Below are 41763 nucleotides of genomic sequence, written 5' to 3'. Positions count from 1 at the left end.
GCCCGGTCACCGTCCGGGCCGGCGCGGCGCTCGTCACGACAGCAACGACCATCAGCGGCCCACTGACCGCCACCCGCGCCGCCGGCGTGATGGTTCGCTAGTTGTCGGTCACAGTGCCGCGCACTGGGTGGTGCGGGGGCCGTGGACGGTGTTGGCGATGCCGAGGTTGGTCGGTGCGGGGTTGTTGCCGGTGCAGCTGAGTGGGCCGCGGATGGTGGTGCCGGCCAGCACTGGCGCGTCGGTGCCGGTGGTGTTGCCGGACAGGTCGACGGGGCCGGCGATGGTGGCGTCGATGATGGAGATCGTGTCGGTGGTGGCGATGCGGACCGGGCCGTTGATGGTGCTGTCGGCGAGGAGGATGCCGGCGGCGCGGGTGGCGGTCAGTGGGCCGCTGATGGTCGTTGCTGTCGTGACGAGCGCCGCGCCGGCCCGGACGGTGACCGGGCCGTTGATGGTGGCATCGTCGGCGCAGGTGAAGCCGGTGACGGTCAGGGGTCCGTTGCGGCGGCCGGTGAGGGTGGGATAGACGCGTTCGCCGTCGGTCAGCTTCTCCACGCCTTTGCCGTCGAGGAGCAGGGGGATGAGGCCGCGTTCGGGTTGGTTGAGGGGGACGTAGTGGTCGTCGCCGATCGTGATGACCTTCCAGCCGTGGGCGGCGATGCGCTGGGCGACGGTGGTGCCGACGCCGCCGGGTCCGTCGGTGCGGGGGCCGTTGTACTGCGCGTCGGTGAGTTTGTAGGCGCAGGGTGGGTTGTCGAGGATCAGGTCGGCGGGGGGCGCGTCGAGTGGTGGTGGGCTGTCGCCGGGGTGCGGTGCGGGGTGGGCGGGGATGGGGCGGGAGCCGCGGAAGACCAGCCGGCCGGTGTTGGCGGCCTGGGTTTGGATGGCTTCGCTGCGGGCTTTCAGGATGTCGGCGCGGTCGGCGCGGTGGTAGTCGAGGAACTGGTGGAACGTCCACAGGGCGGAGTAGGTCTTGCGGCGTCGGTTGTTTGTGGTGTTGCCCTCGTCGGGGCGCGTCTGGCCGCCGGAGCTGCGCAGTTCCAGCAGGGAGTTGGTGACGTTCTTGAGTCCGAGGGTGTTGCGCAGGATGGTTTCTTCGCTGAGGCCGACGTTGCCGCCGCCTTCGCAGCCGTAGGGGCAGGCCCACCAGCCGGCTTCGGCGCCCTTGGCGTACATGTGGCCTTCGATCATGTCCTGGGACTGGTCGAAGATGGGTTGGGCGACGTTCTGGTGCCGTGGGGGCAGCATCGGCAGGTCACCGGCGCGGGAGTTGCCGAACTCGTGGCCGTCGTAGCCGGCGACGGGTCGGTAGTCGCGGACCATTGTGATGTACGCGGTGGTCTCGGGTTGGCGGATCAGGGAGTAGTCGCGGTTGAGGTCCTGGCCGGTGGAGTTGCCGCGGGTGTTGTTGGCGCGGCCGTCTCCGTTGATGGTGGGGACGATCAGGACGGTGGTGTGGCTGAGCAGGTCGGTGATGCGGGGGTCGGTGCTGAAGGCGAGTTGGCGGGCCATGATGAGGCAGGCTTCGCGGTCGCCGGGTTCGTTGCCGTGCACGTTGCAGTTGATGGCCACGGGTGCGGTGGCGGCGACGGCTTCCGGGGTGGCCGCCGGGGTGGGGTGGCCGATGACCATCATGTTGATGGGTCGGTTCTGTACGGTGCGGCCGAGTTCGACGACGCGTACGCGGTCGCTGAGGGCGTCGATGGCGGCCGTGTAGGCGTACTCGTCGGTGTCGCTGGTGTACTGGGCGGCGTGGGTGGTCTCCCAGCCGGTGCGCAGTTGTTCGCCGGGGGCGGTGGGGTTGCCCCAGGGTGCGGTGGTGGTGGCGGTGACCGGGTCGGAGTAGGGCTGTTCGGTGGTGCCGGTGCGGGCGCGTACCCGCCATTGGAAGGTGTCGCCGGGGTTGTAGCCGGCGTCGGCGAAGGTGGGTGCCTGTTGGTTGATCTGGCGGTTGGGTCGCCAGATGCCGACGATGGTGGGTGCGCCGGTGGGGGTGTTGTCGGCGTCGACGGGGGTGCGTTCGATCTGGTAGTCGGTGGCGCCGTTGACGGGTTGCCAGGCGAGTGTGGTGTATCCGTCGGCCTGGTGGGCGGTGAGGGCGGTGACCTGGTCCGGTGGTGCGGCGTTGGCGGGGGTGGGTGCTGCGGTGGTGAGGGTGACGGTGATGAGGGTGGACACGGCGATGAGGGTGGGTCGCTGGCGTCTCATGTGGCCTCCGACGAGGTGATCGTGGCACGTGTCGACCAGCATGATCGTCGAAGTCCGTCGATGCAATGATCTTGAGGGAATCTTGCGGCTCGGTGGTCCGCTCCCCCGCCGACTCTTGTTCGTTCCGGTTTTCCGCACGGCGCGGTGTCCGGGGCACGTTGGTGCCCCGGATTCAGTAAGGCGAGGGCCGAACGGCCGGCACGGTGGGCCCGCGGTCAGCGGGCGTGGCGCAGGGCCCAGTCGAGGGCGACGTCGGCGATGCGCTGCCAGCCCTGCTGTGCGGGCAGCAGGTGCGCGTACCCCTCGAAGAGCTCGACCTCGGTGAGGGTGTCGCCCTTGTAGTGGGCGGCGTTGGCGCGTTGCACGCTGGGCGGCATGATGTGGTCTTCCGAGCCGGAGATGAACAGCAGCGGCGCGCGCTGGTCGTTGTGGTAGTCGACGGCGATGTCCTGGGGGCCGGGCAGCAGGTTGGCCAGGACGCTGTCCCAGAGGATGCCGCCGGCGGCGGGGATGGCGTAGCGCTCGTACAGGGCGCGGGCGGTCTGCTCGTCGAAGGTGTTGGTGAACGCGTAGTTCCACTGCTCGAAGGTGAACCCGACGGCGCGGTGGCGGTTGGCGGGGTTGCGCAGCACCGGGAAGGTGGAGCGCAGCTGCGAGAAGGGGGTCACCTTGACGCCTTCGGTGGGCGCCGAGTTGAGCACGACAGCCGAGGCGCCGTAGCCGCGGTCGAGCAGCACCTGGGTGAACGCCCCGCCGGCGGAGTGGCCCATGAGGATGGGTGGCGTGGGTAGTGCGTCGACCACCGCGGACAGGTGCGCGATGATCTGTGGCGCGGTCAGCGTCTCCAGTGGGCTGGGGTCGGCGTTGATCGCCTCGACCTCGCCTTCCAGCCCTGGGTACGTGGGGGTGAGCACTTGGAAGCCCTTGTCCTGGTAGTGGGTGACCCAGTGTTCCCAGCTGCGGGGGGTGACCCAGAACCCGTGGATGAGGACGATCGTGTCCGGCGTGTCGCTCACTGTCAGCTCCCTGTGGTGTCGGCTGTGGCGATGGCGCGACACGTGGTGCCGGCGAGCCCAACCCTAGACATTCGTGAGCCGCGATGGCCGGGTTTCGATCGTGGATCTTCAGCCGAGGTCGACCAGCAGGGGGCGGTGGTCGGAGATGGTGGACGAGGGTGCGGTGACAGCGCGCACGGGTGGGAGCTGGTCGAGGGCGCGCCGGTCGGCGAGGATGTGGTCGAGTTGGACGCGGGGCTGCCCGGACGGGTAGGTGGGGCGTCGGCCCAGGGGGTGCCAGCCGGAGATGAGCCGGGCCGCGCCGGCGGGCAGGTTGAGGTCGCCGAGCAGGACGCGGGGCCCCGGTAGCGCGCGCAGGGCGCGGACGGTCTGCCGTAGTTGGCGGGCGTTCCAGCCGGGCACGAAGGACAGGTGGGTGGCGGCGACGGTGAGGGGGCCATGCGGGGTGTCCAGGACGGCGGCGAGGACCACGCGGGGTTCGTCGTGCAACAGGATGAGGCCGCCGCGGGGGCCGGGAACGTAGACCGGTGAGCGCACCGGTGCCGGCTTGAGTCGGGTGACCTGCCAGCTGCGGACGGGGTGTCGGCTGATCAGTCCGATGCCGTAGCAGGGTTCCCCGTGGCCGTCGTCGTCGTGGCGCAGAGGGCGGAACTGTTCGCCGGGGGTGCCGACGACGGCGGCGGCGAAGCGGTGGTGGGGTGCGTCGAGGGCGCGGGCGGCGATGGCGGTGAGGTCGAGGTTGCCGCTGCGGCGTTGGTCGCGGTCGACCTCTTGGAGGGCGAGGACGTCGGCGTCGAGGGCCCCGATGGCGGCGGTGAGTCGGTCAGAGTCGACGAGCCCGTCGGTGAGGGACCGTCCGTGCAGCAGGTTGAAGGTGGCCAGGCGCACTCCTGCACCTTACGTGCCCGTGGCATGGTTGCCGGGTGGTGAAGGTCTTGCTGTGTTCGGTGCTGGTGTTCGTGGCGGTCGGAGCGTTGGGGGTGTGGTTGCGGCGTACGCGGGGTCGGTGAGCGGGTGAGGCTGGCCACTCGGGTGCCCGTTGCGGCGTGTCGGGTGGGAAGAATTGCCGCCCGTGGACGCCGTGACGCTGAGTACTCTGCTGGCCGCCGCCGCGATGGCCGGGTGGGTTGATGCAGTCGTCGGTGGTGGCGGGTTGTTGCTGCTGCCGGCGCTGTTGGTGGCTGCCCCGGGGTTGCCGGTGGCCACCGCGTTGGGCACCAACAAGTTGGCCGCGATCTTCGGGACGGCCACGGCGGCGGCGACGTACGCCCGCAGGACCACTGTCGACTGGCGGGTGGCGTCTCCGGCGGCGGGGGTCGCGGTGCTCAGCGCGGGGGTGGGTGCGGCGTTGGCCGGGGCGGTGCCGGCGTCGGCGTACCGGCCGGTCGTGCTGGTGGTGCTGGTGTCGGTGGCGGTGTTCGTGCTGCTGCGTCCCCGGATGGGGGTGGTGGCGGTGCCGGCGAGGCGGACCCCGGTGCGGGTGGGCGTGGTGATCGCGGTGGCCGGTGTGGGGATCGCCCTGTACGACGGGTTGATCGGTCCCGGGACCGGCACGTTCCTGGTGTTGGCGTTCACCGCTGTGGTGGGCGCGGACTTCGTGCACGGTTCGGCGATGGCGAAGGTCGTCAACGCGGGGACGAACCTGGGCGCGCTGGTGGTGTTCGGGGTGACCGGGCACGTGTGGTGGCTGTTGGGCGCGGGCATGGCGGTGTGCAACATCGCCGGCGCGGTGCTGGGGGCGCGGATGGCGTTGCGCCGCGGCTCCGGGTTCGTGCGGGTGGTGTTGCTGGTGGTGGTGGTGGCGTTGGTCGCGAAGCTGGGCCACGACCAGTGGGTGAGTTAGCCGCGGCGGCTGGGTGAGTCGAAGCGCCCGGCGCGGATCTCGCGCAGGGCCCGGCGGCGGGTGTCGCCGCGCAGGGTGTCGACGTAGAGCTTCCCGCCCAGGTGGTCGGTCTCGTGTTGCAGGGCGCGGGCCAGGAACCCGCTGCCGGCGATGGTCAGCGGCTCGCCGTGCTGGTCGACGCCGTGGGCGGTGGCGTGCAGGGCCCGCACGGTCGGGAAGTACAGCCCGGGGATGGACAGGCAGCCCTCCTCGTCGTCCTGGAGTTCGTCGGACAGCTCCAGGGTGGGGTTGATGAGGTGGCCGCGGTGCCCGTCGGCGTCGTAGACGAACACCTGGGCGCTGACGCCGATCTGCGGTGCGGCGACGCCGGCGCGGCCGGGGGCGCCGAGCAGGGTGTCCATCAGGTCGGTGACGAGGGCGCGTAGCTCCGCGTCGAAGGTGGTGACCGGTTCGCATCCGGTGCGCAGGACAGGGTCGCCGATGATCCGGATGGGCCGCATGGTCATGAGGTTCAGCGTATCGCCGTGCGGTGCCGCGGTCAGCGCCCGGCCAGTGTGGCGCGGATCGGGCTGGTTTTCGCGGCGGCCTCGGCGACCTCGGCGTGTGCGTCGCTGTCCCAGGTGATGCCGCCGCCGGCCCAGGTGTGCAGCCGCTGACCGTCGGCGGCGGCGGTGCGGATGGTCAGGCCCAGGTCGACGTGGCCCGGGGCGACCCAGCCCAGCGCGCCCATGCTGGCGCCCCGGCCGACGGGTTCGAGGGCGCTGATCTGGGTCAGGGCGGCGAGTTTCGGGGCGCCGGTGACGGAGCCGCCGGGGCAGGTGGCGCGCAGCAGGTCGGCGAGGCCGAGGCCGTCGTCGGCGGCGGCGCGGACTGTCGACTCGGCCTGCCACAGGTCACACCAGCGGTGGACGACGAACAGTTCGTCGACGGTGACCGTGCCGGTGCGGGCGATGCGGGCGAGGTCGTTGCGTTCCAGGTCGACGATCATGATGTGTTCGGCGCGTTCCTTGGCGCTGGCGAGCAGTTCGGCGCGGCCGGTGGCGGTGGCCGGGCGGGTGCCCTTGATCGGTCGGGTGATCACCTGCCCGTCGGTGACCTCGACGAGGGTTTCCGGGGAGGCGCAGCCGATGGCCCAGCCGTCGCCGGTGAGGATGCCGCCGTAGCGGGCGCCGGGGAGCGCGCCGAGGCGGCTCAGGGCGGGCAACGGGTCGCCGGTGTAGGGGGCCGCGGCGTGGCCGACGAGGTTGCTCTGGTAGACGTCGCCGCGGCCGATGGCGGCGCGGACCGCGTCGACGGCGGCGGCGTGCTGGGCGGGGGTCCAGCTCTCGACCCAGTCGCCGAGGCGCCACTGCGGCGGTGGGCCGGGTCGGGTGACCCGGGGGGTGCCGTGCTGGTAGACGACGACGGCGAGGTCGGGCAGGGCCGGTGCGGGTTCGGGTGCCCCGGTGGGTGCGCCGGCCAGCAGCGCCCCGGCGGCGGCGGACAGGTACAGCGCCGCGCCGCAGACCCCGGTGCCGTGTTGGGTGGTGGCGGGTCGGGCCAGGTCGTGCAGGGGCAGGCCGTGCGCGGCGAGGAACTCCTCGGCGAGGGCCGCGGGGTCGCCGCCGTCGCCGCGGGACCAGTGCAGGCGGGCGCGTTCGGTCAGCGCACCTCGGCAGGCGGCCGGCGCGGCGGGTACATCGATCGACGCAGCGGGCCCGCTGTCCGCGGCCCACACGTGTGGGAGCGTTTCCACGCCGTACGGTCCAACCTTCCTCATCCGTTCAGTGGATTTCCCGTGCACCAGGCGGGCACCTGCTCGATGCTGGACACTTTCGCTTGGTACTGTGCGTCACTGGTCATGTGAACCATGACACAGTGCCCCCACAGTCCGGAGAACCCGATGTGCCAGCACCAACCGACCTGCCCCTCCGCTGAAGCCACCGACCGGGAAGCCGCGCGGGTCCTCGCCTGCTTCCGTGAGCAGGGCTGGAGCCTGCTCTGCAACGGTGTCATCGTCTTCGAGGACACCGGCGAGCTGCTTCCCGACGGCAGCAGCATCGCACCGCACCGCGGCCCCGCCCGCCATGCTCTCGTGGCCTAATCGACCACTCAGCGTCACCGTTTAGCCGCCGTCGACCCAGGCTAGTCCCCCGGTAAGGGACGTCCCCGCCCAGGTCGCAGCGGCTGCCGGGGCAGGCCGTACCGCCCGCCCCGGCGCGCCGTCGTCAGTCTCGACCGGCTGCGGCGTCGTCAGTCCTCGAACGCCTCCGGCGACGGGCACGAGCAGACCAGGTTCCGGTCGCCGTACGCGCCGTCGATGCGCCGCACCGGCGGCCAGTACTTCCCGGCCCGGTCCACCCCGGCCGGGTACGCGCCCACCGACCGCGGGTACGCGTGCGACCACTCGTCGCCGCTGACCATCGCCGCGGTGTGCGGCGCGTTCGCCAGGGGGTTGTCCCCCGCCGGCCACGCCCCGGAACCCACCTGCTCGATCTCCGCGCGGATCGCGATCATCGCGTCGCAGAACCGGTCCAGCTCGGCCAGGTCCTCGCTCTCGGTCGGCTCCACCATCAGCGTCCCCGCCACCGGGAACGACATCGTGGGCGCGTGGAAGCCGTAGTCGATCAGCCGCTTCGCCACGTCGTCGACGCTCACCCCGGTCGCCTTCGTCAACGGCCGCAGGTCGAGGATGCACTCGTGGGCCACCAGGCCCTTGTTGCCGGCGTACAGCACGCCGAAGTGCCCCCGCAGCCGCGCCGCCACGTAGTTCGCCGCGAGGACCGCCACACCGGTGGCCCGGGTCAGCCCCTCGGCGCCCATCATCCGCAGGTACGCCCACGGGATCGGCAGGATCCCCGCCGACCCGTACTTCGCCGCCGAGATCGCCGGCGTGGCGTCCACGTGCGCGCCCAGCGGGTCACCGGGCAGGAACGGCGCCAGGTGCGCGCGCACCGCCACCGGGCCCACCCCGGGGCCACCGCCGCCGTGCGGGATGCAGAACGTCTTGTGCAGGTTCAGGTGCGACACGTCGGCGCCGAACTTGCCGGGCTTGGCGAACCCGACCAGGGCGTTGAGGTTCGCCCCGTCGACGTACACCTGCCCACCGGCGTCGTGGACCTTCGCGCACAGCGACGCGATGCCCGTCTCGTACACACCGTGCGTGGACGGGTACGTCACCATGATCGCGGCGAGCGCGTCGCGGTGCTTGTCGATCTTCGCGTCCAGGTCCACGAGGTCGACGTTGCCGTTGTCGTCGCAGGCCACCACGACGACCCGCATGCCGGCCATCACCGCCGACGCGGCGTTCGTGCCGTGCGCCGACGACGGGATCAGGCACACGTCGCGGTGCGTCTCACCCCGCGACGCGTGGTACGAGCGGATGGCGAGCAACCCGGCCAGCTCGCCCTGCGAACCGGCGTTGGGCTGCACGCTCACCGCGTCGTAGCCGGTCACCTCGGCCAGCCACGACTCCAGCTGACCGATCATCTCCCGGTACCCGACGGTCTGCGCGTCCGGCGCGAACGGGTGGATGTTCGCGAACTCCGCCCAGCTGACGGGCTCCATCTCGGTGGTCGCGTTCAGCTTCATCGTGCACGACCCGAGCGGGATCATGCCCCGGTCCAGGGCGTAGTCGAAGTCCGACAGCCGCCGCAGGTAGCGCAGCATCGCCGTCTCCGAGTGGTGACTGCGGAACACCGGGTGGGTCAGGAAGTCCGAGGTCCGGGTCAGGTCGACCGGCAGGGCCGCGTCCACGCCGCCGTCGAACGCGGGCACCCCGAACGCCGCCCACACCTGCGTCAGGTGCGCGTTGGTGGTGGTCTCGTCGCAGGACACCCCCACCCGGTCGGCGTCGACCAGCCGCAGGTTGACACCGCGGTCCGCGGCGGCGGCCACCACCTCGGCGGCAGCGCCCGGCACCGTCGCGGTGACGGTGTCGAAGAACGCGACGTCCGCGACGTCCACCCCACCGGCGCGCAGACCGGCCGCGAGGCGCGCCGCCATCGCATGGGTACGCGTAGCGATGTCGCGCAGCCCGTCCGGGCCGTGGTAGACGGCGTACATGCCGGCCATCACCGCGAGGAGCACCTGCGCGGTGCAGATGTTGCTGGTCGCCTTCTCCCGCCGGATGTGCTGCTCACGGGTCTGCAACGCCAACCGGTAGGCCGGGTTGCCGTCCGCGTCGCGCGACACCCCGACCAGGCGCCCGGGCAGCATCCGCTCCAGGCCCGAGCGCACCGCCAGGTAACCGGCGTGCGGCCCACCGAAGCCCATCGGTACGCCGAAACGCTGGGTGGTGCCGGCGGCGATGTCCGCGCCGATCTCCCCCGGTGCGCGCAACAGCGTCAACGCCAGCAGGTCCGCCGCGACGGTGACGAGGGCGCCGGCGGCGTGCGCGGCCTGCACGAGGCCGGCGTGGTCGCGTACCGCCCCGGACGCCCCCGGGTACTGCAGGTGCAGGCCGAAGAACTCCGCCGGCAACTCGTCGCGTTGCACGTCGAGGACCCGCACGTCGATGCCGAGCGGCACCGCCCGGCTGGTGATCACCGCGATGGTCTGCGGCAGGGCGTCGGCGTCGACGACGTACACGCCGCTCTTGCTCTTGGAGGCCCGCCGCGCCAGGGTCATCGCCTCCGCCGCCGCGGTGCCCTCGTCGAGCATGGAGGCGTTCGCGGTGGCCAACCCGGTCAGGTCGGTGACCATGGTCTGGAAGTTGAGCAGCGCCTCGAGGCGGCCCTGGCTGATCTCCGGCTGGTACGGCGTGTACGCCGTGTACCAGGCCGGGTCTTCGAGGACGTTGCGGCGGATCACCGCCGGGGTGTGCGTGCCGTGGTACCCCAACCCGATCATGGAGACGGCGACGGTGTTACGCGCCGCGAGGGCCCGCAGCTCGGCGATCGTCTCGGCCTCGGTGGCCGGGTCGGGCAGGTCGAGGGTGCCGTGCCAGCGGATCACCTCGGGGATCGCGGCGTCCATCAGCTCGTCGATGGAGCCATGCCCGACGACCTCCAGCATCCGACGCTCATCGTCGGGACCGGGACCGATGTGACGGGTGGCGAACTGCTCTACGGTCATAGGGGGCACTCCCGGGGCGAGGTCGACGTGTCGGCCTCCCCCTCTGTCGCACCCACGCAGGGCACTCCACAGTGCCTGCCCACGAGGTCCTTTTGCCTGAGAGGTTCCGGGGAGGATTTGCCCCTTCGGCGCCGCCCTGCGTGCTGTCGGGCGGTCTCTCCCACGTGGGTGTTACCGGCGTGGTCAACGCTACCAGCGTTGGTGTTTCCGGCGGATGTCCTACCCCCGGGCCGGGCGCCCACCCGGGCTGCGACCCGTCACACCCCCAGCGGCGCCCCGGCGCCGACCCGCCCGGCCAACTGCGGCAGCACCGCGCCCAGCGGCGCGTCGACGCACACTGTGGCGTACCCGTCACCACGCGTCGGCCCCTGGTTGACGATCGCGACCGGGATGCCCCGTTTCGCGGCCCGAATCACGAACCGGCGCCCCGACATCACCGTCAACGACGACCCGAGCACCAGCAACGACCGGGCCTGCTCCACGGCCGCGAAACACCGCGCCACCCGCTGCGGCGGCACCGTCTCACCGAAGAACACCACGTCCGGTTTCAGCATCCCGGTGCCGCAGATCCCGCAGTCCACCGGCCGGAACGCGGCCACCTGCTCATCAGGGAGATCAACATCACCGTCCGGGTTGACCGCGGCGACGCGGGCCACGAACTCCGGGTTGGCCTCGCGTAACCGCCGGTGAAGCTCCTCCCGGGAGGTCAGGTTGCCGCAGCCCAGGCACGTCACCTCGTCGAGGCGGCCGTGCAACTCGATCACCGACGGGCTGCCGGCCGCACCGTGCAGACCGTCGACGTTCTGGGTGATCACGGTGTCGACCAGCCCGGCGAGTTGCAGCCCGGCCACCGCCCGGTGCCCGGCGTTGGGCGCCGCGCCCGCGATCAACCGCCAACCCAGGTGGCTCCGCGCCCAGTAACGCCGCCGGGCCAGGGGATCGCCGGTGAACGCCTGGAAGGTCATCGGCGTGTGCCGCCGCGCCACCCCGCTGGGCCCCCGGTAGTCCGGAATTCCCGACTCGGTGGACAGGCCGGCGCCGCTGAGCACCACCACCCCGCCACCGGCCACCAGCGAGGTCAACGCGTCGAAACTCTCCATCACCTCTCCATGCTGCCTCAACCCGTTCACCAACGCCGAGCCCCGCGCCGGGCGGGTGGGCGGCCCCACCCGGCGCGGGGCTCGGCGGCGCAGGCGACCGCTACACCGCGACGACGTCGGCGACGACGCAGGCGATGTTGTCCGGCGCCCCCTCGGCCCGCGCCAACCCGATCAGGCCCCGCACCGTGTCCTCGGGATCGTCAGTCGCGGCCAACGCCGACCCCAGCTCGGCCCGGTCGACGACGGCGGACAGCCCGTCGGAGCACAACAGATACCGGTCACCCGGCAACGCGGTACGCAGCGCCAGATCCGCCTCGACCTGCCGGCCGCCACCGAGGGCGCGCACCAGCACCGCGCGCTGCGGATGCGCCGCGGCCTGGTCCCGGTCGAGCCGGCCCTGATCAACCTGGGCCTGCACCCAGGTGTGATCCTGCGTGAGCAGCGACAGCTCACCGCCGCGCAGCAGGTAGGCCCGGGTGTCACCGACGTGCGCCAGCGCCAGCCGGGAACCGCTGAGCAGCAACGCGGTCAGTGTGGTGACCGGCTGGTCGGTGTCGGTGGCCAACTCGTGCACGGCGCTGTCGGCGTCGCTCACCGCACCGGCCAGCAACGTCAGCAGGTCGGCGGCCGGCACGTCGGCGGACGCCAACGGCTTCAGGGCGTCGACGGCGGCGGCGCTGGCGGCCGCCCCGCCGGGCCCCCGCATACCGTCGGCCACGGCGAGCAACCGCCCGCTGGCGTACGCGGTGTCCTCGTTGCTGTCGCGCACCAGCCCGCTGTCACAACCGGCGGCGCAGCGGACGGCAACTGTGGGACTCGGGTCAGACATGGTGGTGCCCCCTTCAGACAGGTGGTCCACGAGGAGGGTCGCCAGCCGGGCGCGCGCCGCGGTGTCGGCGCTGACCTGCCGCCAGTACGCGGTGACCGCCTCAGCCGCCGCCGCCGGCTCCAGCCCGCACACCACCCGGATCGTCGCCAACGGCATACCGAGCCGACGCAACTGGGCGACCAGCCGAGCCACCGGCAGCTGACCCGGGTCGTAGAGCCGGTAACCGGACTCCGGATCGACAGCGGCCGGCACCAGCAGCCCCACCTGGTCGTACAGGCGCAACGCCTTAGGTGTCAGCATCGCCGCCCGCGCGAACGCCCCGATGGTCATCAGCCCCACGTCGGCATCCTCCTCGCACCGGTCACGGCGACCGGTAACCACCAGGCTCAGGGTTACCCGAAGGTCAAGGTCAAGCCGGTGACGCCGGTAGGTTGGGCGCATGCGCGTCGTCATCGCCGGAGGCCACGGCAAGATCGCCCTACTGTTGCAACGCCACCTCGTCGGGCGCGGCGACACCGCCGTCGGCCTCATCCGCAACCCCGAGCAGACCGCGACGCTACGCGCCGCCGGCGCCACCCCCGTCGTCTGCGACCTGGAACACACAGCACTCGAACAGGTTGCCGAGCACCTGCACGGGGCCGACGCGGTCGTCTTCGCCGCTGGTGCGGGCCCCGGCAGCGGCGCCGCCCGCAAGGACACCGTCGACCGGGCCGCCGCCGCGCTGCTCGCCGACGCCGCCACCCGCGCCGGCGTCCACCGCTACCTGCTCGTCTCCTCCATGGGGGTGGACACACCACCCGCTCCCGGCACCGACGACGTGTGGGCGGCGTACCTGCGCGCCAAACGCGCCGCCGAGGACGACCTGCGCCGCCGCGACCTGGCCTGGACGGTGCTGCGACCCGGCCAGCTCACCGACGACCCACCCACCGGGCGGGTCACTCTCACCCCCCACGCCGGCCGTGGCGCGATCAGCCGCACCGACGTCGCGCACGTCCTCGCCGCGCTGCTCGACGAACCGCGCACCACCGGCGCGACACTGGAACTCGTCGACGGGCCCACCCCGATCGCCGAGGCCGTCCGCGCCGCCGCCAGCTGACCGACCCGGCGGGGGGTCGCCCTCAGCCGCCCGGGCGGTGCGCGGCGACCAACACCGGCCCGCCGGGCACCGTCGGAAAACGCCGAACGTCACCCAACCCGGCCCCCGCCAGCACCTCCGCCATCCGGTCGGCGTCGAACGCGTTGCCACCGTTGCGCACGGCGTTCCACCTGTCCACGGCCGCCCGCAACGGGTCCCCGGCCGGCGGATTGGTGCCGGCCACCAGCCAGCCACCGGGCCGCAGCGCCTGCACCAGCCGCGGCAACGCCACCGTCAACGTCTGCTGGGGAAGGAACGGCGCCGGCAGCCACACCAGGTCGTACCCGCCCGGCTCGGCCACCTCCGCCACGTCCTGACGGCGCAGACTGATCCGATCCGCGACATCGCCCGCCTCGGCCAGCTCCCCGCCGGCCAGGTCCAACGCCCGTTGCAGCACGTCGATGCCCACCACCGACACCCGGGGCAACGCGCGCGCCAGGGCAACAGCCAACGCCGCCACACCGGTGCCCACGTCCAGCACCCGGGCGTCCGCCGAGTCCAGACGCTCCGCCAGCCCCGCCAGCTCGGGCACCACCCGGTTCGCCAACGCCCGGCCGGTCGCCGCCGACGCCCGACCCTGATGCAGCAACACCTCGTCGTCCACCTGCGCCCAGCCGGCCCCACCACCGCGGGAAGGCTCCTGCGCCGCCGCGGCGACCGCCTGCCGCAGCGAACTCAACCGCGCCTGCACGGCGCTGCGCCCGGTCTGCCCGTCGGCAGCCACCAGCGACGGGTGCGCGACCGGCGTCGCGCCGTCCCAGGAGAGCAGACCGGCGGCCTCCAGCACCGCGCTGCGGTGCGGTGCCGCCGCGAGAACCTCGGCGAGCGGAGCCGACAGGGCGTCACTCATGGTGCCGACAGCGGCCGCCAGCGCCCACGCCGACGCCTCCAACGCCGCGAGGGGGTCCGGTGACCCGCCGGTCGGGGACGGTGGTGATACCGACACGGTGGCGCCTCTCCCAGGGGCGGGGCGCGGATCAGCCCCGCCTGGCCCCTCCGACTATGCCACCGCCGCCGTCGCGCCGAGCGGGGTCCACGTCAGCGAACCCCCACCCGCCACGATCAACGCTGCTGGTGCCGCGGCAACGCCGACTGACCCACCACGCCACCAGTGAACGGCGCACCCGGGGTCTCCGCCGCGATCCGATCCATCGTGCGCGCCAACTGCTCACTGCCGTCGTCGAGATGCCGCGCCGCCGCCTGCATGTGCGACACCATCATCTCGCCGAAGATCCGCAACGCCTCCCGGGTCGCCACCGTGTCGTCGAAGCTCGGCCCCGCCGCGCTGCGGTACTCCGCCACCGCCCGCTCCGCCTCCTGCTTCGCCTCCGCCTCCGCCGCGTGCAGGTAACTCTCGTACTGCACCCGGGCGTACTCGGCGACCCGACGCGCGTAGTCATGCGCCTGCGCGATGATCTGCTCGGCCTCCCGCTGCGCCGCCGACAGCAGATTCACCTCCCGCGCCGCCGGGACCTTCGCCGCCGCCCCCGTACTCGGAATCACCCCGTGCCGGTGCAACTCCACCCGGTCGTTCAGCCGCTCGTTCTCCGCCCGCAACGTCGCGATCTGCGTCGCCAACAGGTCCAACTCGTCAGCGACCTGCACCCGGAACCGGTCCACGTCAGCGTTGTCGTAACCACGCCGAGCGAACGACGCCGCGCCGAACTCCCACCGTCGAACCCGATCGGCGGTCATCCGCACCTGCACACCACCGGAAACCTGCACCCCGTCATACCGACTGATCGGCGTCGCACTCACCTGTGCAGACCTCCGTTCGCGACCGCCGGGCTCGCAAGCTCACTCGTCGCGCTCACCTGTGCCCACCTCCCGAAGTGTCACCCGCAGCCGACTGCTGCACCGCCGTCCGCCACGCCGGCCCGTACCACTGCGCGCCCAGGCCCTCGTGGTGCACCTGACCCGCGTGGTAACCCGCCTGCACCAACGTCCGCACCGCGTACGACACCATCTCGTCCGACCCACACACGAACACATGCCGGGACCGCCAGTCACCGTCGGCCAACGCCCGGTCCACCGCCTGCACGAACTCCCCCGGCCGGTGCACGTCCGCACCGACCACGTACGTCACCGTCAACCACGAATACGACGACGCCAACTTGTCGATCGCGTCGCTGTCGTAGAACTCGCTGCGGGACCGGGCCCCCACGTACAGGTCCACCCGCCGACGGGAACCCTCCGCGGCCACCTGCTCCACCAACGCCTTCACCGGCGCCCAGCCGGTACCCGACACCAACAGCAACAGGTCACTGGAGCCCGCCGACCGCAACCCCAGCCGATCCCCCACCGGCGCCGCCAGATGGATCCGATCCCCCACCGCCGACCCGTACACCAGCCGCGACGACACCGCGCCACCCGGCGCGGCCCGCACATGCAACTCCAACGTGCCGTCCGCCCGCGGCGCGTTCGCCGGTGAGTAGTACCGCCACGACCGCACCGACGGGTGCGACACACCAATCGACTGCCCCGGCGTGAACGGCAACAGATACTGCGGACGCACCGTCAACACCGCCACGTCGAACGCCCGCCGCTCATGCGCCACGATCTCCGCCACCCACCACGGCGGATTGACCGCCTCAGCGGCCTGCGCGGCCTCCATCATCACCTGGGCGACCAACCCGTACGCGGCCGTCCAGTCCGCAGCCAACTCGTCGGTCCACTGCTCGGCGAGGAAATGCTGCAACGTCGCGACGAGGGCCTCACCGACCGCCGGATAGTGCTCCGCGCGGACCGCGAACTTGCGGTGATCCGCGCCGAGATCCTGCAGGAAACCCACCAGCCGGTCCACCTGGTCCACGTTGGACACAATGTGACCCAACGCCGTCACGAGACGGTCCCGCTGACCGGCCATGTTCGTGGGGAACATCTGCCGCGTCTCGGGATGAGCGAGGAACAACGTCGAGTAGAAGTAGAGCGGCACCTGGTCGCCGTGACCGGCGACCACCGACCAGCTCTGCTTGAGGCGAGCCGCGTCCACGCTCAGGCGCCCGACCTGTTCCCGGCAGCCACCACCTGGCCCTGCACCTGCCCCAGCACCGTCTGCACATCGGCGAGGATGTCCGCCGGCACCCCCAGCTCGGTCAGCGTCACCGTCAGGTGCTCGCCCACCTTCGCGTAGTGCCCCACCGTGATGTTCAACGGCTGGTGCGCCTCGGCCAACCCGCGACCCGTGTACTCGTTCGGGCCACCCAGCACCACAGTCAACATCAACGCCAGATGCCGCCGCTGACCCGCCATGTCCACGTCAGCGAAATAGCCCGCCAACTCCGGGTCCGCGAGCACCTTGTCGTAGAACAGCTCAACCGCTGCCTTGACCGAACTGGCACCGCCAATACGGTCGTAGTGCGAGGCGGGAGCAGTCTCTTCCGTAACCGTCACGGTTGTTCCTTCCGGGGATGAAGGGTTCAGAACCGTGAGGGACCATAGCGTGTCGACCGCCTCCGGTCAGCGCCCCCTTATCGGATACCCGACAACACGCCGACACGTTGCGTCACTACTACCGTTGGGTATCTCCACAATGGGCCACCAGCACGACACCCACCGTATCCACAGTGGACCGCCATGACCTGAACACCCCTGCAACCGTCACCGACGGTCGCGAGAAAACCACCGAAAAAAACCGGAAAACCGAACGGTCAGCCGGCGCGCCGCCGCGCCCGCCGCGCCGCCAACTCGTCACCCACCGGATCCGAGCCCGACGCCACCGCCGGCTCCACGGGACCGCTCGTCGCCGGCTCCGCCGGCAGATGCGACAACGACCCCTGGATCTCCTTGAAAGCCCCACCGATCGCGATGCCGAAGACCCCCTGGCCACCCTGCAACAGGTCGACCACCTCCTCCGGAGACCGGCACTCGTACACCGTCGTCCCATCAGAGATGAGCGTGATCCCCGCCAGATCCTCCACACCACGCGACCGCAACGCCTCGATCGCCTTACGGATGTTCTGCAGGGACACCCCCGCATCCAACAACCGCTTCACGACCTTCAGCACCACCAGGTCCCGGAACGAATACAACCGCTGCGTCCCCGAACCCGAGGCGTCACGAACGCTCGGCACCACCAGCGTCGTCCGCGCCCAGTAATCCAACTGCCGGTAACTGATGCCCACCGCGTGGCAGGCCGTCACACCCCGGTAGCCAACCGAACCGTCACCCTCAGCCGCCACACCTGGCGACGAGGCACCCGACTCGTCGAACTCTGCACCCGGATCGGAATCCCGCGGCTCGTGCATCCGGACAACCTCCCCGTCAGTGTGGCGACGCATCGTTTCCTCCGACGCGCACCCCTCGACATGGAAACCCTATCGCCACCGTCAGGGGTTACCACGGAGGAACCGACGCGACACGCCGAGCAGCCACCGAGAAAGATCACCAACCGAGCCCAGGCACACCTCAGCCCGCGAAATCCTCCGGACGCACCTGCTCCAGGAACTCGCGGAACTTCTCCACCTCGTCCTCCTGCTCATCAGGGATAACGATCCCCGCCTCGCTGAGGACCTGCTCTGCACAACGAATCGGCGCACCAACCCGCAACGCCAACGCGATCGAATCGCTCGGCCGCGCCGACACCCGCACCCCATCGCCGATCAACAGGTCCGCGTAGAAGACGTTTTCCTTCAGCTCGGTGATCTCCACCGCCTGCAAGGGCGCCTTCAACGCCGCCAACACGTCCCGCAGAAGATCATGCGTCAACGGCCGGGCCGGCTTGACCCCCTGCTGCTCATAAGCGATAGCCGTGGCCTCGACCGCGCCGATCCAGATCGGCAGATAGCGGTCCCCCTCGACCTCCCTGAGCAGGACGATCGGCTGGTTGCTGGGCAGCTCCACCCGAACTCCGACCACGCTCAGCTCGCGCACCGCCGCCTCCGTGTCGTTGTCACCTACGCCGCACCGCGCCCTTCCCTGCACCGTACACGGACCGCAACACGGCCGTCCCACGCGCTACAGCACCACGCCCGCGCCGAAAAGGGGTTACCCCGGCAAGCCTACGGCACGCTTCCCGGAAGAGATCTTTCCGCTCAGCCGCCACCCACCGGGCACCCTCACCGACCCAACGTCGACCGCAGCCCCACCCGCACCAACGCGGCGTGCAACTGCTCCGACAACGCCACCAACTCCCGCGCCGTCTCCGCCGCCCGCGCCCGCGCCGCCGGATCACTCTGCCGCGCCAACGGCGCCACCAACTGCGCGAACAAACCGACCTCCCGGTCCGCCGCCGTCCGATAACCCCGCAGGTGCCGCGGCTCCAACCCGTACGCCGCCAACCCCGCCACCGCCGACGCGATGATCAGCGCATCCGCGTCATACCAACCCGGCGGATCCGACACCAGCACACCGAGCCGCTCCAACTCCACCAACGTCGACTCGTCGATCCCACTGCGCGCCACCAGATCCGACCGGCCGAGCCGCACCTGCGACGACTCGGCCGGCTCCGCCAACTCACGACCCGGCACCGCACCATCAGGACCAACCGCCACCAACGCCGGCCGCGACCGCCCCGGCTGCTCACCGGACGAATCCCACTGGGCCAACTGCTCCCGGATCACCCGCAACGGCAGGTACTTGTCCCGCTGCGCGGTCAACACGAACCGCAACCGCGCCACATCGTCCCAGCTGTACTTCCGGTAACCCGCCGCCGTCCGCTGCGGCTCGACCAAACCCTCGGCCTCAAGAAACCGCAGCTTCGAAATCGTGGTATCCGGAAAATCCACCCGCAACTGCCCAAGCACCTCACCGATGCTCATCAGCGGCTCAGACCGAGCCGCCCCGGGTGACATGGAGGCCGCAGGCTCGTTCACCCCCGGCCGGCCTCCTCCTCCGGGCGCGGACCGGCGATGAACACCACCCGGAACTTACCGATCTGGACCTCGTCACCATTACTCAACGTGGCCGCCTCAACCCGCTCACGATTGACGTACGTGCCATTCAGGCTGCCCACGTCCCGCACCGTGAACGTCCCACCATCACGGTGGAACTCCGCGTGCCGACGCGACACCGTCACGTCATCCAGGAAGATGTCACTGTCCGGGTGCCGGCCACTGGTCGTCACATCGTGGTCCAACAAGAACCGGGCACCCGCATTCGGACCTCGACGAACCACCAGCAGCGCCATACCCGGCGGCAACGAACCGGACATCCGGCTCGGCACCACATCGGTATCCGGCCCCTCCAGCACTTCGTCGAGCGAACCGAGATTGAGCGTCGAAGTGACGTCGAGTGGGGGGAACTCGTCGTCTGGCCGCGTCATGGGACCACCTCACGGATCTGTTCGGTCGGCGTCGGGTAATGGCGGGTCTGGCCGCCGGGCACTTGAACACCCGGCGGCTGGCTCCCCGTGCCCGGGAAGGCAATTCCGCAACGCTCAACTATTGGGTTCTCGGTCGACTGGGCGAGCCTAGCCAGCGCCGAAATGCAGGGCAACCGGACGCGCGCAGACATCCCACGCACCGGATCAAGCACACTCAGCCTTCGGTGATCTTCTGATACGCGGCCGCCGTCAGCAACCCATCCGTCGCAGTCGGATCATTCGGCGTGATCTCCACCAACCAACCCTCACCGTACGGATCAGTGTTGATCAGCTCAGGCGTGTCAGCCAACGCGTCGTTGCGCGCCGCCACCGTACCGGCCACCGGCGCGTAGATCTCCGACACACTCTTGGTCGACTCGATCTCACCCAACGAGTCACCGGCCGCGACCACCGCACCCGCCTCGGGCAACTGCACGTACACGATGTCACCGAGCGCGTCCTGCGCGAAGTGGGTGATGCCGACCCGGACCGAAGCCGTGCCGTCACCCGCCACCCACTCATGTTCGGCGGTGTATCGCAGATCCTCGGGAATCACCAGACGCGTCCTTCATCCATCGGTGCCCCGGACCACCCGGGTCCGGCGCGGCCGCGCCGGTCAGGAGACCGGACGGGCGTGTTCCAACTTGATCGGCACGTGCAGCGCCGAAACCTCGGCAACCTCACGCTCCCCAAACGTCACGTTACCGCCGTCACCCCGGACCGACGCCACCACCCCACCAGGAATGTTCAACGCCGTACGCATCGTCGCCGGATCACCGATCACCGTGATCGTGTACGGCCCCGACAACCGGCGCCCCTCCACCATCAACGACCCGTTGTCCCCATCGAGGAAGTACGTCGACGCGATGATCCGCACCGTCGCCCGATCCCCACCGGAGATCTGCAGCGCCTCAGCGCCCGCACCACGCAACTCCTGCACCGCGTCCAACACCCGGTTCGCCGAGATCGGCTTCAGCCCCGAGTCGAACTGCACAGTCAACCCCGGACCCACCGCCGGCAACGTCCCCGCCAGGATGCCCAACTCGTCCGCCCGCCGCGTCGCCTCATCCAACGCCGCCTGACGACCCTGCTCACCCGACTGCAACTGCCGCTGACTGTCCTCCAGAGCCCTGATGTCCTGCTGCAGACGGTTCTCCCGCGCATCCAGATCCGACAGGATCCGAACCAGGTCCTCCTGCCGGGTGGCACCCAGCGTCGGGTCCGTCGACGTCGTCTTCAACTGCACGACCAACGTGAAACCCAGCAGCGCCAACAACGCGGCGATCATCACCCCGGCCGCACTCCACCGGGACCGACCAGCCACCACCGGCTCCGCCGACTCGCCCACCGGCTCCGCCGACCCGTCGGAACCCGCGGCCGGCTGCTCACCATCCGCGACCGGCCGCTCCCCCGACCGCGACATCGCGCTCAGATCCACCGTCGCACCATCGTCGACCGGCTCCACGCCCGGCTCGGCCGCGGGCTCGCCATCGGCCGGCTCCACCGGCCCCTGCGGCGCCAACGGGCTCAACTCATCCGGATCCGGCGCATCAGGCCGCGGATCCGGCTCACCCGCCGGCCCACCCGGCCGCACCGGACCCGCCGGCTGCGGCCACCCGGTCCCCGTGTCGGTCTGCTCGTCACTCATCGCAACCCAACCTACGCCCGGAACAGGTGCCGACGGATCGCCGCCACGTTGCCGAAGATACGCACACCCAACACAACGACCACACCGGTGGACAACTGCCCACCCACCCCCAACTGGTCACCCAGATACACGATCAGACCAGCCACCAGCACGTTCGAAATGAACGACACCACGAACTGCTTGTCGTCGAAGATGCGGTCCAACCGGGCCCGCACCCCACCGAACACCGCGTCCAACGCGGCCACCACCGCGATCGGCAGATACGGCTGCAACGCCGCCGGCACCGTGGGATCAAGCCACACGCCCAGCACCACACCGGCGAGCAACGCCAGCACCGCGATCATCGGCCACCTCCGGAGGGGCTAACAGTCATCGCCGGACCAGACGACCCGGGACTGCCGGACCGGACACCCGACGCGGAAGGGCTCGGACTGACCGACGGCTTGGCGTAGCGTAGCTGCGGCTCCGGCGCCGCCGGCAGGGTGAGGTCATCCGCCTCCCGCACACCGAACGACAACCCCGTCCCCTGCGCGACCTTCCGCATCAGCGCCGCGTTCCGGCTCTCCTCGAACTTGCGCCGCATCGAACCCGGCCCGATCGCCGACACCTCGTACGGCCCGGTCACCGGCCGGAAATCCACCAGCATCGCCTCACCCGCCGACCGGATCGTCGACGTCGCCGTCAACCGCTGCCCGTTGATGGCGATCGCCTCCGCCCCAGCACTCCACAACGCGTTCGCCACACCCTGCAGGTCGCTGTAGAGCACCCGCGGCGGCCCAGCGCCGGCACCGGTGACCGCGTCCGCCTTGTCCGGCGCATCCGCCAACCGCACCACGACACCATCACCGCGCACCCGACCCAGCCCGGTGCTCGCCTCCAGGTTGCGCAACCGGGCGGCGGCCGACCCGCTCAACGCCGCGTCCCGCTGCCGACTGACCTCCTCGCGCAGCTGGTCCGCCCGCGTGGACAACCGGTCGGTCTGGCTCTCCCGCTCCTTGATCTGCGCCACCAGACCCGAACGGGCCTGGCTCCGCCCCGGCTCGTCCGCCATCGTCTGCCGGTACGCGACAGCGAACAGGAAACCGAGCATCACCACCACGACCAGGCTCACCGACCGCGCCGGCAAGGCCCGCCAACCGCGCGCCGGAGCGGTCCCCGCCGAGCGCCGACGCGCGGCAGCGGCGTCCGCGTACCCCGGATCCAGCGGGTTGCGGAACAACTCGGTGAGGAAATCCGGCGCGTACACCCGGTCCTGGCCGGGTTTTCCCAACCGCGGCGCGCTCACGCTGCCGCTCCCGGACCGCGCGCCGCACGCACCAACCGGGCCGCCTGCACGACGTACATCCCGCCGGCCACCCAGTAGAGCACCAGCCCCCACCAGGCCAACGCCCAACCGATGGCGCTCGCCGCCGTGGCCACGTCGGTCGCCGCGCTGGCCAACAGCAGTACCGGGAACGCCGCGAGCAGCAGGAACGTGGCGGTCTTGCCCACGTAGTGCACCGGCGGCGGCCCGTACCCGTAGCGGCGCAGCACGGCCAGCGAGGCCAGCAGGAGCACCTCACGGGCCAGCAGCGCCGCGGTGAACTGCCACGGCACCACCTCCCGCGCGGTGAAGGCGACCAGGGTGGCGAGGATGTAGAGCCGGTCGGCGAGCGGGTCGAGCAGCTCGCCCAGGCGGCTGACCTGGTGCAGGCGGCGGGCGATCCAGCCGTCGACCCAGTCGGTGGTGCCGCCGATGGCCAACACCACCACCGCAGCGACGTCGGCCCGCGCCACCAGGAACAGGTAGAGGAAGAGCGGCACGCCCAGCAGCCGCCCGAAGCTGATCAGGTTGGGCACTGTGAGGACCTGGTTGCCGGGAGTCTCGGCACCGGTGTCCCGCGGTTGCTCTGCCCGAGCCGGCCGACGCGACACCGATCCTCCTCCACGGCACGCGGGCCCCCGCCGACGCCGGGCGCGGCTGAGGGTCGTACGCGCTGTCGGGCCGACCAGCGCCGGCTCTCCCCTGCGGCCCCGGTCGGGGCCCCTTCCCCTGATGCGGCCCGCGATCTCGATGATCGCGGGCCGGGTAGGTGCGCTGCCACTATATCGGGCTCCCTCTCCCTGGCCGGGCGCCGCCGCGTGCAGTCGGTGCGGCTGTGCCGCACTGTGGCGTGGATCACTACGCGTAAATCGTCCTAGGATACTAGTGAAAGGGGGACGGCGTTCAGGCCGTCTGCACGGCGGGATCGGTCTGCTGCTCAGGCGTCGACGTCGCCGCCTGAGCGAACCCGGCCAGCGCCAGCAACAGCTCGTGCTGCATCCGCGCCGGCATCCGGTCCAACACCGCCTGCACCGCGCGCTGCCGCCGCTCGGCCAACTCCCCCAACAGGGTCAACGCCGCAGCGGTCGGCACCAACCGCACCTCACGCCGGTCACGCGGGTCGGCCACCCGACGCAACAGCCCGGTCGCCTCCAGCCGGTCGCACAGGCGGCTCGCCGACGAGGGCACCACGTCCAGCAACTCCGCCAACCCGTTGACGTTGGTCTCCGGACGACCAGTGATCAGCGTGAGCACTCTCAGCTGGGTGGGCGGCACCTGATGCCGGGCCGCGGCCGACTCCAGCACGGCGATCAGCGTCCCGGCGGCCGCGTCGATCGCCGCGGCGAGATCCGCAGGTCGCTCCACCTGATGTCCCCTGCCGTCGTCGCGCTGGTGCCCGCCCGGCAACGCGGCGGCGAATCTCACCCCGTGCCCCGTTCGCGCGGACCGCGCCAGTCCAGACAGACCACGACGGCGTCGTCGCGCAGATCGGAATCCGCGTGATAGGCGTGCAGTTCGCGCATCACCGTACCAACCGCCTCGGCTGGTGGCTGCAGCCGCGTGGCGCGCAGGGAGCGAGCCATCACCCGCTGCCCGTACGGCTCCTGACCCGGCGGCTCGGCGGCCCACACCCCGTCACTGACCACGAAGAGCCGGTCACCCGGTTCGAGTTGCACCTCCTGAAGCTCGTAGCGGGTCTCGGCGAACATGCCCAGCGGCAGTTGCTGATCCAGCTTCACCGGCTCGACAGTGGACCCCCGCATCCGCAACAGATGGGGGGAGCCCGCGTCGACAGCCCGCACCCGGCCGAGGCGAGTGTCCACCTCCAGCAGCAGGGTGGCCACGTACCGGGCGCCCCGGTGTTGGTAGAAGACCGTGTCCGAGGCCAGCTCGGCCTGTTCCACCAGGCCGCCACCGGAGCGACGCGCGTTGCGCATCGCGTTGACGGTGACGGCGGTCAACAGGGACGCCGCAAGCCCACTGCCCTCGCCGTTGAGCACCGTCACTGTGAGACGGTCGCCGTCCAACGACCAGTCGAAGTGGTCGCCGCCGACGGTGTACGCCGGTTCGAGCTGGCCGGCCAGCTCGAACGCGTGGTGGGACACGCCACGACCGGGCAGCAGGTCCCACTGCATCTCGGCGGCCATCGTCAGTCGCTCCCGCCGGCGGGCCCGCCGGTAACGGTCGGTCTCCCGGTCCGCCGCGCGCATCGCAACGGCCAGGGCGCCCGCGATGTCCGTGGCCCGACCGGTGACCGTCGCGTTCGGAACCGTCGGCAACTCGATCAGCAGCACACCCAACCGCTCCCCCCACACAGTCAACGGCAGGTAGAGCCGGCAGGGGCCTTCACCGTCGCGTACCGGCTGCTGGCTGCTGAAGCAGCGCTGCGCCATGGTGTGACAGGCCAGGAAGCCGCCCGCCGGCAGGTCCGGGTCCAGCACCGGCCAGAGGCCGCTGATCCGGTAGTCGGCGACGAAGACGTCGGTGCGTAGCGCGCCCATCGAGGACCGGATCGCCCGGTCCGCCGCCTCCGCCAACTGGTCGGGGGGAGCCTCGCGCAACGCGCGCGACACCACGTCCGGCGCGTCTACCATCGTCGTCCTCCCCAGAAGCTTGCTACAGGGCAAGCATCATACGGACGCCACCGGACGGAGGATCGGCGCGGTCAGTCACCCGCGCGGGTCGCGAGCACACCGTGGAACGCGTCGGGCACCGGTGCCGGCGTGCCTTCCGGCCGCCACTCGGCGACCGGGACGATCCCGTCCGTCGTCGGCGCCCACCGACCCAACAGGGGCGCGAACGCCGCCGGTGGACGCATCCGGAACTGCGGCCCCATCATGGCCAGCGCCTGCGGGTGGCCGGCCAGCTCCTCGGTGTCGAAGTCCACCGCGAGCAGGCTACCCGGGGCCGCGGCAGCGTACAGCTCGTCGAGGGTGCGGGTCAGCGTGGCGTCGTCGAGGAACGCGGCCAGGCCGAGGAAGACCACCCCGACCGGTCGCCGGCCCCAGCCCGGCACGAAACGGTGCAGCTGCGCCGGGTCGACGGTGCCGATGTCCGTCGCGTCGCCGAAGCCGTAGCCGGCCCGGTCGCTGCCGGCGAGGATGCTCTGGCCCAGTCGGATGGTGACCGGGTCGACGTCGGTGTAGAGCACAGTCGCGTCGGTGGCGACCTCGTGCACGTTGCCCATCGTCGGCACCCCGGCGCCGAACACCAGGAACCCGTCCACGCCCTGGGCGGCCATTTCCCGCACTGTCCGGCCCAGGAACGCCCGCAGCTCGCGGAACACCGGCGCGCACGGCCCGTACGCCTGCTCGAAGGCATTCGCGGCGGCCACGTCCACGGGGAAGTGATGCTGCCCGCCGAGCCAAAAGTCGATCATGCGAGCGGTGCTCGCCTGGTCCGGTTCACCCATCGGCGGCGCTCCCTCCCCGGTCGTCGCCAGCGTACCGACCGGGACGCGCTCAGCGGTATCGCGGCGCGAGGGCGCCCCGGCCCGCGATACTGCCGCGAGCGGAGGTGGGCGGTGAACTCGGCGAACAACGCGGCGGTGGTGGTCGGCGTCGACGGCTCGGAGTCGGCGCTGCGCGCCGTGCGTCTCGCCGCGACCGAGGCGGCACGCCGGCACCGACCGCTGCGGGTCGTGCACGGCTTCATCTGGCCGCTGCTGCACGTACCGGTCTCCCCCGCCCCGGACGCGCCGCCCGGTGGTGGGCTGCGCCACCGGGCCGAGGAACTCGTCGAGGCCGCGGTGCGCGAGGCCGAGGCGACAGTGCCCGGGTTGTCGATCTCCGGCGAGATCATCGACGGTGAGGCCGCCGCGGTGCTGGTGGGCGAGTCCCCCACCGCCGCGCTCATCGTGCTCGGCGATCGCGGGTTGGGTGGGTTCTCCGCGCTGCTCGTCGGCTCGGTCGCGGTGCAGGTCGCCGCGTACGCCGACTGCCCGGTGCTGGTCGCGCGCGGCGCGCAACGACCCGACGAGCCGGTCCTGGTCGCTGTGGACGGCTCGGACGCCTCCCGCCGGGCGGCGGACTTCGCCGCCGAGACCGCCGTGTCGCTCGGCGTGCCGCTGGTGGCGGTGCACGCCTACCGACACCCCGGCAGCAGCGGTCCGGGCGACATGCAACCCCTGGTCTACGACGAGGCGACGCTGCGCGGCGAGCAGGAGCGGATGCTCGCCGGGTGGCTGACCGGGCTCACCGAGGACCACAGGGGTCTGCGGTTGACCTGCCAGGTGGTGCACGGCCGACCCGGCACCGTGCTCGCCGAGGCGTCCCGCTCCGCCCAACTGGCGGTCGTCGGTGGGCGCGGGCGCGGCGAGGTGACCGGGTTGCTGCTGGGGTCGGTGAGTCAGTCGATGCTGCACCACGCGCAGTGCCCGGTGGTCGTGGTCCGCGCGCCCCGGTAGCGCCCCGGGGTTGGTCCGCCACCAGACGGGTAGACGGCCGCGGTACGCCCAGCGGACGGTGGGCAGCACCAGGTGCCCAGACCGACGAAGGAGGCAGAGATGCCAGGACCACGGCCGGGCAGTAACGCGTACGACAAGCAGCGCGCGCGGTTGCGCAACGCGATCGACGACTCGGGGCGTCGGGTACCCGACGGCAAGGCCAACCAGGTCGCGAACCGGATCCTCCAGGAGGATCGCGGTCAACGGGGCGTGGTGCGCGGTGAGCGGACGTACGGCCCGAAGAGCGAGCGCGAACCGGGCGACCCGAAGTGAGGACTGTCGACGTGGCCGACGGCGCGATCGCGGGCGCCGTCGGCAGCACAGCGCTGAACGTGGTCAGCTACCTCGACATGGCGCTACGGGGACGGCCGGAGAGCGACGTCCCCGAGGAGACAGTCGACCGGCTGGCCGGGATCGCGCACGTGGACCTGGGGAACGGGGCCCGGGCGGCCAACCGCCGCTCGGGCCTCGGGCCGTTGATCGGTTACGGGCTGGGCGTCGCCGCGGGCGTCGGGTTCGCGCTCTACGCCGGTGGTCGACGTCAGCCGTTGCCGGTGGCCACCGGTCTGCTCGGCGCGGGCGTGATGACAATGACCGACGGGTCGATCACGGTGCTCGGGATCAGCGACCCGCGTACGTGGCGGCGCTCCGACTGGATCTCCGACATCATCCCGCACCTCGCGTACGGACTGGCGGCCGCCGCCACCTGGAACAGGTTGCGGCGGCCGCCAGCCCGCGGTCGCTAGCCCCTCGGTCAGCGGGTGTCGCTGTCGTCCTCGGCCACCGGCTCACCGGCCGGGCCGTACGGCGACACCTGCCCCTTGGGCACCGGTCGACCCTGGTCGCCGCGCGACGTGCCACGGTTGCCCGGATGCCCGCCCGGGGCGGGGCCCTTGTTGTCCTGGCTGGTCGCGCCCAGCGCGTTGCGGCGCAACTCCGGCTGCTGCGGGTTCGTCACGGGGTGTCTCCCTCCGGTACGGCAGGCGGCATCGACCGCCTCCACGGTCGGCATACCCGCCTGCCCCGGTGGCATTCCGGCAGCGGTCGGCGGTGCGACGGCTAGCGGGTCATCAAGTGGGTAACCCGACGGCGTGGGCAATGATCGAAGTGTGGTGCGGGTGCTGCTCGACCGGCGTGGCCGCACGTACGCGGAGGAGGCCGGCATCCGGCTCTCCGACCGGCCGGGGCCGCTGTACCAGCTGCTGGTGCTGGCCACGCTGCTGAGCACCCGGATCCGCGCGTGCGTGGCGGTGGACGCCGCGCGGGAGCTGTTCGCCGCGGGGTACCGCACCCCGCAGGCCATGGAGGCGGCCAGGTGGCAGGAGCGTGTCGACGCGCTGGGCCGGGGCCACTACCGCCGGTACGACGAGCGGACGGCCACCATGCTCGGTACCGGCGCCCGGCTGTGCCTGGACCGTTGGCACGGCGACCTGCGACGCCTGCACCGGGAGGCCCAGGGCGACCCGGCCGGGCTGCGGCGGCGGCTCACCGAGTTCCCCGGCATCGGCCCCACCGGCGCTGACATCTACCTGCGCGAGGCACAGACGGTCTGGTCGGACGTGCGCCCGTACGCCGACCGTCGGGCCCTGGCCGGGGCGAAGCGGCTGGGCCTGCCTGGGACCCCGGACCGCCTCGCCGGCCTCGTCGACGAACCGGACTTCGGCCGGCTCGCATCAGCGCTGGTACGGGTGGCGCTGGGTGAGGAGTCCGCCGGTGAGGTCGCCCGCGTCGCCGCCCGCTGAGGCGCTTACTTGACCGTCTTGTCCCCCGGGCGGGTCAGGTGCCACACGAGCAGCGCGGCGAGCAACGCCAGGACCACCACCCCGCCGGAGATGCCACTGCCCTCCTCGGGGCTGCGGCCGGCGCTGCCGAAATAGATCACCGCGAGGCCGGCCAGCACCGTGACGAACGTACGTAACCCTCGGTCCTTCACGTCTGGCACCGTAGGCGGCCCGCGTTCCCCGCCTCGCCGATTTGGGCCTTTCGTCAGCCTTCTGGGTGAATGCTCAGCGCTCGGTGACGAACCCGCAGAGCCGCACCCGGCGCACCGCCCGGTCGGCGACCTCCACCACCTGCAGGGTCAGCCCGGGCAGCCGCACCGTCTCACCCGCGGAGTCCGGCAGGTGCCGCAGTCGGGCCAGCACCAGACCAGCCACCGTCGTGTAGTCCCGGGACAACGGAAAGCTCAGCCGCACCCCCAGATCCGGCAGGTCGTGCAGCGGGAAGTCGCCGGGCACCAGCAGCGACCCGTCCGGTTCCCGGACGACCCCGCGCACGTCCCGGTCGGTCTCGTCGTACAACTCGCCGACCACCTCGGCCAGCAGGTCCTCCATGGTGACCATGCCGTCGATGCCCCCGTGCTCATCGACCACCAGGGCCAGCTGCTGATGCTCCTGCCGCAGCTGACGCATCGCGTCGGCGACCGGCAGGGTCACCGGCAGCAGCAGCGGCGCCCGGACCCGGTCACCCACCGGGGCGGTGCCGGCCCGCACCAGGTCGCGGATGTGCACCACCCCGAGCACCTCGTCCAGGCCGCCGGGGCCGGTGACGGGAGCGCGGGACCGCCCGGCGGCGGCGAGCCGCCGGACCCCCTCGTCGGCGGCCAGATCGGCCGGCAGCGTGGTGACCTCCCGCCGGGCCACCAGGATCTCCCGCAGCGTCCGGCCGGCGATGTCGAACGCGCCGGTCAGGATCTCCCGCTGCTGAGCCGACAGGCCGCGCTGGCTGGCCAGCATCTCCCGCAGCTCCTCCTCGGTCATCTCCTCCCGGTTGGCCCGGGGGTCACCGCCGGCGAGCCGCACGACCGCGTCGGTGGCCCGGCTGAGCAGCCACACCGCCGGCCGGGACACCCGAGCCAGCAGATCCAACGGGCCGGCGCTCAGCAGCGCCCAACGCTCGGCCCGCTGCATGGCCAGCCGCTTCGGGGCCAGCTCCCCGAGCACCAGCGTGACGAACGTCAGCAGCACTGTCACCAGCAGCACCGCGGCGGGGCGCGCCGCCCCGCCGAGGAAACCCAACGGACCAACCAGCGGAGAGGCCAACGACACCGCTGCCGCCGCCGAGGCCAGGAACCCCGCCAGGGTGATGCCGAGCTGAATCGTGGCCAGGTAGCGGTTCGGGTCGCGAGACAGCCGCACCAACCGGTCGCCGGCACTGCTGCGCCGGCCCAGCCGCCGCAACTGCCCCTCCCGCAGGGTCACCAGCGCCATCTCGCTGCCGGAGAGCGCGGCGTTGACCAGCACCAGCACGGCCACCAACGCCAACTGCCCGAGCTGACCGCCCATCGCGTACCCCCGTCCGCCGCCTGAGGTCACTCAACCGCAGCGGGGCACCGCGCGGGCCCGGTTTGCGACCGCGCCCCGCTCAGTCGACCTCCAGGTCGTCCAGCGAGATGGCGTGGGTCATCAGCCACCGGGCCAGCGCCGACATCCCGAACAACCACAGCGGCACCGACTCGGTGGGGCCGTTTGTGGCGTAGATGGCGAAGCGCAGGTCCGGTGCCCGGTACGCCTCGATCCGCCACTTGTGCTGCCGGTCCCGCCAGACCGCCGAAGGGTCCATGGCGTCACCGTAGGTGACCGTCGCCGACCTCGGGGCCGGTTGGCCGGGCATCGCCGGCTCAGCCCGGCACCACAGTCGTTCCGAACATGATTCGCGCAACGGACACCAGCAGACCAATCCCGACCCCGGCGAGGATCAACCAGCCGACGCCACGCCAGCCCGAGCCCCGGTCGGGGACCGGTGCCGCCGGTGGCCGCCAGAGCTCCCGGTACGTCCAGGCGAGCACTCCCGCACCGAAGGGCAGCAGCCCGACCCAGAACCAGAACCATCGGGTTCCGGTCAACGGTGGCGCTCCGCCGATCAGCCGACCCAGCCAGAGCAGGAGCAACACACCGGCGAGCAGCCCAGCGGTGGTCGTGATCCGGTGCGCCGCGTCGCCGCCGCCGTGCCACGGGCCGACGACGGCGGCCAGCCGTGCATCCGGCCCGGCCTGCGCCGACCGGTCCGGCCCATCGGGGTACGACTGCGGGTTGGGCGGTTGGACGGAGGCGTACCGGGTCTGACCGTTGGGCAGCGTCCACGCGATCATCCAGCCCTGCTCTGCGGGCCGCAGAGCAGGTCGGCTGCCCCAGTAGGCGTCGTCGTCAGCCCAGCCATTCGCCCGTTGGTAGGTCACCACCCGGCCCGCCGTGAGATCCCGATCGAGCTGGGCTTCGGTCGACTCGCGGGGCTCGACCCACCACGCCAGAGCGGCCCACAGCACCCACAGCACCGGCAGCCCCCACCGCAGCGCCACCGGAACGACGACGCGCCACCGACCACCGAACGGTCGCGACCGGGACGGGGACACCTCGACCATCAGCCCACCGTCGCATCTCGGCGCAAACGTGTCAGCACCGGATCGGTCGCGGCGGTCAGCGGTCAGGGTGATCTTGGTCCGTCGGCGCTGTGGCGCGTCGGACGCATTCGCGAAGCAGAACACGGCGTCGGGAATGCACGTCGTCGGGTTCCTGGCTGCTGGCCGCATAGACGTTGCTCACCGGTGACCAGGCCATGGACATCGCGATGACCAGGGCCATGATGTCGAAAGGGTCACCGCCGCGGATCCGCCCGGCGGCCTGGGCCTCGGCGATCGCCGTGAGCTTGCGATCGTCGTAGTGCTGGTGGGTCTCGACGAGGTGTCCGGCGGGCCGGCGTTCCAGCCGCGTCCAGGTCGCGAGCCGGATGAGGTCGGGACGGCGCAGGTACTCGTCGTAGAGGCGAACGGCCCAGTCCGCGAGATCGTCGGCGTCGATGGGCACGACGTTGGTGATGCGCTCCAGCGAGCTGAGGAAGATCGCGTCGAAGAGTCGTTCCTTGTCCCCGAAGTAGGCATAGAGCTGGGCCTTGTTGGTGCGGGCGGCCGTCACGATGCGGTCGACGCGTGCCCCGGCGATGCCGTGTTGGGCGAACTCCTCGGTGGCGGCCTCCAGGATGCGCTGGTAGGTCGCGGCGCCTCGCGAGGTCAGGGGCTGCTCCGGCATGCTCCCACCATAACAAAACAGAACGGTTGGTTTGCTTCAGCCCGCCGTCCGACCTAGGCTGCGACAGACCGAACAGTCTGTTTGGAGGAGTCGATCATGCGAAGGACCATTGGCTGGCAAGCGAGCGGCCCGACGGCGCTGCGCCGTACTCCGATCGAACGCCGTGACCTACGCCCCGACGACATCGCGGTACGGGTCGACTACTGCGGGGTCTGCCACAGCGACCTGCACGCCCTGCAGGACTACGACCAGCACACCGACGCGCCCCTGGTGCCAGGCCATGAATTCACCGGCGTGGTGACCGGCACCGGCCCCGAGGTGACCAGCTTCTCGATCGGCGACAGCGTCGCCGTGGGCAACATCGTCGACTCCTGCGGCGACTGCGCCATGTGCGCGGCCGGACAGGAGAACTTCTGCCACTCCTTCCCCACTCTGACCTACGGCGGCACAGACCGGCAGGACGGCTCGACGACAATGGGTGGCTTCTCCCGCGAATACGTCGTGCGGAACACCTTCGCCCACCCGCTCCCCGCCGGCCTCGACCCGGCCGCAGCCGCCCCGCTGCTGTGCGCCGGCGTCACCGTCTGGGAGCCCCTGCGTTCCCATCGCGTCGGCCCAGGCAGCCGCGTCGCCGTGGCCGGGCTCGGCGGGCTGGGCCACCTCGCGGTCAAGATGGCCGTGGCACTCGGCGCCACCACGACCGTGATCAGCCGTACCCAGGACAAGCGGGACGACGCCCGCCGGCTCGGCGCACACGACCTCGTCGACTCCACCGATCCCCAGCAGATGGCTGCGGCCCGCGACACCTTCGACCTCGTCATCGACACCATCTCCGCACCGCACGACCTCGCCCCGTACCTGAAGCTGGTGGCGATGGACGGCACCCTCAGCCTGCTCGGATACCTGGGTCCGGTGACCGTCGAGACCACCGACCTGCTCGTCGGCCGCAAGAAGCTCAGCTCCGCCGGGAGCGGTGGCCGCCGCTCGACAGCTGAGATGCTCCAGTTCTGCGCCGACCACGGCGTCACCGCCGACATCGAGGTACTCGCGTCGGCGCAGGTGGGCACGGCATTCGACCGCCTCCGGCGAAACGACGTCCGCTACCGCTTCGTGCTGGACATGTCCGACCTGGACTGAAAGCGGCCGGCCAGGTCGCGGCGCTCAGCTGACGACGATCCGGGCGTCGTCGGGCAGCCGGCGGGTAGCGCCCCGCCGGTCCAGCAGCTCCAGCAGGGGCACCGCCACCCGGCGGGTGGTGTCCAACGCCTGCCGGGCCGCGGAGAGGGTGAACGGCTGCGGCAACCCGGCCAACACCCGCACCGCGCCGTCGAGCGCGTCGGGCAGCAGCACCACGTTGTCGGCCAACCGCAGCAGGGCGCCGGCCCGCACCGCGGCGCCGATCTCCCGGGGGCCCAGGCCGAGGTCGACGAGGCGGTCCGCCTCGGGGGCGCGAAACGGCCGGTCGCCGTACTCGGCGCGGACCCGCTGCACGGCCAGGGCCACCGGTTCGGGCAGCGCGTTGGCGCTCGCCGCCCCGACCCGACCGGCGTGGATCCGCAGCGGCGGCCGGACCAGCGCCTCGACCAGCACCCGATCGGGCAGGGCAAGACGCTGCCGCAGCGCGTCCACCGGCATCCCGGGTTCCAACGGGTGTTCCCGCGCGTGCCGGGCGACCTCCTCGGTCAGCCGCTCGCCGAGCCACCGCCAGTGCGCGGGGTTGGCCAGCCAGTCGCCGGCCACCGGCTCGGCGAACGCCGGCCGGTCCCGCCCCGGCTCGGCGGGCACCGCGACCCCCATCCGGATCAACGTGCCGGCCCGGATCAGCCGGCGGCGACGCAGCTCCCCCGCCAGGTCGGGTCGACCGTCCAACTCGGCGAGGACCTGGGCGCGGGCGGCGGCCGCACCTCGTCGGCCCAGCGGTGGGGGTGCCACGTCCAGCACCCGCACGCCGCCGTTGACGTGGTGGCGGCCCGGGTCCCGCAGCAGCGCCCTGTCACCCACCAGCAACGGCAACGGGCGGGCCAGCCGCAGCCGGACCGTGTCCGGGCCGAGCGGACGCACCCGTACCGGCACCGCCGCCGACCCGACGTGCAGGGTGAGGGTGGCCGGCAGGTCGGCCGCCGCGTCGCCGGCGAGCCGGACGTCGACCAGATCGGTGTGGTGAAACCGGCCCGGGGTGAGCAACGCGTCGCCCCGGCCGAGCCGGTCGCGGGGCGTACCGCGCAGGTTGACCGCCACCCGGGCGACCGCCGCCGCCTGCGGTCGGGCCTCGCCGAGGGAGTGCAGGCCACGGACGCGGACCGGTTCGTCGGCGCCGGCCAGCTCCAGTTCGTCGCCCACCCGCAACCGGCCGGCGCCGAGGGTGCCGGTGACGACGGTGCCGCTGCCCCGCACCGTGAAGCTGCGGTCCACCCACAGCCGGACCGGATCGTCCAGCACCGGCGCGGGCAGTTGGGCGGCGAGCCGGTCCAGGGCCGCCCGCAGCTGCGGCAGGCCCGCGCCGGTCAGACCACTGACCGCCACCGCCGGCACCGCGCCGAGGCTGGTCTCGGCGATCTCGGCGCGGGCACGGGCCGTCGCCGGCCCCGGATCGGCCAGGTCCGCGCGGGTCACCGCCAGCAGGCCGTACGCGACGCCGAGCGCGTCGAGCGCGGCCAGGTGCTCGGCGGACTGCGGCATCCACCCCTCGTCGGCGGCCACCACGATCAGCGCCGCCGGGACCGGGCCGACCCCGGCGAGCATGTTCGGCACGAACCGCTCGTGCCCGGGTACGTCGACGAAGGCGACGGTGCCGCCGGACGGCAGCGTCGTCCAGGCGAAACCCAGGTCGATGGTCATCCCCCGGCGGCGTTCCTCGGCCCACCGGTCGGGTTCCATCCCGGTCAACGCCCGCACCAGTGTCGACTTGCCGTGGTCGACGTGCCCGGCCGTCGCGACGACGAACACGCTCAGTCCTCCCCGGGTACGCGCAGCACGGCCTCGCGGATCGCCTCATCCGCGTCGGCGGGCACACAGCGCAGGTCGAGCAGGAGCCGGCCGCGCACCACCCGGCCCAGGACCGGCGGGTCTCCGGTGCGCAACGGCGACGCGTACCGCTCGGGCAGGCTCAACGCCCACGAGTCCAACTCCACCCCGGGGGCGCCGCCCCCACCGACCACCGCGACGGCCGGCACCACCTCCGCCTTGCGGCCGTCCGCGCCGAGCCGGTCCCGCAGCCGCTCCACCCGTTCACGCAGGGCACCCGGGTCGGCGTGCAGCGCCGCCCGGGTCGGGGTGTCCGGTTGGTGCACTGTGGCGGCCAGCGCCGCCAGGGTGAGCTTGTCCACCCGCAGCGCCCGCGCCAGTGGGTGGCGACGCAACCGTTCGATCACCTCGACGTCACCCAGCAGCAGCCCCGCCTGCGGCCCACCGAGCAGCTTGTCGCCGCTGGCGGTGACCAGCGCCGCGCCCGCGCGCAGGGTGCTGGCGGCGTCCGGCTCGTCGGGCAGCAGCGGGTCCGCGCCGAGCAGCCCGGAGCCGATGTCCGCGACCACCGGCGCCCCGAGCGTGGCCAGTTGCCGTACCCCGACGGCCGAGGTGAAGCCGGTGACCCGGAAGTTCGACGGGTGCACCTTGAGCACGAAGCCGGTTTGCGGGCCGAGCACGGCGGCGTAGTCCGCGACTGTGGTGCGGTTGGTGGTGCCCACCTCGCGCAGCCGCGCGCCGGTGCTCTCCAGCAGGTCGGGCAGGCGGAACCCGTCGCCGATCTCGACCAACTCGCCCCGACTGACCACGATCTCCCGGCCGGCGGCCAACGCGGTGGCGGCCAGCACCAGCGCGGCGGCGCCGTTGTTGACGACGTGCACGGCGCCCGCGTCGGGCACCGCGGCGGCCAGCGCGTCGAGCGCGCCCCGCCCACGACGGGCCCGCCGGCCGGTGACCAGGTCCAACTCGACGTCGGTGTGCCCGGCGGCGGCCACCACAGCGGCGACAGCGGCGGACGACAACGGCGCCCGACCCAGGTTGGTGTGCAGCACGACACCGGTGGCGTTGAGCACCACCCGGGGGCCGGGCGTGGGCAACGCCGCGACCGCCGCGTCGCGTACCTCGTCGGGGCTGAGCTCGCCCCGGCGGGCGCGGCCCTGCGCGTGGGAGACGATCGCCTTGACCTGCTCCCGGCCGAGAGTCACCGTGGCGGCGGCCAGCACCGGGTCGGCGAGCAGCGTGTCCGTACGGGGCACCCGACGTCGCGGGTCCACCGGGCCGTCGCCCATCACGTCATCTCCTGCAAGCGGTGTGGCGGAGACGGACGGGAATCGAACCCGCCTGGCCCGGGTCCCGGACCACTCCGGTTTTGAAGACCGGGAGGGGCACCAGCCGCCTGAACGCCTCCACCGGACATTCGATCACACCGCGGGCGGCACCGCCCGATCAGCTGGAAGATCCATGGCGGTTCGCCGCGCCTCGACCCGTTCGCGCTGCGGCACCACCGTGTACCGCGGATCGCGGGCCGAGGCGACGCCGCCGTAGAAGATGCCGAACCGGGTCAGCACCGACGCGGCCAGCAGCGCGGCCCCCGAGAGCGCCCCGACCACCCGGCTGCGCCGGCCCAGCAGAGCACCCGCCACCCCGCCGGCGGTCAGCAACCGCCCGGCGCGCAGCAACCGACCCGGCCGACCCAACCGGTAGGGCTCACTGAGCAGGCCGAGTCGGGTCTCCACCCGATGCGCGCCGTACAGCTCCAGGGCCGCGCCGGCCACCGCCATCCGGCGGGCCGGCCCGGCCTGGGTCGGCGGCGCGGCGAGCAGACCCACGCCGGCGCCGCTGGCCAACGCGCTGCCCGCGAAGATCACCGGCAGCTCGGGGTACGCCTCATGCCACGACGGCACCGCAGTGTCGGCCAGCAACACCCCGGTGTACGTGGCCAGCGCCGGCGCGGTGCCGGCAGCGAGCAGCCCAGCGGCGTGCCCGATCGGCGGCAACGCCCGGCCGGCCAGCCCGAGCAGACCGTGCCGGGGCAGCGCACCGGCCGCCTCGGCGATCGCGGCGACGCCCGCCGCCGGCCCGTACGCGGTGAGGATCCAGGTGCCCATCGACATCGGCGACGTCGGCTTGGCCACCCGCAGCATGTGGTGGAAGCGCGCCGGCCGGCCCAGGTCCCTCACCAGGAAGACGGCGCTGGCGCTGACGGCGGCCAACGCGGTGACCCGACCGGCGCGCCGCAACGCGGGCCGCCCGGTGAGCTGCCCGCCCGCGGCCAGCAACGACGAGCCGGCGGCCAGCCCACCGGTGAACAGGTATGCGGCGATGTCCCACTTCCAGACCGGCCCCTTCAGAACGGGCCGCCCGTAGTAGGAGGTGAACTCGGCCTCCGGCACCCGGAGTTCCTCGCCGCCGCCGCGCCGCCTGCCCCACCGGCCCCCGGCTTCGGTGCTCCGCCGCGCCGCCAGGTCGCCCCGGCGGCTACTGGCGGCGGTGCCCCTGCCGTTCGGGTGGTCGCCACCGCTCGTGGCCGCCGCACCCCTCGCGACCTGCGGGCCCCTCGTGGCCCCTGCGCCGCTCGCCGCCGCTGCGCCGCTCGCGGCGTTGGGGCGGTCGTCGCTCAGCGGCGGTTGGTCGGGGCGGTCGGCGCTCAGCGGCGGTCGGTCGGCGCGGTCGGCACCCTCGGCGGCGAGCCGCTCCCGGAAGCGACGGAACCGGTCGCCCACGGGGCCCGGTGGGGTCATGAGGAGCCTCCGACGAACGCGGCGACTGTCGCAGCCGCCATGGCGAGAGCCGCGAGGCCGGCGCGCTTCCACATCTTCGGCAGGTCACGGGTGGTCACGACCGGGTCGGGTGGCAGCCCGTACACCTCGGGTTCGTCCAGGAGCAGGAAGAACGCCCCGTCACCACCCACGCCGTCGTTCGGGTCGTGCCCGTACAGGCGGGCCTCGGGGACCCCCCGCTCGTGCAGCGTCTCCACCCGGGCTGCGGCGCGTTCGCGCAGCTCGCCCAGGGGCCCGTACTGGATCGACTCGGTCGGGCACGCCTGCGCACACGCCGGAGTCATCCCCGCGCCCAACCGGTCGTAGCACAGCGTGCACTTCCACGCCCGACCGTCGTCCTTACGCTGGTCGATCACCCCGTACGGGCACGCCGAGATGCAGTACCCGCACCCGTTGCAGATGTCCTCCTGCACCACCACCGTGCCGAACTCAGTGCGGAACAACGAACCCGTCGGACACACGTCCAGGCAGGCCGCATGGGTGCAGTGCTTGCAGACGTCCGACATCATCAACCACCGGAAATCGGTGCGCTCCTCGACGCCAGTGCCCCGGCCCGGTGGCTGGGCCCCCGGCATCCCCAGGAACTGGGGGCCCGCGTCGACCGGCCGGGCCGCGTCGACCGGCGCACCGAGGACGTCCGCCGGCGCGGCGCCATGACCGGCCGGGCGGGGCTGCTCGATGAACGCGACGTGTCGCCACGAGTTCGCTGTCAGGGCTCCGGTGTTGTCGTACGACATGCCGAGCAGATCCAGGCCGCTCTCCGGAACGCCGTTCCACTCCTTGCAGGCGACCTCACAGGCCTTGCAACCGATGCAGACGCTGGTGTCGGTGAAGAAACCCATCCGCGGCGGCGCGTTCTCATAGCCCGCCTCGGGTGCCGGATCCAACGGGCCGTACAGGCTGTTCGGGTCAGGAAGCACCGTGCACCGTCCCCTCATCGTCGGTGGTCACGGCCGGAGCGTGCTGGCCCGGGATGATCCCGGCGCGCCGCTGGTAGTCGGCCACCAGTTCGAGCAACGCCGGGCCGGTGGGACGGCGGCCCGGCCGCACGTCGCAGGTGCCGACCTTGCTCTCCTGGATCAGCACGTTCGGGTCCAGGCTGATGCCGAACAGGTCGTTCGCCGAGTCACCGGTGACCAGACCCTCGAAACCGAAGTGGTACGGCAACCACACCTGGTGGATGATCCGACCGTCCACCCGCAGCGGGGTGAGCCGGTCGGTCACCAGCACCTTCGCCTCGATCACCGCGCGGCCGCTGACCAGGTGCGCCCAACCCAGATGCGTCAGCCCGACCTCGCCGGCCAGGGCCGGGGACACCTCGACGAACATCTCCGGTTGCAGCTCCGCGAGCGGTGACACCGTCCGGCTCATCGCACCGGCGGTGTGGTGCTCGGTGAGCCGGCTGACGGTGAACACGTACGGGAACACCTGGGCGTGCTCCTGCGGCGGGCTCGGGTTCGCCGAGTTCACCGGGTGCGCGTACATCTTGCGGGTGGGGTTGGCCTGCTGACCGTAGAGCGGGTTACGCACCGGCGACTCCACCGGCTCGTAGTGCGTCGGCAGCGGCCCGTCGAGGACACCACTGGGCGCGTACAGCCAGCCCTTGCCGTCGCCCTGCATGACGAACGGGTCGTCGCCCGCGATGCCCTCCGGCCCGGACGCGCCGGCTGGCGGCCGGTACGACGGTGGTTTGGTCTTCTCGAAGTCCGGCACGTCGTAGCCTGTCCACTCGGACCTCTCCGCGTCCCACCACACGTAACGCTTGCGCTCAGACCACGGGTTGCCGTCCGGGTCGGCGGAGGCACGGTTGTAGAGGATGCGCCGGTTCGCCGGCCACGCCCAACCCCACTCGGCGGCAACCCAGTCCTGTTCGTGCCGGGACTTGCGCCGGGCCGCCTGGTTGACCCCGTCCGCGTACACCCCGCTGTAGATCCAACAACCGATCGCGGTGGAGCCGTCCGCGCGTGCCTCGGCGAAACCGGACAGCGGGCGGCCGGTCGCCACGTCGTACCCGTTGATCTCGCGCAGCACCGCCTCGGCGCTCGGCTCCGCGTTCGGGCCGTGCGTGGGGTAGTCCCAGGTGAGGTCGAGCAGCGCCCGGTCGCGCGGCAGCGGCGAGTCGGCCAGCTTCTCCCGCAGTTTGCGGCCCAGGTGATAGAAGAACCACAGCTCGGAGCGGGCGTCGCCCGGCGGCTCGACGGCCTTCTCCCGCCACTGCAACAACCGCTGCGTCTGGGTGAACGTGCCCTCCTTCTCCACATGCGACGCGGCGGGCAGGAAGAACACCTCGGTGCGGCACTCCTGCGGCACGATCTCCCCGGTGGCGACCTCGGGGCCGTTCTGCCAGAACGTCGCGCTCTCGATCATGAACAGGTCCCGGACCACCAGCCAGTCGAGGTTGGCCATGCCGAGACGCTGCGCGCGACCGTGCGCCGAGCCGACAGCCGGGTTCTGCCCGAGCAGGAAGTAGCCCTTGATCTTCCCGTCGATCATGTTGAGCACCTGCTGGTACGTGCCGTGATCACCGGTCAGCCGGGGCAGGTAGCCGTAGCAGAAGTCGTTCTCCGGCGTCGCCGCGTCACCCCAGTACGCCTTGAGCAGGCTGGCGGCGAACGACCGCGCGTTACCCCAGAACCCCTTCTGCCCCGGGTGGCGAATGCTGTCCACCCACTCGTCGAAGCTCGGGTGCTCGGCGTGGTGCGGCATCGGCAGATAACCAGGCAACAGGTTGAACAACGTCGGAATGTCGGTTGAGCCCTGGATGCTGGCGTGGCCACGAAGCGCCATCACCCCGCCCCCCGGGCGGCCCATGTTGCCCAGCAACAGCTGGATGATCGCGCCGGTACGGATGTACTGCACACCCACGCTGTGCTGCGTCCAACCCACCGAGTAGATCAGCATGCCGGTGCGGTCCCGGCCGGAGTTCGCCGTCCACGCTCGCGCCAACTCCAGGAACTGCGCCTGCGAAATGCCGCAGACCCGCTCCACCATCTCCGGGGTGTAACGGGCAAAGTGTCGCTTGAGGATCTGATAGACGCAGCGCGGGTGCTGCAACGTCTCATCGCGCCGGGTCTGCCCACCCACCGGCGCGCCGTGCGACTCGTGCGCCAAACCCGCGGCGCTGTCCCGCTCCTGAGCGGTGTGCCCACTGCCCGACGAACCCTCGTGCCCCTCGTACTGCCAGCTGTCCTGCACGTAGGTGCCGGTCTCCGGATCGAAGCCGGAGAAGAAGCCGTCGCCGTCCTCGGTGTCGCTGAAGTCCTCGCTCACGATCGTCGCCGCGTTGGTGTACGCGAGCACGTACTCCCGGAAATCCAACTCGTTGTCCAGGATGTAGCGCACCACCCCACCAAGCAACGCGATGTCAGTGCCCGCCCGGATCGGCAGGTACTCATCCGCGACAGCGCTCGTCCTGGTGAACCGCGGGTCGACGTGGAAGACCTTCGCACCCTTGCGCTTGGCCTCCATCACCCACTGGAAACCCACCGGGTGTGCCTCAGCCATGTTCGAACCCTGGATGACGATCACGTCAGCGTTGGCGATGTCCTGCTGGAAATCCGTCGCACCGCCACGACCGAAGCTGGCCCCCAGACCGGGGACGGTGGCGGAGTGTCAAATACGGGCCTGGTTCTCGATCTGCAACGCCCCCATCGCGGTGAACAACTTCTTGATGAGGTAGTTCTCCTCGTTGTCCAGCGTCGCCCCACCCAGACTGGAGATACCCAGCGTCCGGTTGAGCGGCCGGCCCTGCGTGTCGACGTCCTCCCAGGTCTGCTCGCGGGCCGCGAGGATCCGGTCGGCGATCATGTCGAGCGCGGTGTCGAGCTCCAGATCCTCCCACTGCGTCGAGTAAGGACGGCGGTAGCGGACAGTGGTCTGCCGCAGCGGACTGGTGACCAAGCTCTTGCTCGCCGAACCCTTCGGACAGAGCCGACCCCGCGAGATCGGGCTGTCCGGATCACCCTCAATCTGACTGACCCGCCCGTCCTTCACGAACACCCGCTGACCACAGCCGACGGCGCAGTACGGACAGACCGACCGAGCGACGCTGTCGGCGGTATCGGTGCGGGCGGTGAGCGCGCGGGACCCGTCGGACTTCGCCGCGGCACCCCG

Annotated in this window: 43 protein-coding genes, 1 tRNA gene and 1 riboswitch; of the genes, 8 read left to right on the top strand and 36 right to left on the bottom strand. The window is 71.8% G+C overall.

Going from position 1 to position 41763, the window contains the following annotated elements:
- Positions 1 to 108: 108 nt before the first annotated feature.
- The 3 genes from AB0B98_RS16220 to AB0B98_RS16210 form a co-directional block, all read right to left on the bottom strand.
- Positions 109 to 2208 (bottom strand): M14 family zinc carboxypeptidase, encoded by a 2100-nt coding sequence (locus AB0B98_RS16220; RefSeq protein ID WP_357363367.1) that lies wholly within the window; start codon positions 2206 to 2208, stop codon positions 109 to 111.
- A gap of 215 nt (positions 2209 to 2423) precedes the next feature.
- Complete coding sequence (locus tag AB0B98_RS16215) at positions 2424 to 3224, bottom strand: alpha/beta hydrolase (protein WP_357363365.1); 801 nt, start codon at positions 3222 to 3224, stop codon at positions 2424 to 2426.
- Between the two features lie 108 nt (positions 3225 to 3332).
- Complete coding sequence (locus AB0B98_RS16210; protein ID WP_357363362.1) at positions 3333 to 4112, bottom strand: endonuclease/exonuclease/phosphatase family protein; 780 nt, start codon at positions 4110 to 4112, stop codon at positions 3333 to 3335.
- A 184-nt stretch (positions 4113 to 4296) separates the two neighbouring features.
- Between AB0B98_RS16210 and AB0B98_RS16205 the strand changes: the two genes are divergently transcribed.
- Positions 4297 to 5067 carry a TSUP family transporter gene (locus tag AB0B98_RS16205; RefSeq protein ID WP_357363360.1) on the top strand — a complete coding sequence of 257 codons (771 nt, stop codon included), beginning with the start codon at positions 4297 to 4299 and terminating at the stop codon, positions 5065 to 5067.
- Here the strand turns inward: AB0B98_RS16205 and AB0B98_RS16200 are convergent.
- Positions 5064 to 5573 (bottom strand): peptide deformylase, encoded by a 510-nt coding sequence (locus AB0B98_RS16200; RefSeq protein WP_091398002.1) that lies wholly within the window; start codon positions 5571 to 5573, stop codon positions 5064 to 5066. The two genes, AB0B98_RS16205 and AB0B98_RS16200, sit on opposite strands and share 4 nt — an antisense overlap.
- A gap of 32 nt (positions 5574 to 5605) precedes the next feature.
- Positions 5606 to 6853, bottom strand: coding sequence for a chorismate-binding protein (locus AB0B98_RS16195; protein ID WP_357363652.1), 1248 nt, complete (start codon positions 6851 to 6853; stop codon positions 5606 to 5608).
- Between the two features lie 96 nt (positions 6854 to 6949).
- Here AB0B98_RS16195 and AB0B98_RS16190 point away from each other — a divergent pair, with 96 nt between their 5' ends.
- Complete coding sequence (locus tag AB0B98_RS16190; RefSeq protein ID WP_007460326.1) at positions 6950 to 7150, top strand: DUF5999 family protein; 201 nt, start codon at positions 6950 to 6952, stop codon at positions 7148 to 7150.
- A gap of 149 nt (positions 7151 to 7299) precedes the next feature.
- Here the strand turns inward: AB0B98_RS16190 and gcvP are convergent, their stop codons facing one another.
- The 3 genes from gcvP to AB0B98_RS16175 form a co-directional block, all read right to left on the bottom strand.
- Entirely contained in the window at positions 7300 to 10122 is a 2823-nt protein-coding gene (gene gcvP, locus AB0B98_RS16185; RefSeq protein ID WP_357363358.1) for an aminomethyl-transferring glycine dehydrogenase, read from the bottom strand.
- A gap of 74 nt (positions 10123 to 10196) precedes the next feature.
- A riboswitch (glycine riboswitch) is annotated at positions 10197 to 10295 on the bottom strand.
- A gap of 84 nt (positions 10296 to 10379) precedes the next feature.
- Positions 10380 to 11222, bottom strand: coding sequence for an NAD-dependent protein deacetylase (locus tag AB0B98_RS16180; protein ID WP_357363356.1), 843 nt, complete (start codon positions 11220 to 11222; stop codon positions 10380 to 10382).
- A 100-nt stretch (positions 11223 to 11322) separates the two neighbouring features.
- Complete coding sequence (locus AB0B98_RS16175) at positions 11323 to 12390, bottom strand: MerR family transcriptional regulator (RefSeq protein ID WP_357363354.1); 1068 nt, start codon at positions 12388 to 12390, stop codon at positions 11323 to 11325.
- A gap of 100 nt (positions 12391 to 12490) precedes the next feature.
- Between AB0B98_RS16175 and AB0B98_RS16170 the strand changes: the two genes are divergently transcribed.
- Positions 12491 to 13147 carry an NAD(P)-binding oxidoreductase gene (locus AB0B98_RS16170; protein WP_238669787.1) on the top strand — a complete coding sequence of 219 codons (657 nt, stop codon included), beginning with the start codon at positions 12491 to 12493 and terminating at the stop codon, positions 13145 to 13147.
- Between the two features lie 22 nt (positions 13148 to 13169).
- Here the strand turns inward: AB0B98_RS16170 and AB0B98_RS16165 are convergent, their stop codons facing one another.
- The 16 genes from AB0B98_RS16165 to AB0B98_RS16090 all read right to left on the bottom strand — a co-directional run bounded on the left by AB0B98_RS16165 (position 13170) and on the right by AB0B98_RS16090 (position 25850).
- Positions 13170 to 14132: a methyltransferase domain-containing protein gene (locus AB0B98_RS16165; RefSeq protein ID WP_357363351.1), complete on the bottom strand. Its 963-nt coding sequence runs from the start codon at positions 14130 to 14132 to the stop codon at positions 13170 to 13172.
- Between the two features lie 116 nt (positions 14133 to 14248).
- On the bottom strand, positions 14249 to 14944 hold the full coding sequence (locus tag AB0B98_RS16160; RefSeq protein ID WP_357363349.1) for a cell division protein DivIVA: 696 nt from the start codon (positions 14942 to 14944) through the stop codon (positions 14249 to 14251).
- Positions 14945 to 14996: 52 nt separating this feature from the next.
- Entirely contained in the window at positions 14997 to 16178 is a 1182-nt protein-coding gene (locus tag AB0B98_RS16155) for a globin domain-containing protein (protein ID WP_357363347.1), read from the bottom strand.
- 2 nt (positions 16179 to 16180) lie between these two features.
- Entirely contained in the window at positions 16181 to 16579 is a 399-nt protein-coding gene (locus AB0B98_RS16150; protein ID WP_091397976.1) for a group 1 truncated hemoglobin, read from the bottom strand.
- 257 nt (positions 16580 to 16836) lie between these two features.
- Positions 16837 to 17433 (bottom strand): MerR family transcriptional regulator, encoded by a 597-nt coding sequence (locus tag AB0B98_RS16145; RefSeq protein ID WP_196923083.1) that lies wholly within the window; start codon positions 17431 to 17433, stop codon positions 16837 to 16839.
- A gap of 160 nt (positions 17434 to 17593) precedes the next feature.
- On the bottom strand, positions 17594 to 18058 hold the full coding sequence (locus AB0B98_RS16140) for a bifunctional nuclease family protein (protein ID WP_030327706.1): 465 nt from the start codon (positions 18056 to 18058) through the stop codon (positions 17594 to 17596).
- A 185-nt stretch (positions 18059 to 18243) separates the two neighbouring features.
- The gene (locus AB0B98_RS16135) at positions 18244 to 18945 is read right to left on the bottom strand and encodes a MerR family transcriptional regulator (protein WP_238669783.1); all 702 of its coding nucleotides are present in this window, start codon (positions 18943 to 18945) and stop codon (positions 18244 to 18246) included.
- Between the two features lie 50 nt (positions 18946 to 18995).
- Entirely contained in the window at positions 18996 to 19448 is a 453-nt protein-coding gene (locus AB0B98_RS16130) for an FHA domain-containing protein (protein ID WP_007071101.1), read from the bottom strand.
- A 214-nt stretch (positions 19449 to 19662) separates the two neighbouring features.
- Entirely contained in the window at positions 19663 to 20043 is a 381-nt protein-coding gene (gene gcvH / locus AB0B98_RS16125) for a glycine cleavage system protein GcvH (protein ID WP_091397961.1), read from the bottom strand.
- Positions 20044 to 20103: 60 nt separating this feature from the next.
- Positions 20104 to 21135 carry a DUF881 domain-containing protein gene (locus AB0B98_RS16120; protein ID WP_357363345.1) on the bottom strand — a complete coding sequence of 344 codons (1032 nt, stop codon included), beginning with the start codon at positions 21133 to 21135 and terminating at the stop codon, positions 20104 to 20106.
- 11 nt (positions 21136 to 21146) lie between these two features.
- Positions 21147 to 21479 carry a small basic family protein gene (locus AB0B98_RS16115; protein ID WP_030327710.1) on the bottom strand — a complete coding sequence of 111 codons (333 nt, stop codon included), beginning with the start codon at positions 21477 to 21479 and terminating at the stop codon, positions 21147 to 21149.
- Positions 21476 to 22420, bottom strand: a complete 945-nt coding sequence (locus tag AB0B98_RS16110; protein WP_357363343.1) for a DUF881 domain-containing protein — start codon at positions 22418 to 22420, stop codon at positions 21476 to 21478. The genes AB0B98_RS16115 and AB0B98_RS16110 overlap by 4 nt, the downstream gene beginning before the upstream one ends.
- The gene (locus AB0B98_RS16105; protein ID WP_238669780.1) at positions 22417 to 23049 is read right to left on the bottom strand and encodes a CDP-alcohol phosphatidyltransferase family protein; all 633 of its coding nucleotides are present in this window, start codon (positions 23047 to 23049) and stop codon (positions 22417 to 22419) included. The genes AB0B98_RS16110 and AB0B98_RS16105 overlap by 4 nt, the downstream gene beginning before the upstream one ends.
- A gap of 292 nt (positions 23050 to 23341) precedes the next feature.
- Positions 23342 to 23803 (bottom strand): MarR family transcriptional regulator, encoded by a 462-nt coding sequence (locus AB0B98_RS16100; RefSeq protein ID WP_357363650.1) that lies wholly within the window; start codon positions 23801 to 23803, stop codon positions 23342 to 23344.
- Between the two features lie 56 nt (positions 23804 to 23859).
- Positions 23860 to 25032 (bottom strand): PP2C family protein-serine/threonine phosphatase, encoded by a 1173-nt coding sequence (locus AB0B98_RS16095; RefSeq protein WP_357282299.1) that lies wholly within the window; start codon positions 25030 to 25032, stop codon positions 23860 to 23862.
- Between the two features lie 71 nt (positions 25033 to 25103).
- Positions 25104 to 25850, bottom strand: a complete 747-nt coding sequence (locus AB0B98_RS16090; RefSeq protein WP_357363341.1) for an SAM-dependent methyltransferase — start codon at positions 25848 to 25850, stop codon at positions 25104 to 25106.
- 111 nt (positions 25851 to 25961) lie between these two features.
- On the opposite strand from AB0B98_RS16090, the gene AB0B98_RS16085 reads away from it, so the two are divergent.
- The 3 genes from AB0B98_RS16085 (at position 25962) to AB0B98_RS16075 (ending at position 27628) form a co-directional block, all read left to right on the top strand.
- Positions 25962 to 26843 (top strand): universal stress protein, encoded by an 882-nt coding sequence (locus AB0B98_RS16085; RefSeq protein WP_357363339.1) that lies wholly within the window; start codon positions 25962 to 25964, stop codon positions 26841 to 26843.
- Between the two features lie 99 nt (positions 26844 to 26942).
- Positions 26943 to 27155: a phosphatidylethanolamine-binding protein gene (locus tag AB0B98_RS16080; protein ID WP_088948250.1), complete on the top strand. Its 213-nt coding sequence runs from the start codon at positions 26943 to 26945 to the stop codon at positions 27153 to 27155.
- On the top strand, positions 27152 to 27628 hold the full coding sequence (locus AB0B98_RS16075) for a hypothetical protein (RefSeq protein ID WP_238669775.1): 477 nt from the start codon (positions 27152 to 27154) through the stop codon (positions 27626 to 27628). The genes AB0B98_RS16080 and AB0B98_RS16075 overlap by 4 nt, the downstream gene beginning before the upstream one ends.
- 8 nt (positions 27629 to 27636) lie before the next feature.
- Here AB0B98_RS16075 and AB0B98_RS16070 read toward each other — a convergent pair whose 3' ends face one another.
- Entirely contained in the window at positions 27637 to 27840 is a 204-nt protein-coding gene (locus tag AB0B98_RS16070) for a hypothetical protein (RefSeq protein WP_357363337.1), read from the bottom strand.
- Between the two features lie 133 nt (positions 27841 to 27973).
- Here AB0B98_RS16070 and AB0B98_RS16065 point away from each other — a divergent pair, with 133 nt between their 5' ends.
- Entirely contained in the window at positions 27974 to 28624 is a 651-nt protein-coding gene (locus AB0B98_RS16065) for a hypothetical protein (RefSeq protein WP_357363335.1), read from the top strand.
- Between the two features lie 5 nt (positions 28625 to 28629).
- Here AB0B98_RS16065 and AB0B98_RS16060 read toward each other — a convergent pair whose 3' ends face one another.
- The 5 genes from AB0B98_RS16060 to AB0B98_RS16040 all read right to left on the bottom strand — a co-directional run bounded on the left by AB0B98_RS16060 (position 28630) and on the right by AB0B98_RS16040 (position 31906).
- Entirely contained in the window at positions 28630 to 28815 is a 186-nt protein-coding gene (locus AB0B98_RS16060; protein WP_238669772.1) for a hypothetical protein, read from the bottom strand.
- 73 nt (positions 28816 to 28888) lie between these two features.
- Positions 28889 to 30166, bottom strand: a complete 1278-nt coding sequence (locus tag AB0B98_RS16055; protein WP_238669771.1) for a hemolysin family protein — start codon at positions 30164 to 30166, stop codon at positions 28889 to 28891.
- Positions 30167 to 30245: 79 nt separating this feature from the next.
- Complete coding sequence (locus tag AB0B98_RS16050; protein WP_238669770.1) at positions 30246 to 30443, bottom strand: hypothetical protein; 198 nt, start codon at positions 30441 to 30443, stop codon at positions 30246 to 30248.
- A gap of 58 nt (positions 30444 to 30501) precedes the next feature.
- A complete protein-coding gene (locus AB0B98_RS16045) occupies positions 30502 to 31242 on the bottom strand; it encodes a hypothetical protein (RefSeq protein ID WP_357363333.1) in 741 nt (246 codons plus the stop codon).
- Positions 31243 to 31297: 55 nt separating this feature from the next.
- The gene (locus AB0B98_RS16040; RefSeq protein ID WP_357363331.1) at positions 31298 to 31906 is read right to left on the bottom strand and encodes a TetR family transcriptional regulator; all 609 of its coding nucleotides are present in this window, start codon (positions 31904 to 31906) and stop codon (positions 31298 to 31300) included.
- Positions 31907 to 32002: 96 nt separating this feature from the next.
- Here AB0B98_RS16040 and AB0B98_RS16035 point away from each other — a divergent pair, with 96 nt between their 5' ends.
- Positions 32003 to 33043 (top strand): NAD(P)-dependent alcohol dehydrogenase, encoded by a 1041-nt coding sequence (locus tag AB0B98_RS16035; protein WP_357363329.1) that lies wholly within the window; start codon positions 32003 to 32005, stop codon positions 33041 to 33043.
- A gap of 24 nt (positions 33044 to 33067) precedes the next feature.
- Here AB0B98_RS16035 and selB read toward each other — a convergent pair whose 3' ends face one another.
- From selB to fdh, 6 genes are all read right to left on the bottom strand, one after another.
- Positions 33068 to 34852, bottom strand: coding sequence for a selenocysteine-specific translation elongation factor (gene selB / locus AB0B98_RS16030; RefSeq protein ID WP_357363327.1), 1785 nt, complete (start codon positions 34850 to 34852; stop codon positions 33068 to 33070).
- A 2-nt stretch (positions 34853 to 34854) separates the two neighbouring features.
- Positions 34855 to 36159, bottom strand: a complete 1305-nt coding sequence (gene selA, locus AB0B98_RS16025; RefSeq protein WP_357363325.1) for an L-seryl-tRNA(Sec) selenium transferase — start codon at positions 36157 to 36159, stop codon at positions 34855 to 34857.
- 23 nt (positions 36160 to 36182) lie between these two features.
- Positions 36183 to 36278: transfer RNA gene (locus tag AB0B98_RS16020), tRNA-Sec, on the bottom strand.
- Between the two features lie 13 nt (positions 36279 to 36291).
- Complete coding sequence (gene nrfD / locus AB0B98_RS16015; RefSeq protein ID WP_357363323.1) at positions 36292 to 37611, bottom strand: NrfD/PsrC family molybdoenzyme membrane anchor subunit; 1320 nt, start codon at positions 37609 to 37611, stop codon at positions 36292 to 36294.
- A complete protein-coding gene (locus AB0B98_RS16010) occupies positions 37608 to 38588 on the bottom strand; it encodes a 4Fe-4S dicluster domain-containing protein (RefSeq protein WP_357363321.1) in 981 nt (326 codons plus the stop codon). Before AB0B98_RS16010 ends, nrfD begins: the two co-directional genes overlap by 4 nt.
- A partial coding sequence (gene fdh, locus AB0B98_RS16005; RefSeq protein ID WP_357363319.1) for a formate dehydrogenase occupies positions 38560 to 41763 on the bottom strand: 3204 nt, incomplete at its 5' end. The genes AB0B98_RS16010 and fdh, both read right to left, overlap by 29 nt.

Source organism: Micromonospora sp. NPDC048947, from assembly GCF_040649495.1.
In the GTDB taxonomy this organism is placed as follows: Bacteria; Actinomycetota; Actinomycetes; order Mycobacteriales; family Micromonosporaceae; genus Micromonospora; species Micromonospora alfalfae.
This window is presented reverse-complemented; position numbering and strand designations above follow the sequence as displayed.

Bases quoted from the DNA above. Each gene is read 5' to 3' on its own strand.
- AB0B98_RS16220 (WP_357363367.1), bottom strand. From the start codon at position 2,208: ATGAGACGCCAGCGACCCACCCTCATCGCCGTGTCCACCCTCATCACC.
- AB0B98_RS16200 (WP_091398002.1), bottom strand. From the start codon at position 5,573: ATGACCATGCGGCCCATCCGGATCATCGGCGACCCTGTCCTGCGCACC.
- AB0B98_RS16190 (WP_007460326.1), top strand. From the start codon at position 6,950: ATGTGCCAGCACCAACCGACCTGCCCCTCCGCTGAAGCCACCGACCGG.
- gcvP (WP_357363358.1), bottom strand. From the start codon at position 10,122: ATGACCGTAGAGCAGTTCGCCACCCGTCACATCGGTCCCGGTCCCGAC.
- AB0B98_RS16180 (WP_357363356.1), bottom strand. From the start codon at position 11,222: ATGGAGAGTTTCGACGCGTTGACCTCGCTGGTGGCCGGTGGCGGGGTG.
- AB0B98_RS16170 (WP_238669787.1), top strand. From the start codon at position 12,491: ATGCGCGTCGTCATCGCCGGAGGCCACGGCAAGATCGCCCTACTGTTG.
- AB0B98_RS16145 (WP_196923083.1), bottom strand. From the start codon at position 17,433: ATGCACGAGCCGCGGGATTCCGATCCGGGTGCAGAGTTCGACGAGTCG.
- AB0B98_RS16135 (WP_238669783.1), bottom strand. From the start codon at position 18,945: ATGAGCATCGGTGAGGTGCTTGGGCAGTTGCGGGTGGATTTTCCGGAT.
- AB0B98_RS16130 (WP_007071101.1), bottom strand. From the start codon at position 19,448: ATGACGCGGCCAGACGACGAGTTCCCCCCACTCGACGTCACTTCGACG.
- AB0B98_RS16120 (WP_357363345.1), bottom strand. From the start codon at position 21,135: ATGAGTGACGAGCAGACCGACACGGGGACCGGGTGGCCGCAGCCGGCG.
- AB0B98_RS16115 (WP_030327710.1), bottom strand. From the start codon at position 21,479: ATGATCGCGGTGCTGGCGTTGCTCGCCGGTGTGGTGCTGGGCGTGTGG.
- AB0B98_RS16095 (WP_357282299.1), bottom strand. From the start codon at position 25,032: ATGGTAGACGCGCCGGACGTGGTGTCGCGCGCGTTGCGCGAGGCTCCC.
- AB0B98_RS16090 (WP_357363341.1), bottom strand. From the start codon at position 25,850: ATGGGTGAACCGGACCAGGCGAGCACCGCTCGCATGATCGACTTTTGG.
- AB0B98_RS16080 (WP_088948250.1), top strand. From the start codon at position 26,943: ATGCCAGGACCACGGCCGGGCAGTAACGCGTACGACAAGCAGCGCGCG.
- AB0B98_RS16055 (WP_238669771.1), bottom strand. From the start codon at position 30,166: ATGGGCGGTCAGCTCGGGCAGTTGGCGTTGGTGGCCGTGCTGGTGCTG.
- AB0B98_RS16050 (WP_238669770.1), bottom strand. From the start codon at position 30,443: ATGGACCCTTCGGCGGTCTGGCGGGACCGGCAGCACAAGTGGCGGATC.
- AB0B98_RS16045 (WP_357363333.1), bottom strand. From the start codon at position 31,242: ATGGTCGAGGTGTCCCCGTCCCGGTCGCGACCGTTCGGTGGTCGGTGG.
- AB0B98_RS16040 (WP_357363331.1), bottom strand. From the start codon at position 31,906: ATGCCGGAGCAGCCCCTGACCTCGCGAGGCGCCGCGACCTACCAGCGC.
- AB0B98_RS16035 (WP_357363329.1), top strand. From the start codon at position 32,003: ATGCGAAGGACCATTGGCTGGCAAGCGAGCGGCCCGACGGCGCTGCGC.
- selA (WP_357363325.1), bottom strand. From the start codon at position 36,159: ATGGGCGACGGCCCGGTGGACCCGCGACGTCGGGTGCCCCGTACGGAC.
- nrfD (WP_357363323.1), bottom strand. From the start codon at position 37,611: ATGACCCCACCGGGCCCCGTGGGCGACCGGTTCCGTCGCTTCCGGGAG.
- AB0B98_RS16010 (WP_357363321.1), bottom strand. From the start codon at position 38,588: ATGAGGGGACGGTGCACGGTGCTTCCTGACCCGAACAGCCTGTACGGC.